The sequence below is a fragment of the Streptomyces cyaneofuscatus genome, assembly GCF_042718795.1.
GTDB lineage: Bacteria > Actinomycetota > Actinomycetes > Streptomycetales > Streptomycetaceae > Streptomyces > Streptomyces cyaneofuscatus_A.
Map to the genome: position 1 here is coordinate 56,627 of NZ_JBHXOX010000024.1, position 56,115 is coordinate 112,741.

46 protein-coding genes, 1 tRNA gene and 1 pseudogene (2 of these 48 only partly in view) are annotated in these 56,115 nt (G+C 71.4%); 24 read left to right on the plus strand and 24 right to left on the minus strand.

Annotation, left to right across the window (positions count from 1 at the left end; translation table 11 throughout):
• A protein-coding gene (locus ACFWRT_RS26075; RefSeq protein WP_380953729.1) for a PAC2 family protein crosses the window boundary here: on the minus strand, window positions 1-155 show its 5' portion. The gene continues 784 nt to the left of window position 1, outside the view; only the first 155 of its 939 coding nucleotides appear in the window; its start codon is at window positions 153-155; its stop codon lies beyond the left edge, outside the window.
• Between the two features lie 270 nt (window positions 156-425).
• On the opposite strand from ACFWRT_RS26075, the gene ACFWRT_RS26080 reads away from it, so the two are divergent.
• On the plus strand, window positions 426-1,385 hold the full coding sequence (locus ACFWRT_RS26080) for a right-handed parallel beta-helix repeat-containing protein (protein ID WP_380953728.1): 960 nt from the start codon (window positions 426-428) through the stop codon (window positions 1,383-1,385).
• Between the two features lie 105 nt (window positions 1,386-1,490).
• Here the strand turns inward: ACFWRT_RS26080 and rpsA are convergent, their stop codons facing one another.
• Entirely contained in the window at window positions 1,491-3,002 is a 1,512-nt protein-coding gene (rpsA, locus tag ACFWRT_RS26085; RefSeq protein WP_018512105.1) for a 30S ribosomal protein S1, read from the minus strand.
• Between the two features lie 436 nt (window positions 3,003-3,438).
• Between rpsA and ACFWRT_RS26090 the strand changes: the two genes are divergently transcribed.
• Both ACFWRT_RS26090 and hrpB read left to right on the plus strand, forming a co-directional pair.
• Window positions 3,439-4,269: a class I SAM-dependent methyltransferase gene (locus ACFWRT_RS26090; protein WP_380953727.1), complete on the plus strand. Its 831-nt coding sequence runs from the start codon at window positions 3,439-3,441 to the stop codon at window positions 4,267-4,269.
• A 63-nt stretch (window positions 4,270-4,332) separates the two neighbouring features.
• Window positions 4,333-6,834: an ATP-dependent helicase HrpB gene (gene hrpB, locus ACFWRT_RS26095; RefSeq protein WP_380953726.1), complete on the plus strand. Its 2,502-nt coding sequence runs from the start codon at window positions 4,333-4,335 to the stop codon at window positions 6,832-6,834.
• On the opposite strand, the gene ACFWRT_RS26100 is transcribed toward hrpB, so the two are convergent.
• The 3 genes from ACFWRT_RS26100 to ACFWRT_RS26110 all read right to left on the minus strand — a co-directional run bounded on the left by ACFWRT_RS26100 (window position 6,821) and on the right by ACFWRT_RS26110 (window position 9,925).
• A complete protein-coding gene (locus ACFWRT_RS26100; RefSeq protein ID WP_380953725.1) occupies window positions 6,821-7,795 on the minus strand; it encodes a cell envelope lipid trafficking protein PgfA in 975 nt (324 codons plus the stop codon). The two genes, hrpB and ACFWRT_RS26100, sit on opposite strands and share 14 nt — an antisense overlap.
• Before the next feature lie 71 nt (window positions 7,796-7,866).
• Window positions 7,867-8,004, minus strand: a complete 138-nt coding sequence (locus ACFWRT_RS26105) for an SPW_0924 family protein (protein ID WP_380953724.1) — start codon at window positions 8,002-8,004, stop codon at window positions 7,867-7,869.
• A gap of 157 nt (window positions 8,005-8,161) precedes the next feature.
• On the minus strand, window positions 8,162-9,925 hold the full coding sequence (locus ACFWRT_RS26110; protein ID WP_380953723.1) for a lytic transglycosylase domain-containing protein: 1,764 nt from the start codon (window positions 9,923-9,925) through the stop codon (window positions 8,162-8,164).
• A gap of 201 nt (window positions 9,926-10,126) precedes the next feature.
• On the opposite strand from ACFWRT_RS26110, the gene ACFWRT_RS26115 reads away from it, so the two are divergent.
• Window positions 10,127-11,017: a DUF4184 family protein gene (locus ACFWRT_RS26115; RefSeq protein ID WP_380953722.1), complete on the plus strand. Its 891-nt coding sequence runs from the start codon at window positions 10,127-10,129 to the stop codon at window positions 11,015-11,017.
• Window positions 11,018-11,098: 81 nt separating this feature from the next.
• On the opposite strand, the gene polA is transcribed toward ACFWRT_RS26115, so the two are convergent.
• Complete coding sequence (polA, locus tag ACFWRT_RS26120) at window positions 11,099-13,810, minus strand: DNA polymerase I (RefSeq protein ID WP_380953721.1); 2,712 nt, start codon at window positions 13,808-13,810, stop codon at window positions 11,099-11,101.
• Window positions 13,811-13,929: 119 nt separating this feature from the next.
• On the opposite strand from polA, the gene ACFWRT_RS26125 reads away from it, so the two are divergent.
• From ACFWRT_RS26125 to ACFWRT_RS26155, 7 genes are all read left to right on the plus strand, one after another.
• Window positions 13,930-16,215: an FdhF/YdeP family oxidoreductase gene (locus tag ACFWRT_RS26125; protein ID WP_380953720.1), complete on the plus strand. Its 2,286-nt coding sequence runs from the start codon at window positions 13,930-13,932 to the stop codon at window positions 16,213-16,215.
• A gap of 89 nt (window positions 16,216-16,304) precedes the next feature.
• Window positions 16,305-16,775 (plus strand): PaaI family thioesterase, encoded by a 471-nt coding sequence (locus ACFWRT_RS26130; protein ID WP_380953719.1) that lies wholly within the window; start codon window positions 16,305-16,307, stop codon window positions 16,773-16,775.
• 619 nt (window positions 16,776-17,394) lie between these two features.
• Window positions 17,395-18,630 (plus strand): branched-chain amino acid ABC transporter substrate-binding protein, encoded by a 1,236-nt coding sequence (locus tag ACFWRT_RS26135; protein WP_380953718.1) that lies wholly within the window; start codon window positions 17,395-17,397, stop codon window positions 18,628-18,630.
• 96 nt (window positions 18,631-18,726) lie between these two features.
• Window positions 18,727-19,656, plus strand: coding sequence for a branched-chain amino acid ABC transporter permease (locus tag ACFWRT_RS26140; RefSeq protein ID WP_380953717.1), 930 nt, complete (start codon window positions 18,727-18,729; stop codon window positions 19,654-19,656).
• Window positions 19,653-21,491: a branched-chain amino acid ABC transporter permease gene (locus ACFWRT_RS26145; protein ID WP_380953716.1), complete on the plus strand. Its 1,839-nt coding sequence runs from the start codon at window positions 19,653-19,655 to the stop codon at window positions 21,489-21,491. The genes ACFWRT_RS26140 and ACFWRT_RS26145 overlap by 4 nt, the downstream gene beginning before the upstream one ends.
• A 2-nt stretch (window positions 21,492-21,493) precedes the next feature.
• Window positions 21,494-22,492: an ABC transporter ATP-binding protein gene (locus ACFWRT_RS26150; RefSeq protein ID WP_380953715.1), complete on the plus strand. Its 999-nt coding sequence runs from the start codon at window positions 21,494-21,496 to the stop codon at window positions 22,490-22,492.
• A complete protein-coding gene (locus ACFWRT_RS26155) occupies window positions 22,489-23,205 on the plus strand; it encodes an ABC transporter ATP-binding protein (protein WP_327217678.1) in 717 nt (238 codons plus the stop codon). Before ACFWRT_RS26150 ends, ACFWRT_RS26155 begins: the two co-directional genes overlap by 4 nt.
• An 83-nt stretch (window positions 23,206-23,288) precedes the next feature.
• Here ACFWRT_RS26155 and ACFWRT_RS26160 read toward each other — a convergent pair whose 3' ends face one another.
• A complete protein-coding gene (locus tag ACFWRT_RS26160; protein WP_030567928.1) occupies window positions 23,289-23,945 on the minus strand; it encodes an ANTAR domain-containing response regulator in 657 nt (218 codons plus the stop codon).
• Between the two features lie 95 nt (window positions 23,946-24,040).
• Here ACFWRT_RS26160 and ACFWRT_RS26165 point away from each other — a divergent pair.
• Together ACFWRT_RS26165 and ACFWRT_RS26170 are read left to right on the plus strand one after the other, a co-directional pair.
• Window positions 24,041-24,123 (plus strand) — tRNA-Leu (locus tag ACFWRT_RS26165).
• Window positions 24,124-24,205: 82 nt separating this feature from the next.
• A complete protein-coding gene (locus ACFWRT_RS26170) occupies window positions 24,206-24,994 on the plus strand; it encodes a helix-turn-helix domain-containing protein (RefSeq protein WP_380953714.1) in 789 nt (262 codons plus the stop codon).
• Window positions 24,995-25,000: 6 nt separating this feature from the next.
• Here ACFWRT_RS26170 and pyk read toward each other — a convergent pair whose 3' ends face one another.
• A complete protein-coding gene (pyk, locus tag ACFWRT_RS26175; protein ID WP_380953713.1) occupies window positions 25,001-26,440 on the minus strand; it encodes a pyruvate kinase in 1,440 nt (479 codons plus the stop codon).
• A gap of 120 nt (window positions 26,441-26,560) precedes the next feature.
• Complete coding sequence (locus ACFWRT_RS26180) at window positions 26,561-27,292, minus strand: SIMPL domain-containing protein (RefSeq protein WP_380953712.1); 732 nt, start codon at window positions 27,290-27,292, stop codon at window positions 26,561-26,563.
• Between the two features lie 142 nt (window positions 27,293-27,434).
• Between ACFWRT_RS26180 and ACFWRT_RS26185 the strand changes: the two genes are divergently transcribed.
• Window positions 27,435-29,282, plus strand: coding sequence for a bifunctional metallophosphatase/5'-nucleotidase (locus ACFWRT_RS26185; protein WP_380953711.1), 1,848 nt, complete (start codon window positions 27,435-27,437; stop codon window positions 29,280-29,282).
• Window positions 29,283-29,363: 81 nt separating this feature from the next.
• Here ACFWRT_RS26185 and ACFWRT_RS26190 read toward each other — a convergent pair whose 3' ends face one another.
• The 3 genes from ACFWRT_RS26190 to pepN all read right to left on the minus strand — a co-directional run bounded on the left by ACFWRT_RS26190 (window position 29,364) and on the right by pepN (window position 35,237).
• Window positions 29,364-30,812 carry a lysine N(6)-hydroxylase/L-ornithine N(5)-oxygenase family protein gene (locus ACFWRT_RS26190; RefSeq protein WP_380953710.1) on the minus strand — a complete coding sequence of 483 codons (1,449 nt, stop codon included), beginning with the start codon at window positions 30,810-30,812 and terminating at the stop codon, window positions 29,364-29,366.
• On the minus strand, window positions 30,809-32,257 hold the full coding sequence (locus ACFWRT_RS26195) for a pyridoxal phosphate-dependent decarboxylase family protein (protein WP_380953709.1): 1,449 nt from the start codon (window positions 32,255-32,257) through the stop codon (window positions 30,809-30,811). The genes ACFWRT_RS26190 and ACFWRT_RS26195 overlap by 4 nt, the downstream gene beginning before the upstream one ends.
• 454 nt (window positions 32,258-32,711) lie before the next feature.
• Window positions 32,712-35,237: an aminopeptidase N gene (gene pepN / locus ACFWRT_RS26200; RefSeq protein WP_380953708.1), complete on the minus strand. Its 2,526-nt coding sequence runs from the start codon at window positions 35,235-35,237 to the stop codon at window positions 32,712-32,714.
• 207 nt (window positions 35,238-35,444) lie between these two features.
• On the opposite strand from pepN, the gene ACFWRT_RS26205 reads away from it, so the two are divergent.
• On the plus strand, window positions 35,445-36,296 hold the full coding sequence (locus tag ACFWRT_RS26205) for an MIP/aquaporin family protein (protein ID WP_380953707.1): 852 nt from the start codon (window positions 35,445-35,447) through the stop codon (window positions 36,294-36,296).
• On the opposite strand, the gene ACFWRT_RS26210 is transcribed toward ACFWRT_RS26205, so the two are convergent.
• A complete protein-coding gene (locus tag ACFWRT_RS26210) occupies window positions 36,277-36,663 on the minus strand; it encodes a chorismate mutase (protein ID WP_380953706.1) in 387 nt (128 codons plus the stop codon). The genes ACFWRT_RS26205 and ACFWRT_RS26210 overlap by 20 nt on opposite strands.
• Window positions 36,664-36,688: 25 nt before the next feature.
• A complete protein-coding gene (locus ACFWRT_RS26215; RefSeq protein WP_326706383.1) occupies window positions 36,689-37,567 on the minus strand; it encodes an AraC family transcriptional regulator in 879 nt (292 codons plus the stop codon).
• Between the two features lie 188 nt (window positions 37,568-37,755).
• Between ACFWRT_RS26215 and ACFWRT_RS26220 the strand changes: the two genes are divergently transcribed.
• On the plus strand, window positions 37,756-39,558 hold the full coding sequence (locus tag ACFWRT_RS26220; protein WP_380953705.1) for a glycoside hydrolase family 35 protein: 1,803 nt from the start codon (window positions 37,756-37,758) through the stop codon (window positions 39,556-39,558).
• A 198-nt stretch (window positions 39,559-39,756) separates the two neighbouring features.
• Here the strand turns inward: ACFWRT_RS26220 and ACFWRT_RS26225 are convergent, their stop codons facing one another.
• Window positions 39,757-40,536 carry a S1 family peptidase gene (locus ACFWRT_RS26225; protein ID WP_380945273.1) on the minus strand — a complete coding sequence of 260 codons (780 nt, stop codon included), beginning with the start codon at window positions 40,534-40,536 and terminating at the stop codon, window positions 39,757-39,759.
• A 233-nt stretch (window positions 40,537-40,769) separates the two neighbouring features.
• On the opposite strand from ACFWRT_RS26225, the gene ACFWRT_RS26230 reads away from it, so the two are divergent.
• Both ACFWRT_RS26230 and ACFWRT_RS26235 read left to right on the plus strand, forming a co-directional pair.
• The gene (locus ACFWRT_RS26230; protein WP_380953704.1) at window positions 40,770-41,684 is read left to right on the plus strand and encodes a hypothetical protein; all 915 of its coding nucleotides are present in this window, start codon (window positions 40,770-40,772) and stop codon (window positions 41,682-41,684) included.
• A gap of 30 nt (window positions 41,685-41,714) precedes the next feature.
• Window positions 41,715-42,500: an ankyrin repeat domain-containing protein gene (locus ACFWRT_RS26235; RefSeq protein ID WP_380953703.1), complete on the plus strand. Its 786-nt coding sequence runs from the start codon at window positions 41,715-41,717 to the stop codon at window positions 42,498-42,500.
• A gap of 144 nt (window positions 42,501-42,644) precedes the next feature.
• Here the strand turns inward: ACFWRT_RS26235 and ACFWRT_RS26240 are convergent, their stop codons facing one another.
• From ACFWRT_RS26240 to ACFWRT_RS26250, 3 genes and pseudogenes are all read right to left on the minus strand, one after another.
• Window positions 42,645-43,256 (minus strand): GNAT family N-acetyltransferase, encoded by a 612-nt coding sequence (locus ACFWRT_RS26240; protein WP_380953758.1) that lies wholly within the window; start codon window positions 43,254-43,256, stop codon window positions 42,645-42,647.
• 351 nt (window positions 43,257-43,607) lie between these two features.
• Window positions 43,608-43,910 (minus strand): annotated as a pseudogene (locus ACFWRT_RS26245) (VOC family protein); the annotation flags it as partial.
• Window positions 43,911-44,012: 102 nt separating this feature from the next.
• A complete protein-coding gene (locus ACFWRT_RS26250; protein ID WP_380953702.1) occupies window positions 44,013-44,939 on the minus strand; it encodes an SDR family oxidoreductase in 927 nt (308 codons plus the stop codon).
• 99 nt (window positions 44,940-45,038) lie between these two features.
• Between ACFWRT_RS26250 and ACFWRT_RS26255 the strand changes: the two genes are divergently transcribed.
• Genes ACFWRT_RS26255 through ACFWRT_RS26270 form a run of 4 tightly spaced genes read left to right on the plus strand, consistent with a single transcriptional unit; the run spans window position 45,039 to window position 48,543 of the window.
• A complete protein-coding gene (locus tag ACFWRT_RS26255) occupies window positions 45,039-45,788 on the plus strand; it encodes an enoyl-CoA hydratase family protein (protein ID WP_380953701.1) in 750 nt (249 codons plus the stop codon).
• A 51-nt stretch (window positions 45,789-45,839) separates the two neighbouring features.
• The gene (locus ACFWRT_RS26260; protein WP_380953700.1) at window positions 45,840-46,733 is read left to right on the plus strand and encodes a CoA transferase subunit A; all 894 of its coding nucleotides are present in this window, start codon (window positions 45,840-45,842) and stop codon (window positions 46,731-46,733) included.
• Complete coding sequence (locus ACFWRT_RS26265; RefSeq protein ID WP_380953699.1) at window positions 46,730-47,479, plus strand: CoA-transferase subunit beta; 750 nt, start codon at window positions 46,730-46,732, stop codon at window positions 47,477-47,479. The genes ACFWRT_RS26260 and ACFWRT_RS26265 overlap by 4 nt, the downstream gene beginning before the upstream one ends.
• On the plus strand, window positions 47,479-48,543 hold the full coding sequence (locus ACFWRT_RS26270; protein ID WP_380953698.1) for an NAD(P)H-dependent flavin oxidoreductase: 1,065 nt from the start codon (window positions 47,479-47,481) through the stop codon (window positions 48,541-48,543). Before ACFWRT_RS26265 ends, ACFWRT_RS26270 begins: the two co-directional genes overlap by 1 nt.
• A 99-nt stretch (window positions 48,544-48,642) precedes the next feature.
• On the opposite strand, the gene ACFWRT_RS26275 is transcribed toward ACFWRT_RS26270, so the two are convergent.
• The 5 genes from ACFWRT_RS26275 to ACFWRT_RS26295 form a co-directional block, all read right to left on the minus strand.
• On the minus strand, window positions 48,643-50,256 hold the full coding sequence (locus tag ACFWRT_RS26275; RefSeq protein WP_380954874.1) for a DEAD/DEAH box helicase: 1,614 nt from the start codon (window positions 50,254-50,256) through the stop codon (window positions 48,643-48,645).
• Window positions 50,257-50,461: 205 nt separating this feature from the next.
• Entirely contained in the window at window positions 50,462-50,665 is a 204-nt protein-coding gene (locus tag ACFWRT_RS26280) for a cold-shock protein (RefSeq protein WP_003969786.1), read from the minus strand.
• Window positions 50,666-50,981: 316 nt separating this feature from the next.
• Window positions 50,982-52,139: an acetyl-CoA C-acetyltransferase gene (locus ACFWRT_RS26285; protein WP_380954872.1), complete on the minus strand. Its 1,158-nt coding sequence runs from the start codon at window positions 52,137-52,139 to the stop codon at window positions 50,982-50,984.
• A gap of 42 nt (window positions 52,140-52,181) precedes the next feature.
• Window positions 52,182-52,793 carry a TetR/AcrR family transcriptional regulator gene (locus tag ACFWRT_RS26290; protein ID WP_380954871.1) on the minus strand — a complete coding sequence of 204 codons (612 nt, stop codon included), beginning with the start codon at window positions 52,791-52,793 and terminating at the stop codon, window positions 52,182-52,184.
• 30 nt (window positions 52,794-52,823) lie between these two features.
• Window positions 52,824-53,606: an SDR family oxidoreductase gene (locus ACFWRT_RS26295; RefSeq protein WP_380954869.1), complete on the minus strand. Its 783-nt coding sequence runs from the start codon at window positions 53,604-53,606 to the stop codon at window positions 52,824-52,826.
• A gap of 91 nt (window positions 53,607-53,697) precedes the next feature.
• Here ACFWRT_RS26295 and ACFWRT_RS26300 point away from each other — a divergent pair, with 91 nt between their 5' ends.
• Window positions 53,698-54,843, plus strand: coding sequence for an acyl-CoA dehydrogenase family protein (locus ACFWRT_RS26300; protein WP_380954868.1), 1,146 nt, complete (start codon window positions 53,698-53,700; stop codon window positions 54,841-54,843).
• Window positions 54,843-55,829 (plus strand): acyl-CoA dehydrogenase family protein, encoded by a 987-nt coding sequence (locus tag ACFWRT_RS26305; RefSeq protein ID WP_380954867.1) that lies wholly within the window; start codon window positions 54,843-54,845, stop codon window positions 55,827-55,829. Before ACFWRT_RS26300 ends, ACFWRT_RS26305 begins: the two co-directional genes overlap by 1 nt.
• Before the next feature lie 67 nt (window positions 55,830-55,896).
• Here the strand turns inward: ACFWRT_RS26305 and ACFWRT_RS26310 are convergent, their stop codons facing one another.
• A protein-coding gene (locus tag ACFWRT_RS26310; RefSeq protein ID WP_380954865.1) for a pyridoxamine 5'-phosphate oxidase family protein crosses the window boundary here: on the minus strand, window positions 55,897-56,115 show its end. It continues 273 nt past the right edge of the window; 219 of the gene's 492 nt are visible here — the last part of the coding sequence; the start codon falls outside the window, past its right edge; the stop codon is at window positions 55,897-55,899.

Sequence of the window (56,115 nt, forward strand, 5' to 3'; positions counted from 1 at the left end):
AGGCCGTCGACGATCTGCTCGCCGGTCTCACCCGCGTCGATGTATCCGTCGAAGTGGTAGAGCATGACCAGGCCGGCCGACTCCTGGGCCAGCGCCATGTCGACGACGGCCAGGCCCTTCGGCTCCCATTCGTACAAACTCTGCGGATCAGGCACGGTTACCGCTCCTCCTCGTGTTCCTTGGAAGAACGCGGCCGGCTGCATGAGCATTCCCGGCGTCCGCACTTTCCGGCGACGTGGCTTCACGGGGCGTCAGTTGCCGCACGCGCGTCAGCCGTCCACCCGGACAGCTATTGGTCCAGACCTTGACGGCGCCTGCGGCCGTCCCTACCGTCACTGGGCAACACGTTCAGAGACGCGTCCCGTATTCATGTACAGGAATGTACGGGAACGTTCTGGACCCCTCCGACGGGAAGGCCTCCCCCCATGCGTCCCCGTACCCCCCTCACCGCTCTCCTGGCCGCCGCCCTCGCCACCGGCGGCCTGGCCCTGACCGCGGCCCCCGCCCACGCGGCGGCCGTGATCGACGTCTCCACCGCGGCCCAGCTCAAGTCGGCGCTCACCACCGTCTCCCCCGGCGACACGATCCGGCTCGCCGACGGCACGTACACCGGGAACTTCAAGGCCACCCGGCCCGGCACCTCCGGCGCCCGGATCATCCTGACCGGCTCCAGCAAGGCCGTCCTGACGGCCGGCGGCGGCTACGGGCTGCACCTCAACGGCGCCTCGTACTGGACGGTCCACGGGGTGACGATCAAGGGCGGCCAGAAGGGCATCATGGCCGACACGGCGAACGGCGTCGTCATCGACGCGGTGACCGTCCACGACCTCGACATGGAGGGCGTCCACTTCCGTAAGTCCTCGCGCGACGGCGTACTGAAGAACTCCCGCATCTACGACACCGGGCAGAACGGGCGCGGCATGGGCGAGGGCGTGTACGTCGGGACGGCGAACGACCTCTCCGACCGGAGCGACAACGCGCAGATCCTGAACAACACGATCGGGCCGGATGTCCGCGGCGAGAACGTCGACATCAAGGAGGGCACCACCGGCGCCCGCATCATCGGCAACACCTTCGACGGCAACGGGCTCACCGGGGCCAACTACGACGACTCCTGGGTCGACGTGAAGGGCAACAACGTCCTGGTGGAGGGCAACAGGGGCTCCCGTACCACCAACAACGGCTACGAGACCCACACCCAGCAGAGCGGCTGGGGCTGCGGCACCGTCTTCCGGAACAACACCTCGAACCTGGCCGGCGCCACCGGCGACCGGCAGCTCGCCGTCAACGTCACCAACAACAGCGCCGACTGCCGCACCACGGTGTACGCGAGCAACACCGTCACCGGCGGCAGGGGGCTGACCAACATCACCGTGACGCCCTGACCGGCATCTGTATACGCGAGTGAGGCCCGCCCCCGAAGGGAACGGGCCTCACTCTCCGTGCTCTACAGCTTCACCGCAGCCGATGAGCCGTCGGGGTCCGGAGCGTCAGCTCTGGCCGCCCGCCAGCTTCTCGCGCAGGGCGGCGAGGGCCTCGTCCGACGCCAGGGCGCCGGAGTTGTCCGCCGACTCCGAGGAGTACGAACCGCCACCGGAGCCACCCGAGGCGGCCGGAGCGGCGCCGGCCGGGGCGGCAGCACCCTCGGCAGCGGCGGCCTCGTCGGCCTCGCGGGACTTGATGACCTGGGCCTGGTGCTGCTCGAAGCGCTGCTGCGCCTCGGCGTACTGGGTCTCCCAGACCTCGCGCTGCGCCTCGAAGCCCTCGAGCCAGTCGTTGGTCTCGGGGTCGAAGCCCTCGGGGTAGATGTAGTTGCCCTGGTCGTCGTACGACGCGGCCATGCCGTACAGCGTCGGGTCGAACTCGACCGAGGCCGGGTCGCCACCGAAGGACTCGTTGGCCTGCTTCAGCGAGAGGCTGATGCGGCGGCGCTCGAGGTCGATGTCGATGACCTTGACGAAGATCTCGTCGTTGACCTGGACGACCTGCTCCGGGATCTCCACGTGGCGCTCGGCCAGCTCGGAGATGTGGACCAGACCCTCGATGCCCTCGTCGACGCGGACGAACGCACCGAACGGAACGAGCTTCGTGACCTTACCCGGGACGACCTGACCGATCTGGTGCGTCCGGGCGAACTGCTGCCACGGGTCTTCCTGCGTCGCCTTGAGCGACAGGGAGACGCGCTCGCGGTCCATGTCGACGTCGAGAACCTCGACGGTGACTTCCTGGCCGACCTCGACAACCTCGGAGGGGTGGTCGATGTGCTTCCAGGAGAGCTCGGAGACGTGCACGAGACCGTCGACGCCACCCAGGTCCACGAAGGCACCGAAGTTGACGATCGAGGAGACGACGCCGGAGCGGACCTGACCCTTCTGGAGGGTGGTGAGGAACGTCTGGCGAACCTCGGACTGGGTCTGCTCGAGCCAGGCACGGCGGGACAGGACCACGTTGTTGCGGTTCTTGTCCAGCTCGATGATCTTCGCCTCGAGCTCCTTGCCCACGTAGGGCTGGAGGTCGCGGACACGACGCATCTCGACGAGCGACGCCGGGAGGAAGCCACGGAGGCCGATGTCGAGGATGAGACCACCCTTGACGACCTCGATGACGGTACCGGTGACGATCCCGTCCTCTTCCTTGATCTTCTCGATGGTGCCCCAGGCACGCTCGTACTGAGCGCGCTTCTTCGAGAGGATCAGGCGGCCTTCCTTGTCCTCCTTCTGGAGAACCAGGGCCTCGATCTCGTCGCCGACCTTGACGACCTCGTTCGGGTCGACGTCGTGCTTGATCGAGAGCTCGCGGCTCGGGATGACGCCTTCGGTCTTGTAACCGATGTCGAGGAGAACCTCGTCGCGGTCGACCTTGACGATGACACCGTCAACGATGTCGCCGTCGTTGAAGTACTTGATCGTCTCGTCGATCGCCGCGAGGAACGCGTCCGCGTCGCCGATGTCGTTGACCGCAACCTGCGGCGTGGTGGCGGTGGTCTCGGTGCTGCTCGTCATGTGGGAAAGGGCTCCGGTACGGACAGAGAGTCGTAGGTACTGCTACGCCGAAAGCCCGTATCGCCTCTGCAGAAGCCGGACAGCCTGGAAAGCGCGCAATCCGTTTCCGGAGAGACGCCTCGACAACCGAGGGGACATGCAACAGACGCGAGCGCGGCCTGCTAGGTCTGAGGCGCGCAGGCTCGCAGCGCAACTTGTAGCATACGGGGGCAGCCGGACAGGGTCAATGCGCGCAGGCGCGGACCGGGGACGCGACGGCCCCTCTACGGCCCTGTACCGGAGCAACTCCTGTTCTCCGAGGCGCGTTCGGGCCGATGCGACCCGGACACAATACGGCAGTGCGGCAAGGCGTCGCGCACACGCGTCCGTCTCCCGGCACCTACCCCTGGTACGTACCGCGTGCGGCGAGTGAAGGCAAACTACAACGACGGGCACGATGAGCCAAGAGATCCACGGGACCTCCACAGAGGAACCCGCAGAACCCGAAGCGACCCGGCGGGTGGCGGACGAGGCCGAGAGCAGCCGGGCCAGCCGGGGGTGGTGGGACCGCAACGCGGACGAATACCAGAACGATCACGGCTCCTTCCTGGGGGACGACCGCTTCGTCTGGGGCCCCGAAGGGCTGGACGAGGCGGAGGCAGGTCTGCTGGGGCCCGCCGCCTCCCTCAAAGGGCTCGACGTCCTGGAGATCGGCGCCGGGGCCGCACAGTGCTCGCGCTGGCTGGCCGGACAGGGCGCCCGCCCGGTGGCCCTCGACCTCTCCCACCGCCAGCTCCAGCACGCCCTGCGCATCGGCGAGGGGATCCCGCTGGTGGAGGCGGACGCGGGCCGGCTGCCGTTCCGGGGCGCCTCCTTCGACCTGGCCTGTTCCGCGTACGGGGCGGTGCCCTTCGTCGCCGACCCCGTGCAGGTCTTCCGCGAGGTCCACCGGGTGCTGCGGCCCGGCGGGCGGTGGGTCTTCTCCGTGACGCACCCGATCCGCTGGGCGTTCCCGGACGAGCCCGGGCCCGAGGGGCTCTCCGTCGCCGCCTCCTACTTCGACCGCGTCCCCTATGTCGAGCAGGACGAGGCCGGTGACGCCGTCTATGTGGAACACCACCGCACGCTCGGTGACCGGGTGAGGGACGTGGTGGCGGGCGGGTTCCGGCTGGTCGACCTCGTCGAACCGGAATGGCCCGCGTGGAACGACCAGGAGTGGGGCGGCTGGTCCCCGCTGCGCGGCAACCTGATCCCGGGGACCGCGATCTTCGTGTGCGAGCGGGACTGAGGTTCTTCGTGTGCGAGCGGGACTGACCGTTCGTACCCGAAGCGCCCGTACGACACTGGGACCGTGATCCGCACCGAAGCCCTGGACCGTCTCCCCGTCCGCACCGCCGTCCCCGCCCTGGAGCACGCGCTCGACGAGCGGGGTGTCGCCGTCCTGTGCGCCCCGCCCGGGACCGGCAAGACGACCCTCGTACCGCTGGTCCTGGCCGGGCTGACCGGGGCCGGGCCGGTGCGCCGGGTCGCGGTCGCCGAGCCGCGCCGGATCGCCGCGCGGGCGGCGGCGCGGCGGATGGCGTGGCTGCTGGGCGAGCGGCCGGGCGGGCGGGTCGGCTTCACCGTGCGCGGGGAGCGCGTGGTGGGGCGGGACACGGTGGTGGAGGTCGTGACCACCGGGGTGCTGCTCCAGCGGCTCCAGCGGGACCAGGAGCTGGCCGGGGTCGAGGTGGTGATCATCGACGAGTGCCATGAGCGCCATCTGGACGCCGACACGGTGGCCGCGTTCCTCCTGGACGTACGGGAGGCGATCCGGCCCGATCTGCGGCTGGTGGCGGCCTCCGCGACGACGGACGCGGAGGGGTGGGCGCGGCTGCTGGGCGATGCGCCGGTCGTCGAGGCCGAGGGGGTCTCGTACCCGGTGGAGGTCGTCTGGGCGCCGCCCGCACGGCCGGTGAAGCCGCCGCACGGGATGCGCGTCGACCCTGCCCTGCTGACACATGTGGCGGCGACCGTGCGGCGGGCCCTGGCCGAGCGGGAGGGGGACGTGCTCTGCTTCCTGCCCGGTGTCGGGGAGATCGCGCGGGTCGCCGGGCAGCTCGCCGGGGTGGACGCCGAGGTGCTCCAGGTGCACGGGCGCGCCCCGGCCGCCGTACAGGACGCGGTGCTCGCCGGGTCCTCGGAAGGGAGGCGGGTGGTCCTGGCGACCTCGGTGGCGGAGTCGTCGCTGACGGTGCCGGGCGTGCGGGTCGTCGTCGACTCGGGCCTCGCCCGGGAACCCCGTACCGACCACGCCCGGGGCCTGAGCGCCCTGACCACCGTACGGGCCTCGCAGGCGGCCGGACGCCAGCGTGCGGGCCGGGCGGGGCGGGAGGCGGCCGGGGCGGTGTACCGGTGCTGGGAGCAGGCCGAGGACGGGCGGCTCGCGCGCTTCCCCGCCCCCGAGATCAAGGTGGCCGACCTCGCGGCGTTCGCGCTCCAGGCGGCGTGCTGGGGCGATCCGGGCGCCTCCTCGCTCGCCCTGCTGGACCCGCCGCCCGCCGGGGCCATGGGCGCCGCCCGCGAGGTGCTGGAGGCGATCGGCGCGGTGGACGCGGACGGACGGGTCACCGACCGGGGCGTACGGATGTCCCGGCTCGGGCTGCATCCCCGACTGGCGCGGGCGTTGCTGGACGGCGCGGAGGAGGCCGGGGCGCGGCGGGCGGCGGAGGTGGTCGCGCTGCTGAGCGAGGAGCCGCCGAGGGAGTACGGGGACGATCTGGCGGCGGCGCTGCGGACCGCCCGCCGGGGGCAGGACGGGTACGCGGGGCGCTGGAAGCAGGAGGTGCGGCGGCTGTCGGCCCAGGTGAGCGGTACCGGAACCGACGGGACCCGCTCCGATGACGCCGTCGTCGGGCTCGTCGCCGCCCTGGCCTTTCCGGAGCGGGTGGCGCGGGCCCGGGGCGACGGGGCCTTCCTCATGGTGTCGGGTACGGGCGCGGAGCTGCGGGAGACCTCCCGGCTGCGCAGCTCGCCCTGGCTGGCCGTCGCCGTCGCGGACCGGCCCTCCCACGCGGCCTCGGCCCGGGTGCGGCTGGCGGCGGTGGTCGACGAGGAGACCGCGCTCCTGGCCGCCGGGCATCTGCGGGTGCGGGGCGAGGAGGTCCGCTGGGTGGACGGCGCGGTGGTGGCCCGGTCGGTGGACCGGGTGGGGGCGGTGGAGCTGGCGGTACGGCCGCTGAGGCAGCCGGACCCGGAGCTGGTGCGCGGGGCCTTGGTGGAGGGGCTCCGGCGGGAGGGGCTCGGGCTGCTGCGGTGGACCCGGGACAGTGAGCAGTTCCGGCTGCGGCTGGCGTTCCTGCACCGGGTGGTGGGCGCGCCGTGGCCCGACGTGTCGGACGAGGCGCTGCTGGCGGAGCCGGGTGCCTGGCTGGAGCCGGAGCTGTCGCGGGCCAGGCGCCGCTCCGACCTGGGCCGGATCGACGCGGGGCAGGCGCTGCGCCGGCTGCTGCCGTGGGCGACGGGTGAGGCGGTGCGGCTGGACGAGCTGGCGCCGGAGCGGATCAAGGTGCCGAGCGGCTCCCGTATCCGGGTCGAGTACGGCGGCGAGCAGCCCGTACTGGCGGTGAAGCTCCAGGAGTTGTTCGGGCTCAGCGAGACGCCCACGGTGGCCGGGGTGCCGGTCCTGGTCCACCTGCTCTCCCCCGCCGGGCGGCCCGCCGCCGTCACGGCGGACCTGGCGTCGTTCTGGCAGGACGGCTACCAGGCCGTACGGGCGGAGCTGCGCGGCCGCTACCCGAAGCATCCGTGGCCGGAGGACCCCGCGACCGTACCGGCGACGCGGTACACCTCGGCGCGGCTCAAGCGGTCGTAGGGGTCCCAGGGGCCTGCGGCCGCCGCGACCGCGCCTCCAGCCACAGCGCCAGCGCGAGCAGGCCGATGCCGAGGCCCAGGAAGCCCCACGGCAGGTACGAGGTGAGCAGGAGGACCAGGACGCGCTGGGACTTCACCAGCTCGACGGTGTCCACGATGTAGTCCTCGCGCATCTTCACATGGCCGGAGAACGCGGTGACGGTGTCCTCGGACATGCCCATCTTCTTCGCGTTGCGCAGTTCCTCCTCGTGGATCTCCTCGCCGTTGACCGGGGCCCCGGTGACGGGGTCGACCCAGAACATGCGCTTGGTGGTGTACCAGCGGGTCATGCCGGTCTGCGCGATCTGCTCGGCGGTGACGCCCTCGATGGGCATCTTCTTCGGCATCGGGACCTTGGTCCACGGGATGGTCTGCTCGAAGTAGTAGACCTCCAGGCCGCGGAAGGTGCGGGTGCCCTCGTAGTGGATGGGGGCGGTGGTACGGGACTGGGCGTCGAAGTACTCGTAGTCCCGCTTCTCCGTGAGGAAGGGCCATTTGAACTCGATGCCGGTGCGGCGGACCGGGTCGCCGTCGACCATCTCGCCGGTGGCGTTGACGGGGGCCTGGGTGTGGGCGTCGAAGATGTAGCGCTCGGGTATGGCGGAGACCATCCTGCCGTCGGGGCCCTCGATGTAGGAGAGCGCGTCCCAGACGACGACGTCGCGTCCGGCGCTGCGTTCGATCCTCTCGGACTCCTCCACGTTGCCCTTGAGCGTCTGGACGATGGTGACCTTCTCGACCTCCTTCGCCTTGAGGGTCGTGTAGTCGAGGAGGGTGGCGGGCTTCGCCTCCAGGACGACCTCCTGGTACTGGTTCGGCGGGACCTTGGCCAGGCGGGGGAAGGCGTACCAGCGCAGCAGCGGGGACAGGGCGGCGAAGAAGACGGCGAAGGCGAGGAGGACGAGACCGGCTCGGCGGCGCATGGTGGTGGACCTCTCCCTTGCTGGGCTTCTGCTTGCTGGGCTTCTACTTGCTGGGTCTACTGCTTGCCGGGCTACTGCTTGGGGCCCGGGACGGTGGTGAGCAGCGGTTTCGGCGAGGTCTCGCCCGGCGGGGAGCCGACGGCGGAGAGCGTGAGCACGAGCGCGAGGGCTGCGGCCAGACCGATGACGGCGGCGACGAGAGCACGCATGCTCGACCTCCCGGGACGGTGAACTGACGGTTCGTCAGAGGTGGGGCACCGTAGCAACCGGGGCGCGAGATGAGAACACGGACGCGAGAGGGAACAGAGAGGACCGACAGCCCCCGCGCCGGGCGGGCGCGGGGGCTGTCGTGGCAAGCGGCCTGGGTCAGGCTTCGGGAGTTGCCGTCTCCTCGGGTGCCGTCTCCTCCGGGGCCTGGACGGTGAGCTCGATGACGACCGAGCCGCCGCCCTCGGTGGTGAGCCGCAGCTTGTACGTGCCCGGGTTCTCGTCGGCGAAGACCTCCGGGAGCTGGAGCAGGCCGTCGGCGCCCGTGGTGAGCTCCAGGGTGCGCAGCGGCTTTCCGGCCGCGTCCTTGAAGTACGGGCCCTTGTCGTTGTCGATGAGCCCCAGGCTGTCCTTGACCATGGTGGCGGTGACGGCCACTCCGGCGACGGCAACGCCCTTGTGGGTGGCCTTGACGGTGACGGCGTCGGCGAACTTCTCGCCGGGCGCGGCGACGAGCGCCTCCTCGCCGACCCGGACGATCTTGTCGGCCTGGCGGGCGGTGACGCTCGCCGCGTAGGTCAGGGTGCGGGGCCGGGTGGCCCCCGCGGTGGCCGTCACGCTGAACTCGCCGGCCTTCTCGCCCGCCTTGAGCGCGGGTGCGGTGGCGGTGCCGTCGGCCTTGCTGATAACCGTGACCGTCTTCTTGCCGCCCTCGAAGAGGGTGCCGGTGCTCCCGGTGACGGTGAAGGTGACGGGCAGCTTGGCCATCGGTGCGCCGAGGGCGTTGCGGGCGCGGACGGAGACCCGCTCCTCGAACGTCCCGCCGGCGGTGGCGGTGAGGGGGCCGGTGCCCGCGTTCTCCAGGGAGCCGAAGGTCTCGGCCGGAGGCGGGGTCGGCTTCGGGGGCGGCGTCGGCCGGGGAGGCGGCGTCGGGGTCGGGCTGGTGGTGCCGTCGCCGGGCTTCGAGGGGCTCGGGCTCGGCTTCGTACCGCCGGGCTTGGAGGGGGACGGGGAGGGCGTCGGGCTCGTCGTGCCGCCGGGGGTGGGGCTCACCGTCCCGACGGGGCGCGGGATGGGGCTCGGCGTCGGGGTGCTCGGCACGGTGGGAAGGACTCCGCTGCCGTCGGGCACCTCGTGCGTACCGCGCTGGTAGTACGCGAACCAGGAGCGGACCGTACGCAGGTACTCCGTCGACTGGTTGTAGCTCAGCACCGCCCGGTCGAGATCGGCGGCGACGGCGAGGTTCCGGCCGCCCGCGCAGAGGTAGCGGCCGGCGGCGAGCGCCGCGTCGTAGATGTTGTTGGGGTCCTTGCGGCCGTCGCCGTTCGCGTCCTGGCCCCAGGTGGCCCAGGTGGACGGGATGAACTGCATCGGGCCGACCGCGCGGTCGTGGACGGCGTCGCCGTCGTACGCCCCGCCGTCGGTGTCCTCGATCAGCGCGAAGCCCTGGCCGTTGAGGGCCGGGCCGAGGATCGGGGTGGGGGTGGTGCCGTTCGCGTCGACCTGGCCGCCGCGGGCCTGGCCGGACTCGACCTTGCCGATCGCCGCCAGGAGTTGCCAGGGCAGCCGGCAGGCCGGGTCGGTGGTTCCGACGGTTCGCTCGGCCTGCTTGTACGCGGCCAGGACCGAGGCCGGGATGCCCGCTTCCGCACTGCCGGTGGCGGCCGGGAGATTGCTGGACGAACCGGGGCGATCCGGCGTGACCAGGGGCGGAAGGTCGGTGTAGTACGGCGAGTTGCCGGTGGCGGCGCCGTCCTGCGGACCGCCCGACTCACCGCCGGCGGTCTGCTGGTCGCCGCCCGCGGCCCCCTCGGCCAGCGGTGCCGCGGGTGCCTGGGACGCCGCGAGCGCCGCCACGGCGGCCGCCGCCACCGCGGTGGTCGTGGCCCCCTTGCGCAGCCGTCGGCGAATGTGCGCTGCCATACGTTCCGGTCCCTCCCCCTCGAAGGCTGCTCGCGCTCCCCAGCGCAGGACTCATGCGACCCTACGGCACCTCATGGCGCCCAGGCACCGCACCCTGACCGCCTCTTACTGTTTTTTCACGTTCCCGCGCACACATGGTCCGGGAGGGCAGCGGAGGGTGCCCCGACGTACGGCGCCGGGCGGTCGCGCATACTTGCCGCCATGCCGTTCACCCTCAGCCATGCCGCCGCCGTGCTCCCGGTGATCCGCCGGAACGGGACCGTCCGCTGGAGGCTGTTCCCCTCGGCCCTCGTCGCCGGTTCGTTCGCGCCCGACGTCACCTACTTCGCGGACACGGTGATCCCCGGGGCCATGAGGTTCGGCGACTTCACGCACACCTTCCTCGGCGTGGTCACCGTGAACGTGCTGATCGCCGCCGTGCTGGTGGCGGTCTGGGTGGCGCTGCGCGAACCGCTGGTGGCGCTCCTTCCGGTACGCGTACGGGGCCGCGTCCACGCTCTCGTACGCGGACAGCGGTGGAACCGGCGGACGTTCGGGCCCGGCGCCTGGATGTGGTTCGTGCGGTCGGCCGCACTGGGCGCGGCCACGCATGTGGTGTGGGACGCGTTCACCCATCACAGCCGGTGGGGGACGGAGCTGCTGCCCTTCCTGAACCGGTCCGTCGGGGGCTTCCCGCTCTACCAGTTCGCGCAGTACGGCAGTTCGGCCCTGGCCCTGGTGGTGCTCGGCTGGTTCCTGCTCACCGCTCTGCGGCGCACGGTCGCGACCCCGGTGCCGGAGGCGCTCCCGGCGCTCGGCCGGGGTGAGCGGTGGGGCGCGCTCGGGCTGCTGGCCGGCTGCATGGTGGTGGGGATCGTCCACCGGTGCGTGCGCTTCTACGCCCACTTCGGGGGCATCGAGAACCCGCTCGACATCATCCCGACCGCCTGTTTCGGCGCGGGCGCGGGGCTGGCTGGCGGACTGCTGCTGTACGGGGTGTGGATGCGGCTGTTGCGTGGACGCCGGCGGTCGGCGGAGAGCCCGGAAGCCACCTCCGTACCGTCCATGGCGGATGCGTCCCGTGCGGAGGAGTCCGCAGCGGAGCGGACGTAGCGGGACGGGGGAGGGCCCGGAACCGTGGTGCGGTTCCGGGCCCTCCCCCGTGGCTCAGTGGGCCACTCGGCTTCCCGTGGCTCAGTGCGCCGCCGACTCCCAGTCCTTGCCGACGCCGACCGAGACGTCCAGCGGGGCGCGCAGCTCCACCGCGTTCGCCATCTCGTGGCGCAGGATCTCCTCCACCTGCTTCCGCTCGCCCTTGGCGATCTCCAGCACGATTTCGTCGTGGACCTGGAGCAGCATCCGCGAGGTCAGCTCCGCCTCCCGCAGCGCCTTGTCCACCCGCAGCATCGCCACCTTCACGATGTCCGCCGCCGTGCCCTGGATCGGGGCGTTGAGCGCCATCCGCTCGGCGGCCTCGCGACGCTGGCGGTTGTCGCTGTTCAGGTCGGGGAGGTAGCGGCGGCGGCCGAGGATGGTCTCCGTGTAGCCGGTGGCGCGTGCTTCCTCGACGACCCGGTGGAGGTAGTCCCGGACCCCGCCGAACCGCTCGAAGTAGGTGTCCATCAGCACCCGTGCCTCGGCCGGGTCGATGTTCAGCTGCTGGGAGAGGCCGAACGCGGAGAGGCCGTAGGCCAGTCCGTACGACATGGCCTTGATCTTGCGGCGCATCTCCGCGTCGACCGCCGTCTTCTCCACGCCGAAGACCTGGGAGGCGACCGTGGTGTGCAGGTCCTCGCCGGAGGTGAACGCCTCGATGAGACCGGCGTCCTCGGAGAGGTGGGCCATGACCCGCAGCTCGATCTGGCTGTAGTCCGCGGTCATCAGCGTCTCGAAGCCCTCACCGACGACGAAGCCCCGGCGGATCGCCCGGCCCTCGTCGGTGCGGACCGGGATGTTCTGCAGGTTCGGGTCGGTGGAGGAGAGCCGGCCGGTCGCCGCCACCGTCTGGTTGAACGTGGTGTGGATGCGGCCGTCGGCGGCGATCGTCTTGATCAGGCCCTCGACCGTGACCCGGAGCTTGGCCTGCTCGCGGTGGCGCAGCATCAGGACCGGCAGCTCGTGCTCGGTCTGCGCGGCCAGCCACGCCAGCGCGTCCGCGTCCGTGGTGTATCCGGTCTTCGTCTTCTTCGTCTTCGGCAGGCCCAGCTCACCGAAGAGGATCTCCTGGAGCTGCTTGGGCGAACCGAGGTTGAACTCCCGGCCCACCGCCGCGTGCGCCTCCTTCACCGCCTGCTGCACGGTCCCGGCGAACTGCTGCTCCATGGACTCCAGATGGGCCCGGTCCGCGGCGATGCCGTGCCGCTCCAGACGGGCCAGGAGGATCGAGGTCGGCAGCTCCATGTCATGGAGCAGCTCGGTGGCGTTGACCTCCTTCAGGCGGGTCGTGAACGCGTCGCCCAGGTCCAGCACGGCGCGGGCCTGCGCCATCAGGGCGTCCTGCTCGGCCCGGTCGTCCGCGCCGAAGGCCAACTGCCCGTCGGAGGCGGCGGCCGGGGCCAGCTCACGGCCCAGATACTCCACGGCCAGCGCGTCCAGGGCGAAGGAGCGACGGCCCGGCTTCACCAGATACGCGGCGAGCGCGGTGTCCATGGTGACGCCTTCGAGCTGCCAGCCGTGCTCCGGGAAGACCCGCATCACGTTCTTCGCGTTGTGCAGGACCTTCGGCCGCTGCGGGTCCGCCACCCACGCGGCGAACGCCCGCTCGTCGGCCTCCTCCAACTGCGTCGGGTCCAGCCAGGCGGCGGCCCCGTCGGCGGCAGCGAGCGCGACCTCGGTGACCGTACCGGCACCCAGCGACCAGGTGTCCACCGTCATCACGCCGAGCGGCTGCGCACCGTGCGCCTCCAGCCACGGGGCGACCTCACCCGAGCCGAGGACCGTGCCGTCCAGCTCGATACCGGCGGCGGGCGCGGGCGGCTCGGCCTCCGCCGCACCCGGGTCGACGGCGAGGAGACGCTCGCGCAGGCTCGGGTTGCGGATCTCCAGTATGTCCAGGATGCCGGTGACCGCCGAGCGGTCGTACGGAGCACGCTCCAGGTCGGTCGCGGACTTCGGCAGCTCCACGTCCCGGACCATCTCGGTCAGCACCCGGTTCATCTTCACCGCGTCCAGGTGGTCCCGGAGATTCTGCCCGGCCTTGCCCTTGACCTCGTCCGCCCGCTCCATCAGCTCACCGAACGAACCGAACTGGTTGATCCACTTCGCGGCCGTCTTCTCACCGACGCCGGGAATGCTCGGAAGGTTGTCCGACGGGTCGCCGCGCAGGGCCGCGAAGTCCGGATACTGCTGGGGGGTGAGCCCGTACTTCTCGACGATCTTCTCCGGGGTGAACCGGGTCAGCTCGGAGACGCCCTTCGTGGGGTACAGCACGGTCACGTTCTCCGTGATCAGCTGGAAGGAGTCCCGGTCGCCGGTGACGATCAGCACCTCGAACCCGGCCGCCTCGGCCTGCGTCGCCAGCGTCGCGATGACGTCGTCCGCCTCGAACCCGTCCACCGCGAACCGGTCCGCGTGCATCGCGTCCAGCAGCTCGCCGATCAGCTCCACCTGCCCCTTGAACTCGTCGGGGGTCTTGGAGCGGTTCGCCTTGTACTCCGGGAACTCCTGCGCCCGCCACGTCTTGCGGGACACGTCGAACGCCACCGCGAAGTGCGTGGGCGCCTCGTCACGCAGGGTGTTCGCCAGCATCGACATGAAGCCGTACACGGCATTCGTCGGCTGCCCCACCGCCGTCGTGAAATTCTCCGCGGGCAGGGCGAAGAACGCCCGGTACGCCAGGGAGTGCCCGTCCATGAGGAGCAGGCGCGGTCGGTTGTCTGCCGTCTTCTTCGATGCCGTCTCAGCCACGCCCCCGATCCTGCCACGGCCCACTGACAATCCGGACCGGGCACGGCCTTGCGCACCCGTGACAGGATCGATGGTGAGGACACAGAACATGTGGAGAGCGCTCGAAGGGGAGCAGCATCATGGCCAGCAAGCCGCCGACCGGTGACCCGGTCCAGGACGCCCCGCAGGTCGAAGCGGCCCCGCACGCCGCCGCCGGGCTGCCCGCCGTGGCCCACTCCCTGCGCATCGCCCAGCAACAGATGGGGGTGCGCCGCACCGCGCAGACCCTCCTCAAGGTCAACCAGAAGGACGGCTTCGACTGCCCCGGCTGCGCCTGGCCCGAAGGCGACAAGCGCCACACCGCCGAATTCTGCGAGAACGGGGCGAAGGCCGTCGCCGAAGAGGCGACGCTGCGCCGCGTCACCCCCGACTTCTTCGCCGCCCACCCCGTCGCCGACCTCGCCGAACGCAGCGGCTACTGGCTCGGCCAGCAGGGCAGGATCACCCAGCCGGTGTACCTCCCCGAAGGCGCCGACCGGTACGAGGCCATCACCTGGGAGCGCGCTTTCGCGATCATCGCCGAGGAGCTGACCGCGCTCTCCTCCCCCGACGAGGCCCTCTTCTACACCTCCGGGCGCACCAGCAACGAGGCCGCGTTCCTCCTCCAGCTCTTCGCCCGCGAGTTCGGCACCAACAACCTCCCCGACTGCTCCAACATGTGCCACGAGTCGTCCGGCTCGGCGCTCAACGAGACCATCGGCATCGGCAAGGGCAGTGTCTCCCTGGAGGACATCCACCAGGCCGACCTGATCATCGTCGCCGGGCAGAACCCCGGCACCAACCACCCCCGGATGCTCTCCGCCCTGGAGAAGGCCAAGCAGTCCGGAGCGAAGATCATCTCGGTGAACCCGCTCCCCGAAGCCGGCATGGAGCGGTTCAAGAACCCCCAGACACCGCACGGCATGGTCAAGGGCACCCCGCTCAACGACCTCTTCCTCCAGATCCGCATCGGCGGCGACCAGGCCCTCTTCCGCCTCCTCAACAAGCTGATCCTCGCCACCGAAGGCGCCGTCGACACCACCTTCGTCACCGAACACACCCACGGCTACGAGGAGTTCGCCCAGGCCGCCGAAGCCGCCGACTGGGACGAGACCCTCACCGCCACCGGCCTCACCCGAGCTGAGATCGAGCAGGCCCTCGCCCTCGTCCTCGCCTCGCGGCGCACCATCGTCTGCTGGGCCATGGGCCTCACCCAGCACAAGCACTCCGTTCCCACCATCCGGGAAGTCGTCAACTTCCTTCTCCTGCGCGGGAACATCGGCCGCCCCGGCGCCGGGGTCTGCCCGGTGCGCGGCCACTCCAACGTCCAGGGCGACCGCACCATGGGCATCTTCGAACGGCCCGCACCCGCCTTCCTCGACGCCCTCGACAAGGAGTTCGGCATCACCTCGCCCCGCCACCACGGCCTGGACGTGGTGCGCTCCATCCAGGCCCTGCGCGACGGCGAGGCCAAGGTCTTCTTCGCCATGGGCGGCAACTTCGTCGCCGCCACCCCCGACACCGCCGTCACCGAGGCCGCCATGCGCCGCGCCCGCCTCACCGTCCACGTCTCCACCAAGCTCAACCGCTCCCACGCCGTCACCGGCACCCGCGCGCTGATCCTCCCGACGCTCGGCCGCACCGACAAGGACGTCCAGGCGAGCGGCAAACAGTTCGTGACCGTCGAGGACTCCATGGGCATGGTCCACGCCTCCCGCGGCAACCTCACCCCCGCGAGCCCCCACCTCCTCTCCGAGCCGGCCATCGTCGCCCGCCTCGCCCGGGCGGTGCTCGGCGCCGACTCCCGTACGGAATGGGAGGAGTTCGAGCGGGACTACGCCACCATCCGCGACCGCATCTCCCGCGTCGTCGCCGGCTTCGAGGACTTCAACACCCGCCTCGCCGCCCACCCCGGCGGCTTCGCCCTCCCCCACGCCCCCCGCGACGAACGCCGCTTCCCCACCGCCACCGGCCGCGCCAACTTCACCGCCGCCCCCGTCGAGTTCCCCGAACTCCCCGCAGGCAGGCTCCTGTTGCAGACCCTGCGCTCCCACGACCAGTACAACACCACCATCTACGGCCTCGACGACCGCTACCGCGGCATCAAGGGCGGCCGCCGCATCATCATGGTCAACCCCGACGACGCGGCCGCCCTCGGCCTCACCGACGGCTCCTACACCGACCTCGTCAGCGAGTGGAAGGACGGCGTGGAGCGCCGCGCGGAGGGCTTCCGCGTCGTCCACTACCCCACCGCCCGCGGCTGCGCCGCCGCCTACTACCCGGAGACCAACGTCCTGGTCCCCCTCGGCTCCACCGCCGACACCAGCAACACCCCCGCCAGCAAGTCGGTCGTCATCCGTTTCGAGAAAGCGGAGGCCACCGGCTGAAAACCGCCACCCCCTAAGCGTCCGCTCAGCCGTCTGGTAAGAACAGTGCACACAGCAATGAACCAGCGCAGACGATCGGAGCCGGACCCATGGGCGAGCACACCGCACCCCTCTTCCCGAGGCACGTCATCGACGAGTACGCGGCACTCGGCGTCGACCTGCCCGCCCTCTTCTCCGCCGGCCACCTCGGCGAACGCATGGGCGTGACCATCGTCGAGGCCGCCGCCGACCGCGTCGTCGGCACCATGCCCGTCGAGGGCAACACCCAGCCCTACGGCCTCCTGCACGGCGGCGCCTCCGCCGTCCTCGCCGAGACCCTCGGCTCCATCGGCTCCATGCTCCACGGCGGCGCCACCAAGATCGCCGTCGGCGTCGACCTCAACTGCACCCACCACCGCGGCGCCCGCAGCGGCCTCGTCACCGGCGTCGCCACCCCCGTACACCGCGGCCGCTCGACCGCCACGTACGAGATCGTCATCACCGACGAACAGGACAAGCGGGTCTGCACCGCCCGCCTCACCTGCCTCCTCCGTGACGCCCCCCGCCCCGACGCCGGCTGACCCCGCACCTCGGAAGCACACCGCGTCACCCCCGTACGACCCCCACCGCCCGGCCGGAATCGCCCCCGCAATCCGGCCGGGCAGCGCCATATCCCCACCAAATCCAACGGCGTTGATCACCACCCTCGGTCAACACCCTTGACGGCGCACGACGTTCCATGAGCCACTCAGCAGCCACATTGGCCTCAGCGAACTCGAACGCACCTTCGCCGCTGTAACACTGCGTAACAAGCATGAAATGTGAAAACCAGCCGCCACCCCGGCCCGAGGCCCCCGGGGCACTCCGGCACGCCCGACGCCACCCCCACCCCGCGTCAGCACCAAGATCACCCCAAGCCCCTTAGCAGAGCTGCGCGTTCTCAGCATGTGGTCATTCCGCACTCCGTGCCAAAGCCACACATCCACACCCAGGAACCTCAAGCCTTGCTCAACGGCATAACAAGAGCGTCACATCCGTCGCCGACCCGTCCCGGACACCCCCGGCTGCGCTTAGAGTCACCGCCAGTCACCGCGCCGCCGGGCACGTCTGCAGCACAACCCCCTCGCACCACCCCAGCACGGCCCGGCGACCGACACGGCACCTCAAGCAGAGGAGGCCGCGCCAGGGAAAGGACTTTTCGTGCGACACCGTTCTTTGCTCATACTCACCGCCGTGCTCACCACCGGGGCACTCACCCTCACCGCCTGCGGTTCGCGCGACGACAGCAACAACAGCGGCGACGGCGACAGCGGCACCACGACCGTCGTCATCGGCCTCGACGCCCCGCTCACCGGCGACCTCTCCGCCCTCGGCCTCGGCATCAAGAACTCCGCCGACCTCGCCGTCAAGCAGGCCAACGCCAAGAAGTTCGTCGAAGGCGTCACCTTCAAGATCGAAGCCCTAGACGACCAGGCCCAGCCGTCCTCCGGACAGCAGAACGCCAGCAAGCTCGTCGCCAACAAGGACGTCCTCGGCGTCGTCGGCCCCCTGAACTCGTCCGTCGGCGAGTCCATGCAGAAGGTCCTCGCCGACGCCAAGCTCGTCCAGGTCTCCCCCGCCAACACCTCGCCCTCCCTCACCCAGGGCCAGAAGTGGAACGAGGGAACCAAGGAGCGCCCCTTCGCCTCCTACTTCCGCACCGCCACCACCGACGCGGTCCAGGGCCCCTTCGCGGCGCAGTACCTCTTCAACGACGCCAAGAAGAAGAAGGTCTACGTCATCGACGACAAGAAGACCTACGGCGCCGGCCTCGCCGGCACCTTCAAGGCCGAGTTCGAGAAGCTCGGCGGCAAGATCGCCGGCACCGAGCACATCGACCCCGAGACCAAGGACTTCTCCTCGGTCGCCACCAAGGTCAAGAGCTCCGGCGCCGACGTCGTCTACTACGGCGGCGAATACCCCGCGGCCGGCCCGCTCAGCAAGCAGATCAAGAAGGCCGGCGCCAAGATCCCCGTCGTCGGCGGCGACGGCATCTACAGCGCCGAGTACATCAAGCTCTCCGGCGCCGAAGGCGTGGGCGACCTCGCCACCTCCGTCGGCGCACCGATCGACACCCTGCCGTCCGCCAAGGAGTTCGTCGCGAACTACGAGAAGGCCGGCTACAAGGAGCCCTTCGAGGCGTACGGCGGCTACTCCTACGACGCCGCCTGGTCGATCATCGAGGCCGTCAAGGCCGTCGCCGAGGCCAACGACGGCAAGCTCCCCAGCGACGCCCGCGCCAAGGTCGCCGAGGCCGTCGGCAAGGTCGACTTCGACGGCGTGACCGGCAAGGTCTCCTTCGACGAGTTCGGTGACACCACCAACAAGCAGCTCACCGTCTACGAGTACAAGGACGGCGCCTGGGCCGCGGTCAAGTCCGGCGAACTCACCAGCTGACACCACCCAGCCCGACCCACCACCGGCAGCGCGGGGCGCCGCACACCAGGCGCCCCGCGCTGCTCTATACCCGCCGAAAGACACGGAGGACCCGCGGTGAACGAACTGCCGCAACAGCTGGTCAACGGCCTGCTACTCGGATCGATGTACGGGCTCGTCGCCATCGGCTACACGATGGTCTATGGCATTGTCCAGCTCATCAACTTCGCCCACGGCGAGATCTTCATGACCGGCGGCTTCGGGGCCCTCACGGTCTGGCTCATACTCCCCAGCGGCACCAGCGTGCTGCTCGCACTCCCCGTCATGCTCATCGGCGCCATCCTCGTCGCCACCCTCATAGCCGTCGGCGCCGAACGATTCGCCTACCGGCCCCTCCGAGGCGGACCACGCCTCGCACCCCTCATCACCGCCATCGGCCTCTCGCTCGCCCTCCAGCAAGCCGTATGGGCCTGGTACCCGGGCGCCAAGTCCGCCCGCACCTTCCCCGAAATCCCCGGCGGCCCCTTCGAGCTCGGCCCCGTCACCATCCAGACCGGTGACGTCTTCCTCCTCATCGCCGCCCCCCTGTCGATGGCCGTCCTCGGCTACTTCGTCATGAAGACCCGCACCGGCCGCGGCATGCAGGCCACCGCCCAGGACCCCGACACCGCCAAGCTCATGGGCATCAACACCGACCGCATCATCGTGGTCGCCTTCGCCCTCGGCGCCACCTTCGCCGCCATCGGCGCCGTCGCCTACGGCCTCAAGTACGGCGAAGTCCAGTTCCGCATGGGCTTCCTCCTCGGCCTCAAGGCCTTCACCGCAGCCGTCCTCGGCGGCATCGGCAACATCTACGGCGCCATGATCGGCGGCCTCACCCTCGGCGTCGCCGAGACCATGGCCGCCGCCTACATCGCCGAAGTCCCCGGCCTCGAACAGCTCGGCGGCCAGTCCTGGGCCAACGCCTGGGCCTTCGTACTCCTCATCCTCGTGCTCCTCTTCCGGCCCCAGGGCATCATGGGCGAGCGCGTCGCGGACAGGGCGTGACCACCATGACCACCACACAGACCACCACCACGGTCACCGCACCCGCACCGACCGCCACCACCCACCGCGGCGCACTCACCCTCCCGCCGCACATCGCCCGGGCCACCGCCACCGCCGGCGGCGCACTCACCATCGTCTCCGCCTTCCTCGCCTGGACCTGGACCTCCGCCTTCCCCGGCGACCTCACCGTCTACGGCTACCCCGGCGGCCTCCAGTGGCTCGTCCTCGTCAGCGGCGTACTCCTCACCCTCTTCAGCCTCTCCTCCTACGGGATCAAGGGCCTCACCTGGCTCACCCCCCAAGGCGCCGACCCCGCCATCAGGCTCGCCGCCTACGCGGGATTCGCCACCGCCTGGTTCACGATGATCGCCATCAGCACCCAGCTCGGCGGCTTCGTCAACCTCGAACCCGGCGCCTACATCGCCCTCATCGCCACCCTCATCGGCTGGCTCGGCGCCCGCTCCCTCCCCTACCAGCGGCCCGAAACCACCCCCGCCGACCCCGAGGACAGCGGCTTCGACCAGTTCAAGCACAACCTGAGCAACCGCTGGACGATCTACAAGGGAAGCCTCACCACCGGCACCGCCCGGCCCGCGAAGACCCTCCCCTCATACGTCGAAATCCTCATCGTCGCCGCCGTACTCGCCCTCGGCCTCGCCGTCTTCACCTACGGCATCACCACCGAGTACGACGAACTCTTCATCGGCTTCCTCATCACCGCCGGCTTCGGCTTCGCGGCGATCCAGAAAGCCGGCCTCATCCAGCGCGTCTCCACCCTCACCGCGCGCCACCGCAACGTGACCCTCATCGGCGCCTTCGTCGCCGCCGCGGCCTTCCCGTTCACCCAGTCCGACGACCAGTACGCCACCATCGGCGTCAACATCCTCATCTTCGCCACCGTCGCCCTCGGCCTCAACATCGTCGTCGGCCTCGCCGGCCTCCTCGACCTCGGCTACGTCGCCTTCCTCGGCGTCGGCGCCTACGCCGCCGCCCTGGTCTCCGGCTCCCCCACCTCCCCGCTCGGCATCCACCTGCCGTTCTGGCAGGCCATCCTCGTCGGCGCCACCGCCTCCATGGTCTTCGGCGTCCTCATCGGCGCCCCCACCCTGCGCCTCCGCGGCGACTACCTCGCCATCGTCACCCTCGGCTTCGGAGAGATCTTCCGCATCGCCGTCCTCAACCTCGACGGCACCTCCGGACCCGACGTCACCAACGGCTCCAACGGCATCTCCTCGATCCCGAACCTCAACCTGTTCGGCTTCGACTTCGGCACCACCCACACCATCGCCGGATTCACCATCGGCCGCTTCGCGAACTACTTCTTCCTGATGCTGCTCGTCACGCTCATCGTGGTCGTCGTCTTCCGCCGCAGCGCCGAATCCCGCATCGGCCGCGCCTGGGTCGCCATCCGCGAGGACGAGACCGCCGCCGAAGCCATGGGCATCAACGGCTTCCGCACCAAGCTCGTCGCCTTCGCCCTCGGCGCCACCCTCGCCGGCCTCGCCGGAGCCGTACAGGCCCACGTCACCTACACCGTGACCCCCGAGCAGTACCAGTTCGCCCACGTCGTCCCGCCCAACTCGGCCTTCCTCCTCGCAGCGGTCGTCCTCGGCGGCATGGGCACCATCAGCGGCCCCCTCGTCGGCGGCGCACTGCTCTTCCTCATCCCGGCCAAGCTCCAGTTCATGAGCGACTTCCAGCTCTTCGCCTTCGGGCTCGCGCTGGTCCTCCTCATGCGCTTCCGCCCCGAGGGCCTCATCCCCAGCCGCCGCCAGCAGCTGGAATTCCACGAGAAGGACGAAGCACCCGCCACCCTCACCAAGGCAGGGGCCTGACGATGACCACCGACACCACCACCGCCGAGGCCACAGCCGTGAGCACCCCCGGCGAAACCGTCCTCGACGCCCGCGGCGTCACCATGCGGTTCGGCGGCCTCACCGCCGTCCGCTCCGTCGACCTCACCGTCAACTCCGGCGAGATCGTCGGCCTCATCGGCCCCAACGGCGCAGGCAAAACCACCTTCTTCAACTGCCTCACCGGCCTCTACATCCCCACCGAAGGCGAAGTCCGCTACAAGGGCACCGTCCTGCCACCCAAGTCCTTCAAGGTCACCGCCGCCGGCATCGCCCGCACCTTCCAGAACATCCGCCTCTTCTCCAACATGACCGTCCTGGAGAACGTCCTCGTCGGACGCCACACCCGCACCAAGGAAGGCCTCTGGTCCGCCCTCCTCCGCGGCCCCGGCTTCCACCGCGCCGAAGCCGAATCCAAGGCCCGCGCCATGGAACTGCTGGAGTTCGTCGGCCTCGACCGCAAGGCCGAACACCTCTCCCGCAACCTCCCCTACGGCGAACAGCGCAAGCTGGAGATCGCCCGCGCGCTCGCCAGCGAGCCCGGCCTCCTCCTGCTCGACGAACCCACCGCCGGCATGAACCCGCAGGAGACCCGCGCGGCCGAAGAACTCATCTTCGCCATCCGCGACAAGGGCATCGCCGTCCTCGTCATCGAGCACGACATGCGCTTCATCTTCAACCTCTGCGACCGCGTCGCCTGCCTCGTCCAGGGCGAGAAGCTCGTCGAAGGCACCGCCGCCGAAGTCCAGGGCGACGAACGCGTCGTCGCCGCCTACCTCGGCGAACCCTTCGAAGGCGACCCCGGCGCCGCCGAAGTCGCCGAGGTCGAAGCCGCCGAAGCCGCCGCCGGATCGGACACCACCGAGGCCACCGCCCCGGCAACCCCCGCCCCCGCCCCCGCGGCAAAGGCCGAGCCCAAGGCCACGACCGAGGACGCCCCCGCCACCCCCGGCGAGAGCACCAGCAAGGAGAACGACCGATGACCGCACTTCTCGAAGTCGAGGACCTGCGCGTCGCCTACGGCAAGATCGAGGCCGTCAAGGGAATCTCGTTCAAGGTCGAAGAAGGCGAAGTCGTCACCCTCATCGGCACCAACGGCGCCGGCAAGACCACGACGCTGCGCACCCTCTCCGGACTGATCAAGCCCCTCACGGGCCACATCAAGTTCAACGGCAAGTCCCTCCGCAAGGTCCCGGCCCACCAGGTCGTCTCCCTCGGACTCGCCCACTCCCCCGAGGGCCGCCACATCTTCCCCCGCATGTCCATCGAGGACAACCTGCGCCTCGGCGCGTTCCTCCGCAAGGACACCGAGGGAATCAACAAGGACATCCAGCGCGCCTACGACCTCTTCCCCATCCTCGGGGAACGCCGGAAGCAGGCCTCCGGAACCCTCTCCGGCGGCGAGCAGCAGATGCTCGCCATGGGCAGGGCCCTGATGTCCCAGCCGAAGCTGCTCATGCTCGACGAGCCCTCCATGGGCCTCTCCCCGATCATGATGCAGAAGATCATGGCGACCATCACCGAACTGCGCGCGCAGGGCACCACCATCCTGCTCGTCGAGCAGAACGCCCAGGCGGCGCTCTCCCTCGCCAACCACGCGCACGTGATGGAGGTCGGCAACATCGTCCTCTCCGGCACCGGCCAGGACCTGCTGCACGACGACTCGGTCCGCAAGGCGTACCTGGGCGAGGACTGAGGTCCTTCCCTCCGTACGCGAAGAGGCCCGCACCCCGGTTTTTCGAGCCGGGGTGCGGGCCTCTCGCTTCGGTACGTACGCGGCTACTCGGCCGCCTTCTTCTTCTCCTCGGCGTCCTCGATCAGCGCCTCCGCGAGCTGCTGCATCGACATCCGGCGGTCCATCGACGTCTTCTGGATCCACCGGAACGCGGCCGGCTCGGAGAGCCCGTAGTCGGTCTGCAGGATGCTCTTGGCCCGGTCCACCAGCTTGCGGGTCTCCAGCCGCTGGGACAGGTCCGCGATCTCGCTCTCCAGCGCCTTCAGCTCCGCGAACCGGGAGACGGCCATCTCGATGGCCGGCACGACGTCGCTCTTACTGAACGGCTTCACGAGGTACGCCATCGCCCCGGCGTCCCGGGCCCGCTCGACCAGATCGCGCTGCGAGAAGGCGGTGAGCATGAGGACGGGTGCGATGGACTCCTCGGCGATCTTCTCGGCGGCGGAGATCCCGTCGAGGACCGGCATCTTCACGTCCAGGATGACCAGGTCCGGCTTGTGCTCCCGGGCCAGCTCGACGGCCTGCTGCCCGTCACCCGCCTCACCGACGACGGAGTAGCCCTCCTCCTCCAGCATCTCCTTGAGGTCGAGGCGGATGAGGGCCTCGTCCTCGGCGATGACGACGCGGGTCGTCAGCGGCGGGACGTGCGACTTGTCGTCGTCGACGGCGTCTACGGGCTGGGGCGACTCGGGGGTGGTCACGGGGGCTCCTTGTTCCAGGGCAAGTACAGCGCCCTATGAGCCTACCTAGCAGCGGAGACCGATAGTGACCCGGTAGACTCCTCACGGGTTGGCCAGCCGGGTTGGCGGAATGGCAGACGCTGATGTCTCAAACACATCTGTCCGAAAGGACGTGCGGGTTCGAATCCCGCACCCGGTACATCCCGATGCGGATGTTCACTTGAGGGTGAACATCCGCTTTTCGCTGTCCACGTTCGAGCTGGATCACGAAGAGTGAATGCATGAACGCGCACAGTACAGAGGTACGCCAGAAGGCGCTCACCCTCCTCCAGAACGGCACCAAGGGCGCCGAGGTGGCCCGCCAACTGAACGTGCCTCGCGGCACCGTGTCGTACTGGCTCCACATGGACCGCTCCAAGCGTGGCGAGTGCCCCGGAGCGCACATCCCGTTGTGCCACCGATGTGACGGCACACCCCTCGACGAGCCCGCCTACGCGTACCTGCTCGGCCTTTACCTGGGCGACGGCCACATCAGCCAATACTCGGCGCACCGGGCCCCCAGCCTCATGATCGCACTGGACAACGCCTGGCCAGGTATCCAGGACGAAGCAGAGGCCGCGTTACGCAAGGTGTTCCCTGAGAACGCCACGTGCCGGGTCCGCAGGACCGGCTGCCACAACATCAAGGTCTACTCGAAGCACCTCGCCTGCCTGTTCCCCCAGCACGGCCCCGGCCGGAAGCACGAGCGCGACATAGCCCTGGAGCCCTGGCAGAAGGCAATCGTCGACGCACACCCCTGGCAGCTCGTACGGGGACTCATCCACTCCGACGGCTGTCGCATCACCAACTGGACCACACGCATGGTCGGTGGCGAGCGGAAACGCTACGAGTACCCCCGGTACTGGTTCACCAACGTCTCCGACGACATCCGCCGCCTCTACACCGACACCCTCGACGCGCTCGGCATCGTATGGACGCACTGCACACGTGCGGGCAAGCCCTACAACATCTCCGTAGCCCGACGGGCATCCGTCGCCCTCATGGATGCGCACGTCGGGCCGAAATACTGAGCCGTCCTACTTCGGGCTGTCGTCCTCGCCCACGTGGTGGACGCGGACCAGGTTCGTGGAGCCCGAGACGCCGGGCGGGGAGCCGGCGGTGATGACCACGATGTCGCCCTTCGCGCAGCGGCCGATGCGGAGGAGTTCCTCGTCTACCTGGGCGACCATCGCGTCCGTGGAGTCGACGTGCGGGCCGAGGAAGGTCTCGACGCCCCAGGTGAGGTTGAGCTGGGCGCGGGTCGCTTCGTCGGGGGTGAAGGCGAGGAGCGGGATGGGTGAGCGGTAGCGGGAGAGGCGCTTGACCGTGTCGCCGCTCTGGGTGAAGGCGACGAGGAACTTGGCGCCGAGGAAGTCGCCCATCTCGGCGGCGGCCCGCGCGACCGCGCCGCCCTGGGTGCGGGGCTTGTTGCGTTCGGTGAGGGGCGGGAGGCCCTTGGCGAGGATGTCCTCTTCGGCTGCTTCGACGATGCGGGACATGGTGCGGACGGTCTCGATGGGGTATTTGCCGACGCTGGTCTCGCCGGAGAGCATCACCGCGTCGGTGCCGTCGATGATCGCGTTGGCGACGTCGGAGGCTTCGGCGCGGGTGGGGCGGGAGTTGTCGATCATCGAGTCGAGCATCTGGGTAGCGACGATGACCGGCTTGGCGTTGCGCTTGGCGAGCTTGATGGCGCGCTTCTGGACGATCGGGACCTGCTCCAGGGGCATTTCGACGCCGAGGTCGCCGCGGGCGACCATGATGCCGTCGAAGGCGGCGACGATGTCGTCGATGTTCTCGACGGCCTGGGGCTTTTCGACCTTGGCGATGACGGGGAGGCGGCGGTCTTCCTCGTCCATGATGCGGTGGACGTCGTCGATGTCGCGTCCGGTGCGGACGAAGGAGAGGGCGATGAGGTCGGCGCCGGTGCGCAGGGCCCAGCGGAGGTCGTCGATGTCCTTCTCGGAGAGTGCGGGGACGGAGACGGCGACGCCGGGGAGGTTGAGGCCCTTGTTGTCGGAGACCATGCCGCCTTCGATGACGGTGGTGTGGACGCGGGGGCCGTCGACGTCGGTGACTTCGAGGGTGACGCGGCCGTCGTCGATGAGGATGCGTTCGCCGGTGGTGACGTCGGCGGCGAGGCCGTCGTAGGTGGTGCCGCAGATGTCGCCGTTGCCTTCGTTTTCGAGGGGTTCGACGGTGATGGTGAAGGTGTCGCCGCGTTCAAGGAGTACGGGGCCTTCGCGGAAGCGTCCGAGGCGGATCTTCGGGCCTTGAAGGTCGGCGAGGATGCCGACGCTGCGGCCGGTCTCTTCGGAGGCTTTGCGGACGTGGTGGTACCGCTGCTCGTGTTCGGCGTAGGAGCCGTGGCTGAGGTTGAAGCGGGCGATGTCCATTCCCGCTTCGACCAAGGCCTTGATCTGGTCGTATGAGTCGGTGGCGGGTCCCAGGGTACAAACGATTTTCGCTCGGCGCATGGTTCGAGCCTAAACCTTACCTACGGGTAGGTATTTGGCTCGGCATGACACCTCAACAACCTTTGGGTGAAGGGTTGTTGACAAGTGTTGAATTGTGCAGCGGCCCGCTCCGATGAGCGTTTATCCGAGGGCCGGCGGGATGAGGGTGAACGACGCTTCGACCTGGGCGTCGATGGTCTGGCGTACGGGTTCGAGGTTGATCGGGGCGGCGTCGGCGGCTTCGACTCCGCCTGCAGCTGCCGCGAAGGGCATGGATTCGGCGAAGGCGGCGCGGCCGAGGGGGGTGTGGTGGGTGCCGGTGTCGTTGAGTTCGAGGAGGGCGCCGAGGCGGGTGTCGAGGGCTTCGGCGTATTCGCGGGCGCGCTGGAGGGTTTCGCGGACGGCTTGGCGGCGTGCGGTGGCGTGGTGGGGTGAGGTGGGGCGCAGGGACCACCAGGGGCCGTCGATGCGGGTGAGGTCGTGGTCGGCGAGGCGGGTGATGAGTTCGCCGAGGGTGGTGAAGTCGTTGAGGGTGGCCGTGAGTTGGATGTGGCCGTGGTAGGCGCGGATGCGTTCGGCGCGGCCGTGGCGGGTGAGTTCGGGGTTGATGGTGAGGGTGCCGGTTTCGAGTTTTTCGATGGTGTCGCCGTAGCTCTTGATGAGGTCGAGGGTGGTGGTGTTGCGGTCGGTGAGGTCGTCGAGGGTGGTGCGGCGGTCGGTGCCGCGGGCGGTGAGGGTGATCGTGATGTGGGCGAGTTCGGGGTCGACTTCGAGGTGGGCTTCGCCGCGGACGGTGACGTGGGGGGTGTCGGGGGTGCCGTAGGGGTGGTGGGTGGCGGTGGATGCGGTCTGGGGCGTGGGGGTTTCGGTCATGCGTTCACTGTGGCACGGGGGTGGGTGTGGAGGTGGTGTGTCGGGGGTCATCGGATCGAAACCTGTGCGGGGTGTTGCGTGGAACGGGGGGCGGGTCAGAATCTACGCGCGTTGCCCGTACTGAACGAGGAGTGAGTGAGCGATGTCGTTGAACCCCGTGGACCGCAGGACGTTTCTGGGCCGTTCGGCTGCCGCCGGTGCGGGGGTGGCGCTGGCGGGTGGTGCGGTCGTGAGTACGGCGGGTGCGGCCGAGGCGCACGGCCGCGGGCATGGGCATGGGCATGGGCACGGTCATGGGCGCCCCGGCAAGCGGTACTCGTTCACCGTGATGGGCACGACCGATCTGCACGGGAACGTCTTCAACTGGGACTACTTCACCGACAAGGAGTACGACGACGCGGCCCACAACGACATCGGTCTGGCGAAGATCTCGACGTTGGTGGATCAGGTGCGCCGGGAGAAGGGGCGCCGGAACACGTTGCTGATCGACGCGGGTGACACGATCCAGGGCACGCAGTTGTCGTACTACTACGCGAAGGTCGATCCGATCACCGCGCGGCGCGGTCCGGTGCATCCGATGGCGAAGGCGATGAACGCGATCGGCTATGACGCGGCGGCGCTGGGGAATCACGAGTTCAATTATGGGATTCCGGTGTTGCGGAAGTTCGAGGAGCAGTGTGATTTTCCGCTGCTGGGCGCGAATGCGCTGGATGCGAAGACGTTGCGGCCGGCGTTCGCTCCGTACGTCATCAAGCGGTTGCGGACGCCGTTCGGGCGGGATGTGCGGGTGGCGGTTCTCGGGTTGACGAATCCGGGGATCGCGATCTGGGACAAGGTGAACGTGGGCGGGAAGATGGTGTTCCCGGGGTTGGAGGAGCAGGCGGCGAAGTGGGTGCCGAAGCTGCGGTCGATGGGTGCTGATGTGGTGATCGTGTCGGCGCATTCGGGTTCGTCGGGGACGTCGTCGTACGGGGATCAGTTGCCGTACGTCGAGAATGCGGCGGGTCTGGTGGCGGAGCAGGTGCCGGGGATCGACGCGATTCTGGTGGGGCACGCGCATGTGGAGATCGCCGAGCATTTCGTGGTGAACAAGGTGACGGGGAAGCAGGTCGTTCTTTCGGAGCCGGCGAAGTGGGGGCAGCGGCTGACGGTTTTCGATTTCGATCTGGTGTGGGAGAAAGGGCGCTGGACGGTCGAGAAGGCGGGTTCGCGGGTGCTGAACTCGAATGCGGTGGCCGAGGACCGGAAGGTGGTGTCGTTGCTGCGGGCCCAGCACCGGAAGGTGGTGGCGTATGTGAATCAGGTGATCGGTACGTCGGTGGTGGCGATGTCGACGGCGGATGCGCCGTGGAGGGACGAGCCGATCATCGATCTGATCAACCAGGTGCAGACGGAGACGGTGGCGGCGGCGCTGGCGGGTGGGGAGTACGCGGCGCTGCCGGTGTTGTCGCAGGCGTCGTGTTTCTCGCGTACGGCGGGGATTCCGGCGGGTGAGGTGACGATCCGGGATGCGGCGGGGCTGTATCCGTTCGAGAACACGCTGGAGGCACGGCTGCTGACGGGTGCGCAGTTGAAGGAGTATCTGGAGTATTCGGCGCGGTATTACGTGCGGACCGCTCCGGGTGGTCCGGTGGATACGGCGAAGCTGACGAATGCGGACGGGATTCCGGATTACAACTATGACGCGGTGTCGGGGGTGACGTACGACATCGATATCGCGCAGCCGGTGGGGTCGCGGATCGTGGGGCTTTCGTTCGAGGGGAGGCTGGTGGATCCGGCGGCGCGGTTCGTGTTCGCGGTGAACAATTACCGGGCGAGTGGTGGGGGTAATTTCCCGCATGTGCCGGGGGCGAAGCAGGTGTGGGCGAATTCGGACGAGATCCGGAACACGATCATCGGGTGGGTGCAGGCGAAGGGGTCGGTGGATCCGGCGGCGTTCGCTTCGGTGGGGTGGCGGCTGACGCGTGAGGGGACGCCGGTGTTCCCGTAACTGGTTGGGGGGTGCTGTTTCGTTCGGCCCGGGTCTCCGTGTGGTGGAGTCCCGGGCCGTTCTGTGTCCGTGGTCCGTCGGCTAGACGGACTGGCTGAGGGGGATGAGGGCGGGGGCCTGGGCGGGGACGCGGGGGTGGTCGGTGGTGAGGCCGAAGGTGGTGAAGGCGGTGCGTTCGGGGAGGGGGTAGGGGGTGGTGCCGGTGAGGTTGTTGAGGATGGTGGCGCTGCGCCAGGCGGCGAGGCCGAGGTCGGGGGCGCCTACGCCGTGGGTGTGGCGTTCGGCGTTCTGTACGTAGACGTGGCCGGTGACCGCGCGGTCGAGGATGAGGCGGTACTGGTCGTCGATGCGGGGGCGGTTCGAGGTGTCGCGGCGGAGGTAGGGGCCGAGGCCGCCGAGGAGGGCGTCGAGGGGGCGTTCGCGGTAGCCGGTGGCGAGGATGACGGCGTCGGTGGTGAGGCGGGAGCGGGTGCCTTGCTGGGTGTGTTCGAGGTGGAGTTCGACGCGGGTGTTGGCGAGGCGTCCTGCGGTGCGGACGTGGACGCCGGGGGTGAGGGTGGCGTCGGGCCAGCCGCCGTGGAGGGTGCGGCGGTAGAGCTCGTCGTGGATGGCGGCGATGGTGTCGGCGTCGATGCCTTTGTGGAGCTGCCATTGGCGGGGGACGAGTTCGTCGCGGGCGGTTTCGGGGAGGGCGTGGAAGTAGCGGCTGTAGTCGGGGGTGAAGTGCTCCAGGCCGAGCTTGGAATATTCCATGGGGGCGAAGGCCTGGGTGCGGGCGAGCCAGTGGATGTTCTCGGCGCCTTCGGGGCGGGCGCGTAGGAGGTCGAGGAAGACTTCGGCGCCGGACTGTCCTGAGCCGATGACGGTGATGTGGTCGGCGGCGAGGAGTTGTTCGCGGTGGCGGAGGTAGTCGGCGGAGTGGAGTACGGGGACGGATGCGGCTTCGGCGAGGGGGCGCAGGGGTTCGGGGACGAAGGGTTCGGTGCCGATGCCGAGGGCGATGTGGCGGGCGTAGGCGCGGCCGAGGGCTTCGGCTTCGCCGTCGGGGTCGAGTTGGGTGAAGTCGACTTCGAAGAGGGCGCGTTCGGTGTTCCAGCGGACGGCGTCGACCTGGTGGCCGAAGTGGAGTCCGGGGAGTTGTTCGCTGACCCAGCGGCAGTAGGCGTCGTATTCGGCTCGTTGGATGTGGAAGCGCTCGGCGAAGTAGAAGGGGAAGAGGCGGTCGCGGGTGCGGAGGTAGTTGAGGAAGCTCCAGGGGCTGGAGGGGTCGGCGAGGGTGACGAGGTCGGCGAGGAAGGGGACTTGGAGGCTGGCGCCGTCGAGGAGGAGGCCGGGGTGCCAGTGGAAGGCGGGGCGTTGTTCGTAGAAGGTCGCGGCGAGGGGGCGGGGGTCGTCGGGGGCGGCGGGGATGTTGTGGGCGAGGGCGGCGAGGGAGAGGTTGAAGGGGCCGATGCCGATGCCGACGAGGTCGTGGGGGCGGTCGGGTTCGGGGGAGGGGGCGGGCCGGTCGGGGGCGGGCCGGTCGGTCATCGCGGGGTGTCGCCTTCTGTGTGGGGGGTGGGGTGGTGGGGGGTTGGGGTGGTGGTGGCGGTGGTGACCGTCAGGTCGGTGGTGGTGGCGGTGATCAGGTCGATGAGGGCCTGGAGGTCCTGGGGGGTGGTGTGGGGGTTGAGGAGGGTGGCCTTGAGCCAGAGGCGGCCGGCGGCGTGGGCGCGGCCGAGGACGGCGTGGCCGCGGTTGAGGAGGGTGCGGCGGAGGGTGGCGACGGTGTGGTCGGCGGCGTCGGTGGGGCGGAAGAGGACGGTGGAGATGGTGGGGCGTTCGTAGAGGTCGAGGGTGGGGGTCTGGGTGATGAGGTCGGCGAGGTGGTGGGCGGTGGTGAGGGTGCGGTCGATGAGGTCGGCGAGTCCGGTGCGGCCGAGGGCCTGGAGGGTGACGGCGATCTTGAGGGCGTCGGGGCGGCGGGTGGTGCGCAGGGAGCGGCCGAGGAGGTCGGGGAGGCCGGCTTCGGTGTCGTCGTCGGCGTTGAGGTAGGGGGCGTGGTGGTGGAGGGGGGTGAGGTGGTGGCGTTCGGGGACGGCGAAGAGGCCGGCGGATGCGGGTTGCCAGCCGAGTTTGTGCAGGTCGAGGGTGACGCTGTGGGCGCGGTGGAGGCCGTGGAGGAGGGTGCGGTGGGTGGGGCTGAAGAGGAGGGGTCCGCCGTAGGCGGCGTCGATGTGGAGTTCGGCGCCGTGGGTGGCGCAGAGGTCGGCGATGGTGTCGAGGGGGTCGATGGCGCCGGTGTCGGTGGTGCCGGCGGTGGCGACGACGAGGAGGGGGCGGTCGAGGCGGTTGAGGGTGTCGTCGAGGGCGGCGGGGTCCATCGTGCCGGTGGGGGCGGGGACGGTGACGGGTTCGGGGAGGCCGAGGAGCCAGGCGGCGCGGGCGACGCTGTGGTGGGTGTTGGTGGCGCAGACGGTCTGGACGGGGCCGTGGCGTTCGCGGGCGAGGAGGAGGGCGAGTTGGTTGGCTTCGGTGCCGCCGGTGGTGATGACGGCGTCGGGTGAGGGGGTGTGGGGGTAGATCTCGGCGGCGAGTGCGGTGGTGAGGTCGGCTTCGAGGGCGGAGGCGGCGGGGGCCTGGTCCCAGGAGTCCATGGAGGGGTTGAGGGCGCTGGCGGCGAGGTCGGCGGCTGCGGCGAGCGCGAGGGGTGGGGTGTGGAGGTGGGCGGCGCAGTGGGGGTGGGCGGGGTCGGCGGCGCCTTCGGTGAGGGCGGTGACGAGGGCGCGGAGGGCGTGGTGGGCGCCGGTGCCGTGGTCGGGGATGAGGGGGTGGGTGGCGGTGCGGGTGCGGGGGGTGACGGTGTCGGGTCCGCCGGCGGGGAGGGGGCCGTCCCGGAGGGCCGCGCCGTCGTGGAGTGCGGTGAGCACGGTGTCGATGAGGGGGCGCAGTGCGGCGGGGCCTGCGGTGCCTCCGGCGAGGGGTGGGGTGGGCATGGGTGGGGTGGTCCTTCGGGAGGGCGGGGGTGGACATGCCAGCTTGTCCCGGGTTTCGGGGGGCGCGGCCGAAGAGCCCAACGATCTGAACTCGAAAGGGGTACTGGTGGCCGGTGTGGGCTATTTGCCGGGGGTTCGGGTGGTAAGGGTGTGCGGTTCCGGGACGGGTGTACGGGTGGTTCCGGGGGGACGGGTGGTTCTCCTGGGTGCGGCGGCGCGCGGGGACGCGGGCGGCCCTGGCCGAGGGGCTGACGGGCCGGGCGGAGTTGCGCGGGGGCTGCGGGCGGCCGGTTGGGGGCCGCCGGTCCACCGGCGGTCCACCGCCGGTCTCTCCACCGGCGGCCGGTCCGGGGGCGGTCGGTCGAGGGCTCTCGGCACAGGACCGGCTGAAAAGCCTGAGGGCGCGCGAAGAGTGTCTTCGCGCGCCCTCAGGTCCTCCCCCGGGTCCGTCGGCTCAGTGCTCCGTCATCCGTACGGCCAGGGCGCGGCGCAGGTCGTCGAGCTGGTCGGCCAGCTTGCGGCGCAGCGCCGGGGTGAGGGCCGGGTCCTTGAGGGCCCGGGTGCCGGTGGCGAGGCTCTCGGGGTCGATGGCGTACGCGGGGAAGGCGTGCCGTCCGGCGGCTTCCGCGATGGCCGGGCCCCGGCGGGCGGCGAGTGCGGTGGCGTCGGGGTAGAAGCGGTCGACGTACGCGGTCAGGAGCTCGTCCTGGCCGGGCTGCCAGAAGCCCTGGGCGGTGGCGGTGAACAGGTAGTTGGAGAGGGTGTCGTCGCCGAACAGGGCGTGCCAGGCGGCGGCCTTGGCCTCAGGCGTGGGCAGGGCGGCCCGGCAGCGGGCGGCGCCTTCGCGGCCGGAGGCGCTGGGGTCGGCGTCGAGCTCGGCGTCGATGACCGCCTCGTCGGTGGCGTCGAGGGCGGCGAGGCGGGTGAGGATGCGCCAGCGCAGCTCGGGGTCGAGCTCGGGGCCGCCGTGGACGGTGCCTTCGGTGAGCCAGGCCTGGAGGGTGTCGGGCTGGGTGGCGGCGTCGATGAAGTGGCGTACGGCGGTGAGGCGCAGCCCCGGGTGGGAGCCGTCCTCGGTCCGGCGGATGAGGTCGCGGCAGAGGCTGGTGAGGGTGGCGAGGGCCGCCGGGCGGGTTTCGGGGGTGACGTAGCGGTCGGCGATCTGGCCGCCGGCGAAGGCCAGGACGCCCTGGACGAGGGCGAGGTCGCTCTCGTACGGGAGGTGGGTGCGGGCGGCGGTGAGGTAGCGCGCCGGGTCGAGCTCGCCGTCGCGGACCATGTCGCGGGCGGCGTTCCAGATGACGGCCCGGGTCAGGGCGTCGGGGATGGCGGAGAGGTGGCCGAGGGCGGTGTCCCAGGAGGCGGTGTCGAGGCGGATCTTGGCGTAGGTGAGGTCGCCGTCGTTGAGGACGACGAGGGCGGGGCGGCGGCCGGTGCGGACGGTGGGGCTGCCGTCGCCGGGTACGTCGAGTTCGAAGCGGTCGCGGGGGGCGAGGTGGCCGGGGCCCGCCTGGGTGTTGAGGGCGTGGTCGAAGGTGGAGACGGTGATGCGGTGGGGGCGGCTGCCGGCGCGGTCGACGGCGAGTGCCCAGGACTGGCCGGCCTCGGTGGGCGCGGTGGGTTCGTGGACGTCGGCGGTGAGGGTGTCGACGCCGGTGGTGCGCAGCCACTGTTCGGCCCAGGCGTGGACGTCGCGGTCGGTGGCGGAGGCGAGGTTGTCGATGAAGTCGGCGAGGGTCGCGTTGGCGAACTTGTGCCGGGCGAAGTGGGTGTTGATTCCGGCGAGGAAGTCCTTCTCGCCGAGCCAGGCGACGAGCTGGCGGAGCGCGGAGGCGCCCTTGGCGTAGCTGATGCCGTCGAAGTTGAGGAGGGCGGAGGCGGTGTCGGGTACGGCGTCGGGGTCGGGGGCGACGGGGTGGGTGGAGGGACGCTGGTCGGCGTCGTAGCCCCAGCCCTTGCGGGCGACGCCGAAGTCGACCCAGGTGTCGGTGAACCTGGTGGCTTCGGTGAGGGTCTGGTAGCCCATGTACTCGGCGAAGGACTCGTTCAGCCAGATGTCGTCCCACCAGCTGAGGGTGACGAGGTCGCCGAACCACATGTGGGCCATCTCGTGGGAGACGACCATGGCGCGGGTCTGCCGCTCTGTGTCGGTGACGGCGGAGCGGTAGATGAACTCGTCGCGGAAGGTGACGAGTCCGGGGTTCTCCATGGCGCCCGCGTTGAACTCCGGGACGAAGGCCTGGTCGTAGGAGTCGAACGGGTAGGGCTCGTCGAACTTCTCGTGGTAGCGGTCGAAGCAGGCGCGGGTGATGGAGAGGATCTCGTCCGCGTCGGCGTCCAGGTAGGGCGCGAGGGAGCGCCGGCAGTGGAGGCCGAAGGGCAGTCCGGCGTGCTCGGTGGTGATCGAGTGCCAGGGGCCCGCGGCGACGGCGACGAGGTAGGTGGAGATGAGGGGGGTGGGCGCGATGGTCCAGCGCCCGTCCCCGGTGCGGGTGGCGACGCCGTTGCCGAGGACGGTCCAGCCTTCGGGGGCGGTGACGTCGATGGCGAAGACGGACTTCAGGTCGGGCTGGTCGAAGGCGGCGAAGACGCGCTGGACGTCCTCCATGAACAGCTGGGTGTAGAGGTACGTCTCGCCGTCGGCCGGGTCGGTGAAGCGGTGCATGCCCTCGCCGGTACGCGAGTAGCTCATCGCGGCGTCCACGTGGAGTTCGTGGGGGCCGGGGGTGAGGCCGGTGAGGGGGTAGCGGTTGCCGTCGAGGAGGGCGGGGTCCAGGGGCTGTCCGTCGAGACTGATCGAGCGCAGGGTGGCGGGCTTGACCTCGACGAAGGTGTCTCCGGCCGCGTGGGCGGTGAACCGGATGGCGGCCCGGGAGTCGAAGGTCTCCTCGCCGGTGGTGAGGTCGAGGGCGATTGTGTACCGCTCCACGTCGATGATCTGGGCTCGGGTCTGCGCTTCGTTGCGCGTCAGTACGGACATGGGCCCATGCTGCCGTACGGGATCGGGCGCGGGCAGGGGGGTTCTCCATGGGCGTACGGGAAGGGGGGCCTGCCCCAGGAAGGGGTGAGGTGGGCCGGTAGGGAGGGGCTGGGGTGTGCCGGTGTACGGGAGGGGCGTATACACCCTGGGGGGTGTGGCCGCTTACCATCTCCTCGGCGCGGCACACCGAGTACCGAGGACGTCCTCATGACGCTCACGCCTGCGCGCGATGCCGCCGCCCGCGTATCCGACCCTGTTCCCTCCCGCCCCCTCTCCCCCTCCCCGGGCCTGTTGCGCCGGGCCGCCTGTGAGTTCGGGCTGACGGCGCTGCTGCTCCTGGCCGTGGTGAGCGGGGTGCGGTGGCTGTTCGCGCCGGACGGGTACGGCGGCGGTGGGGTGGCGTTCGTCCTGCTCGGGGGTGGGGTCGGCGTGCTGCTCGCCGTGCTGATGCTCTCCGCGCCGGGGCGGTGGTCGGGCGGGCATCTGAATCCGGCGGTCACCGTCGCCCTGTGGCGGCTCGGGGTGTTCCCGGGGCGGGAGGTGGTGCCGTACGTGGTGGCGCAGCTCGGCGGCTCGGTGGCCGGGACGTGGTCGGCGGGGCTGGTGTGGGGGCCGGTGGTCACCCGGCCGCCGGTCTCCCACGCGGTGGTGCGGCCCGGTCCGGGCTGGGGCGAGGGGGCCGTGGTGGTGGCGGAGGCGGGGGTGCTGGCCGGGTCGGCGCTGCTGCTCGCCGGGCTCCTGGCGCATCCGGTGGGCCGAAGACTCCTCCCGTACGCCGTCGGCCTGGTCACCGCCCTCGTGATCGCGGTGCTCGGTCCGCTGAGCGGCGGGTCAGCCAACCCGGCGCGGCAGTTCGGCCCGGCGCTGCTGTCGGGCGAGGCCGGGCTGCTGTGGGTGTACGTGGGCGGGCCGGTGCTGGGGGCGGTGGTCGGGGCGGGGCTCGGGACGCGGCTGGGGGCGGCGGCCGGGGCGAGGCTGGGGGCGGTGGGAAGGCCGGGACCGGTCGGCAGGCCGGGCGCGGGGCTCAGCGGTCCGCCCGTCAGGCCTCCGCAGCCGTAGCGCCCCCGTTCCCCGCCTCCTCCGCGATGCGCTCGTGGTGGCGGATGACCTCGGCGATGATGAAGTTCAGCAGCTTCTCGGCGAAGGCCGGGTCCAGGTTGGCGCTCTGCGCGAGCTGCCGCAGCCGGGTGATCTGGCGGGTCTCGCGGGCCGGGTCGGCGGGCGGCAACTGGTGGTCGGCCTTGAGGCGGCCGACCTGCTGGGTGGCCTTGAAGCGCTCGGCGAGCATGTGGACGACGGCGGCGTCGATGTTGTCGATGGACTCGCGCAGCCGGTTCAGCTCGGCCTGGACGGACGCGTCGATCGGCTGGGGCGCGGACGCGGACTCAGGCGCGGACGCGGGCGCGTCGTTCTCGCTCGTACTCATGGTCATCGAGCTTAGACGCCCGCCCTCATGGCCCGATCATCGGCGGGTGGTCCGGGTCGGGCACCTGGTCGCTCCAGCCGCCGGGCACGCTGCGCCCCTGCTGTTCGCGGAAGCGGACGGGGGCGGTGCCGACGCGGCGGGCGAAGAGGCGGGAGAAGTAGGCGGGGTCGTCGTAGCCGACGCGGCGGGCGACGGCGGCGACCGGGAGGTCGGTGGCGGCGAGGAGTTCCTTGGCCCGGCCGAGGCGGATGGTGAGGAGGTAGTCCTTGGGGCTGCACCCGGCGCCGCGCCGGACGGCGGTGCGCAGTTCGGCGGGGGTCATGCCGTGCTTCGCGGCGTGTTCGGCGACGGTGAGCGGCTGGTAGGCGTCGCGGGCGAGCGCCTGGAGGACCGGGTCGCCGTCGGGGCCGAGGTCGGCGCGGGCACGGCGCAGGGCGACGAGGAGTTCATGGACGGCGGCCGCCGTCTCGACCTCCAGCAAGGGGTTGCCGCGGCGGGCGGCGCGCACGATGCGGCCGACGGCGGCGCGGGGGGCGGCGGTGTCGGAGAGCGGGACGAGGGGGCGGTCGGGTTCGATGCAGCCGAGCTCGGTGTAGGTGGTGGTGGCGGGGCCGGTGAAGTCGACGAAGCTCTCGTCCCAGCCGGTGCCGGGGTCGGCGCCGTAGTGGTGCGGGGTGCCGGGGGTGAGCCAGATGAGGGTGGGCCCGGTGACGGGGGTGCGGCGTCCGTCGGGGCCGCTGAACCAGCCGGTGCCGGAGTTGACGATCACGGCGACGTGGTGGTCCAGGGTGCGGGGGCCGACGGTGGGCAGTGCGCCGTGCTGGAGGCCGACGCCGAGGCAGACGAGGCCGAGGCGGTGGTGGAGCGGGCTGGGGGTGAAGAAGCGCATCCAGGTGTGGTACATCGCGGCCTTCCCCTCCCAGGGTTCCTTGAATCCGTTGCGTCCGTGGGTCCCTTGCGTCCGTGGGTCCCTTGCGTCCAATCAGCAGCGATCTTTGTCCATGGACCCGCCGAAACGCCAGAGGTCACAGTGGTCGGACCATTCCACGCCCGGGCCGCCGGGTGCGCCGACCACAGGAGCGTACGAGCACGATGACCGACTTCACCGTGGGGGACGACGACTTCCGGCTCGACGGGAAGCCCGTACGGCTGCTGTCGGGGGCGCTGCACTACTTCCGGGTGCACGAGGAGCAGTGGGACCACCGGCTGGCGATGCTGGCGGCGATGGGGCTGAACTGCGTCGAGACGTACGTGCCGTGGAATCTGCACGAGGAGCGCGAGGGCGCGTACCGGGACGTGGGGGCGCTGGGGCGGTTCCTGGACGCGGCGGAGCGGGCGGGGCTGTGGGCGATCGTGCGCCCGGGTCCGTACATCTGTGCCGAGTGGGAGAACGGCGGGCTGCCGGTCTGGGTGACGGGCCGGTTCGGGCGGCGGGTGCGGACGCGGGACGCCGGCTACCGGGCGGTGGTGGAGCGGTGGTTCCGGGAACTGCTGCCGCAGGTGGTGGAGCGGGAGGTCGGCCGGGGCGGTCCGGTGATCCTGGTCCAGGCGGAGAACGAGTACGGGAGTTACGGCTCCGACGCGGTGTATCTGGAGTGGCTGGCGGGGCTGTTGCGGCGGTGCGGGGTGAGCGTGCCGCTGTTCACGTCGGACGGTCCGGAGGACCACATGCTGACGGGCGGCTCCGTGCCCGGACTGCTGGCGACGGCGAACTTCGGCTCGGGGGCGCGGGAGGGTTTCGCGGTGCTGCGCCGCTATCAGCCGAAGGGGCCGCTGATGTGCATGGAGTTCTGGTGCGGCTGGTTCGACCACTGGGGGGCCGAACCGGTCGTACGGGATGCGGGGCAGGCGGCCGAGGCGCTGCGGGAGATCCTGGAGTGCGGGGCGTCGGTGAACATCTACATGGCGCACGGCGGGACGAACTTCGCGGGGTGGGCGGGGGCGAACCGGGGCGGTCCGGTGCAGGACGGGGAGTTCCAGCCGACGGTGACGTCGTACGACTACGACGCGCCGGTCGACGAGTACGGGCGGGCCACGGAGAAGTTCCACCTGTTCCGGAAGGTGCTGGAGGGCTACGCGCAGGGCCCGTTGCCCGCGTTGCCGCCGGAGCCGAGGGGCCTGGCCGGGCCGCCGGTGCGGGTGGAGCTGGACGGGTGGGCCGGGCTCGACGGCGTACTGGAGGCGCTGGGTGATCCGGAGGGGCCGGAGGCGGGGGTGGCGCCCACCTTCGAGGAGCTGGGGGTCGGCCGGGGGCTGGTGCGCTACCGGGTGGCGGTGCCGGGGCCGCGTATCCCGTATCCGCTGACGGCCGCCGGGCTGCGGGACCGGGCGGTGGTGTACGTGGACGGGGTGCGGGCGGGGGTGCTGACCGAGGAGGGCCCGACGCTGCCGGAGCCGGTGGCGGGTGGGGCGGTGGTGGAGCTGTGGGTGGAGTCGCTGGGCCGGGTCAACTACGGGCCGCGGCTGGGTGAGCCGAAGGGGATCACGGGCGGGGTGCTGCACGAGCGGCAGTACCTGCACGGTGTACGGGCCCGGGGGCTGAGGCTGGACGCCTTCGAGGAGGCGGGCGCGGTGGCGCGGGTGCCGTTCGGGCCGGTGCCTTCAGGTCCGCAGCCGGACCGGACCGGGTTGTTCCGGGGGACGTTCACCGTCGGGACGTCGGAGGGCGTCGACCACGCCGGGCTGCGGCTGCCGGGCTGGACGCGTGGGTTCGTCTGGGTGAACGGTTTCTGCCTGGGCCGGTACTGGTCGGTGGGCCCGCAGGAGACGCTGTACGTGCCGGGGCCGGTGCTCAGCGAGGGCGTCAACGAGGTGTGGGTGCTGGAGCTGGAGGGCGCGGGCGAGGCGTGGGTGGAGCTGGGTCCGGGGGTGGCCGTGCGGTCGGGCACTCCGTAGGCGGGTCCGGGGGCGCCGGTGCGTACCGACTGTGGCCGGGGCCCGGGGCGCCGGGGCGTACCGGCGCTCCCGAGTCCGGTCCGGGGGTACCCGTGGCGTCGGGCACCCCCGGAGTGGTTCAGGGGGTACCCGTGGCGTCGGGCACCCCCGGGGTGGTTCAGCCGTGATCACCCGCGGGGGTGCGGGCGGTCGGGAGTGTCAGAGTCCGGCGGCCGCGGAGGCGATGGCGGAGGCGAAGGTCGAGACCTCGGTGTAGACGCCGGGGTAGTTGGGGCGGGCACAGCCCTGGCCGTAGCTGGTGATCCCGACCTGGACCCAGGCTCCGGCGTTGTCCCGGCGGAACATCGGGCCGCCGGAGTCGCCCTGGCAGGTGTCGACGCCTCCGGTGCTGAGGTAGCCGGCGCAGATTTCCTCACCGGCGACGAACGAGCTGCCGTAGGCGGAGCGGCAGGCGGTGTCGGAGACGAACGGGACGTCGGCCTTGAGCAGGTAGCGCTGCTGGCTGCCGCCCTCGCGGTTGGCTCCCCAGCCGGCGACGGTGAAGGTGCCCTGGTTGTAGGCGGTGGTGGTGGCGATCTTCAGGGTGGGCAGGTTGATGGGCTGGGCGAGCTTGATGAGCGCCCAGTCCTTGCCGGTGCCGTTGTAGCCGGGCGCCTGGAGGACCTTGGTGGAGCGGACCTTGATGGCGCTGGACGACTGGAGGTCGACGACGCCGGCGGTGGCGGTGATCGAGGTGTTGTTGCCCGATCCGTTCACGCAGTGGGCGGCGGTGAGGACGATGTCCTTGGCGTAGAGGGCGCCGCCGCAGCCCATGGAGAGCCGGACCATGAAGGGGAACTCGCCCTGGGCGGCGCGGCTTCCGCCGACGATGGGGTTGGGGGCGGCGGAGGCGGTGACGGGCTGGAGGCCGACGACCGCTATGGCGACGGTGGCGACGACGACGGAACATCTCTTCAGCGCACGCAGGAGCTGCTTCACGGACTGCCTTCTTTCGTGGGGGGTCGCTGTGGGAACCACGACGGGACGACTTCCTGACATGGTCATGAACCCGTCAAGGCCATCCGATTATCGGGAGCCGTTCACCGCTGCCACAAGGCGTACTTTTCGGCCAAGCTCGCCACGGCGATTCCCGCTCCCCTCGGGCGCCCCGGCCTACAGTGGAGACCGGCCGGGGGCGGGGGTCCCCGGCCGGAGCGGATGGGGGTACGGACGTGAGCAACGGCAGTCCGGGCGCACCGGTCGTCCACGGCTTTCCGCATCTGGACACGGTCCGGTCCGCGATCACCGCGCTGTACCGGCGGCTCTCCCCGGACGGCGTCCACGCCTACGGCACCAGCCTCGCCCCCGCCGACGCCGCCTTCTCCGACGCCGACGACCTCCATCTCGGCGCCCAGCGGGTGGCCCGGGCCCTGGTCCAGCACCTCCACCTGCCCGACGCCCGCATGATCGTCGGCTTCCGCACGATGGAGCACGCGGCGAGCGTGGAACTGACCGCGGGGCCCGAGTACTTCATCGAGCTGAACGACCGGTTCCGCACCCACCGCAGGGACATCGGCGCGGCGCTCGCCCATGAGATCACCCATGTCCTGCTGCACCGGCTGGACCTGGAGTTCCCCGGGACGCGGGACAACGAGATCCTCACGGACACGGTGACCGCCTATCTCGGCGCGGGCTGGCTGCTGCTGGACGCCTTCCGGGAGGACGCCACGTCCCGGCAGAAGCTGGGCTATCTGACGCCGGAGGAGTTCGGATACGTGCTGGCCAAGCGGGCGCTGGCGTTCGACGAGGACCCCTCGCCGTGGTTCACCAGCCCGCAGGCGTACACGGCGTACACCAAGGGCCGGGCGCAGGCGCTGCACGATCTGCGCCGGCCCCCGCTGACGGCGGCCGGCTGGGCGGGACGGCGCCGCTACGCCAAGGACCGGCGGTACGCCCAGGACCACCCCGGCACGGTAACGGGCACGGGTGCGGACCCGGGTGTTCCGTACGCCTTCGAGGCCGGGGGCGAGGGGCTGCGGGTCTCCTTCCCCTGCCCCACCTGCCACCAGCGCATCCGGCTCCCGGTGCGAGGCCGGGTGGTCGCGCGGTGCGGGCTGTGTCGTACGCGACTGGAGTGCGACACCTGAGCATCATTTCGGCCACCGTAGGGTCGAAGCATGACGAACGAGCCGATCAGGGACGAACCCCGCCTGTTCGATGCGCTGTACGAGGACGAGAACGCTGTCGTACGGGCGCTGCGCGCGGGTGCGCAGGCCGAGTCGAGCGACGAGGAGGGCATGACAGCGCTCTATCTGGCGGCGGTCCAGGACCTGCCCGGAACGGTACGGCTGCTGCTCGCGGCGGGCGCCGATCCCGACCGGGCGAGCGGGCCCGAGGCGGGCGACCTGCCGCTGTGCGGGGCGGCGTGCGGCGGGCACACCGAGGTGGTGGAGGCGCTGCTGTCCGCCGGGGCGCGGCCGGATCTGCGCGAGGAGTTCGGGTTCACGGCGCTGCGCTGGGCGGTGGGCCTGGGGCACGCGGCGACGGTGGAGGCGCTGCTCGCCGGGGGCGCGGACCCGTTGCTGCCCGGCCCGCAGGGGGAGCCGATGCTGGTCCTGGCGGCGCAGCGCGGCTCACTGCGGACGGTGCGGGCGCTGCTGGAGTACGGGGCGGGGGCGCCGGGGCAGGAAGCGGCGGCCGGGGTGGCACTGGAGGAGGCCCGGCGGCTGGCCGGTCTCGACCTGGAGCAGGAGCTGTTGCGGCAGTTGGAGGAGGCGTACGGGACCGGCCTCGACGCGATGGTCCGGCGGGAGGTGGCCGACGGCGAGGAGACGGTGGCCGTGGAACTGCTGCGTGACGGGGAGCCGGCGGCGGGGGTGGACCGGCACACGGGACACGCGGAGATCGCGGCGCTGCTGGAGCGGGTTGTGCGCGGGGGTGCGCCTCCCGCTCCACCCGGGTGAGGACGCACGGCGAGCTTCGGGGGACCACGCCCGGCGCACCTCGGGAGACTGCGCCCGGCACACCTCAGGAGACTGCGCTCGGCGCACCTCGGGGACCACGCCCGGCGCACCTCGGGAGACTGCGCCCGGCACACCTCAGGGGACTCACGCCCGGCGCTCCTCCCACTCCGCCCGCGTCAGCGCGTACTCCACCTCCCCGTGCTCCGAGCCCTCGATGGCGTCCGGCCAGTCCTCGGTGTAGGCGCGGAGGAAGGTCAGCCCCGCCTTCTCCATCACCCGCCCCGACCCGGCGTTGACGGCCATGGTGTTGGCGGTCACGCGCTCGGCCCCGAGGTCGGTGAACCCTTTGCGTACGAGGGCCCTGGCGCCCTCGGTGGCGTAACCCCGGCCCCAGGCGGCCCGGTTGAGCCGGTAGCCGAGTTCGACGACGGTGCGGTCCTGGTCGTCGACGGGCCGGAGTTCGAACCAGCCGAGGAAGGTGCCGGTGGCCTTCTCCTCGGCGGCCCAGAAGCCACGGGTCCCCGTGCACGGGTGGTCGTGGAGGAGCCGCGGCAGGGTGCGCTCCCGGATGGCGGCGGGGGTGGTGGGCCGGCCGCCGTTGATGTACCGCATGACCTCGGGGTCGTTGTCGAGGGCGAGCAGGGCGGGGGCGTCGGCCGCCGTGAACGGGCGCAGCACGAGCCGGTCGGTCTCCAGGAAGACCGGGGAGGTCTCCGGCCCCTGGATGCGGAAGGTCAGGCCTTCCGGGCTCGACAGCCGCGCCGAACCTTCGGAGGCGGTGACGAGTTCCCCGCCGTGCGCACGGGCCCGGGTGGCGACACCGTCGAGGTCGTCCACGGCGAGGGACAGTTCCCACTGCGGCGCGGAGGTGGTGGCGGCTTCGACGAACACGGCCCGGGCGGGCGGGGCGCCGGTCGTCATCCGGGTGTAGAAGTGCCGGGCCCGTTCGGGGTCTTCGCAGGCCAGGACCGCGTGATGGGGTACGGCCCCGGTCCCGTCCGGGGGTGACACCGGCCACCCCGCGAATCCCTGCGGCCGCCAGAGGGAGACGACCGCGCCCACCGGGTCGATGAGGGTGGCGATCCGGCCCTGGTCCCCCGCGTCGAAGGGCGGTACGAGGACCTGTGCCCCGTTCTCCGCCGCCACGGCCGTACGGCGGTCCACGTCGTCGACCGCCAGGTAGGAGGCGATATGAGCGGGCAGCCCCGGCGGGTGGACGGGCTGCGCGAGGTCGCTCAGGCCGCCGATGCGGTGGTCCCCGGCGGAGATTTTGACGGCCTTGCGCCAGTCCTGCTCGTCCACGGCGAAGTCCCAGCCCAGCACGGCGGAGAAGAAGGCCGCGGTGCCGGAGGGGTCCCGGGTCTTGAGGTCCATCCAGCAGAACTCGTCCAGGGGGCCGTGCCGTGTCATGGTGCGCTCCTCGGTGTCCTGTGCTGGATACCGGGTGCGCGGACGCCGGCGCAAGCGAGTTTCGGCGCCGCACCGTGGGAGCCGCGTGTCCTACGGGGCCGCCTACGACGCCCCGTACACGCGCCGCGGAACCTCCGCGTCCGCCAGCAGCCGGCGCACGGTCTCCCCCGCATCGGCCGGGGACCTGCGGGCGCCCCGGTCGTCGGTGGGGCCGGGGCGCCAGCCCTCCATGACGGTGATGCGGCCCGCCTCGGCCTCGAAGACGCGGCCGGTCACCCCGTCGCTCGCCGCGGAACCGAGCCAGACGACGAGGGGGGAGACGTTCTCGGGGGCCATCGCGTCGAACTGCCCCTCCCCCGGCGCCGCCATCGTCGCGGCGAAGGTCTGCTCGGTCATCCGCGTCCGGGCGGCCGGGGCGAGGGCGTTGACGTGGACGCCGTACCGGCCCAGTTCGGCGGCCGCGACCAGGGTGAGGGCGACGATTCCGGCCTTGGCGGCCGCGTAGTTGCCCTGGCCGACGCTGCCGAGGAGCCCGGCGCCGGAGCTGGTGTTGATCACCCGGGCGACGGGCGTCCGGCCCGCCTTGGCTTCGCCGCGCCAGTGGGCGGCGGCGTGCTTCAGGGGCAGGAAGTGGCCCTTGAGGTGGACGCGCATCACCGCGTCCCAGTCGTCCTCGTCCAGGTTGACGAGCATCCGGTCGCGCAGGAAGCCCGCGTTGTTGACCAGGGTGTCCAGGCGGCCGAAGGCGTCCAGGGCGGTGGTGACCAGGGAGGCGGCGCCCTCGGTGGTGGCGATGTCGCCGTCGTGGACGACCGCCTCGCCTCCCTGGGCCGCGATCTCCTCGACGACCCGGCGGGCGGGCCCGCCCGAGCCGCCGTCGCCGCCGGGGCCGACGCCGAGATCGTTGACGACGACCCGGGCGCCTTCGGCGGCGAAGGCGAGCGCGTGGGCCCGGCCGAGGCCGCGCCCGGCGCCGGTGACGGCGACGACCCGGCCCGTGCAGAGTGGTCCGGTGGGGGGTGGGGTCATCGCATCTCCCGTTCGCGTGGGCCTGGTTGGCGGGCGGGGGCCTGACTGCTACCGTCCACCACCTAACAAATGTTTGGTGGAAAGGTAGCTGATCCCCCGATGACTGTCTCCACCGCGTATCCGGCCGACGCCGAGGGCGTCTGCGTCATCACCGTCGACCATCCGCCCGTCAACGCCCTTCCTGTGCGGGGCTGGTACGAGCTGGCCGACGCCGTCCGGTCGGCGGGCCGCGACCCGGAGGTACGGTGCGTGGTCCTGGCCGCCGCCGGGCGCGGCTTCAACGCCGGTGTGGACATCAAGGAGTTGCAGCAGGACCCCGGCAACGCGGCTCTGATCGCCGTCAACCGGGGCTGCGCGGAGGCGTTCGAGGCCGTGTACGCGTGCGAGGTCCCGGTCGTCGCGGCGGTGCGGGGGTTCTGCCTCGGGGGCGGGATCGGCCTCGTCGGGAACGCGGACGCGATCGTGGCGAGCGAGGACGCCGTCTTCGGGCTGCCGGAGCTGGACCGGGGCGCGCTCGGGGCCGCGACCCATCTGGCCCGGCTGGTCCCGCAGCACCTGATGCGAACGCTGTACTTCACCGCGCGCACCGTGACCGCGGCCGAACTGCTGGCCCACGGCTCGGTCTGGCGGGTCGTCCCGACTTCCGAACTACCTCGCTCGGCACTGGAGTTGGCGTCGGAGATCGCCCGCAAGGACGGGCACCTGCTGCGGCTGGCCAAGGCCGCGCTCAACGGCATCGACCCCGTCGACGTACGGCGCAGCTACCGCTTCGAGCAGGGATTCACCTTCGAGGCGAGCCTGGCGGGGACGGCCGGCCGGGTCCGTGACACCTTCGGCAAGGAGGCCTGAGACGTGAGTGCCGACCGGGACCGCTCCACCTTCGGCAAGGAGGCCTGACCGATGACTACGGTGTCCGCCGCGCGCGACAAGACGATGACGCCCGACGAGGTGGCCGCCCGGCTCCGCAGCGGCATGACGATCGGTATCGGCGGCTGGGGGTCGCGCCGCAAACCCATGGCCCTGGTACGGGCGTTGCTCCGCTCCCCCGTCACCGATCTGACGGTGATCTCCTACGGGGGCCCGGACGTCGGGCTGCTCGCCGCCGCCGGCCGGATCTCCCGCCTGGTCACGGCGTTCGTGACGCTCGACTCGATCCCGCTGGAGCCGCACTACCGGGCGGCCCGGCAGCGCGGGGCGTTCGCGCTGACGGAGATCGACGAGGCGATGTTCATGTGGGGGCTGCACGCGGCCGCCAACCGGCTGCCGTTCCTGCCGGTGCGGGCAGGGCTCGGCTCGGATGTGATGCGGGTCAACCCCGAGCTGCGCACGGTGACTTCACCGTACGAGGACGGCGAGGAGTTCGTCGCGGTACCGGCCCTGCGGATGGACGCGGCGCTGGTCCACATGAACCGGGCGGACCGGCTGGGCAACGGGCAGTACCTGGGCCCCGATCCGTACTTCGACGACCTGTTCTGCGAGGCGGCGGACACGGCGTACGTCTCCTGCGAACGCCTGGTGGAGACGGCGGAGTTGGTGGGAGGGCGGGGCGCGGCTCCGCAGACACTCCTCATTCAGCGGCACTCCGTCACGGGGGTCGTGGAGACGCCGGGCGGCGCGCACTTCACCTCCTGCGTGCCCGACCGTCCGCGCGACGAGCCGTTCCAGAAGGCGTACGCGGCAGCGGCGGCGGACCCGGTGGCCTGGGCTGAGTTCAGCGCGCGCTTCCTGCCCCCGGACGGCGACGAGAAGGGCTACCGACAGGCGGTCCGCACCTGGCACGAGGAGCAGAGATGAACCCACCGGATACGGTTGCCGCGACCCGTGCCGAGTACTGCGTGATCGCCTGCGCGGAGGCCTGGCGCGGCGACGGCGAGGTGCTGGCCAGCCCGATGGGCGCGGTCCCGTCGGTCGGCGCGCGGCTGGCGCGGCTGACGTTCGCCCCCGAACTGCTGCTCACGGACGGGGAGGCGACGATCGTCGGCCCGGACGGTGAGGCGGAGGGCTGGCTCCCCTACCGCAAGCACCTCACCCTGGTGACCGGAGGGCGGCGGCACGTGATGATGGGCGCGAGCCAGATCGACCGGTTCGGCAACCAGAACATCTCCTGCATCGGCGACTGGGCGCAGCCGGCCCGCCAGCTCCTGGGAGTGCGCGGAGCACCGGTCAACACCCTCAACAACCCGGTGAGTTACTGGATCCCCCGGCACTCCCCCCGGGTCTTCGTGGAGCGGGTCGACATGGTCTGCGGGGTCGGCTACGACCGGGCCGAGGCGGCGGGCCCTCCCGCCACCCGCTTCCACCGCATCCCCCGAGTCGTCAGCGATCTGGGGGTCTTCGACTTCGCGACCCCGGACCGTTCGATGCGGCTGGCCTCGGTCCACCCGGGCGTCACGGTGGAGAGGGTCCAGGAGGCGACGGGCTTCCCCCTGACCGTCCCCGCCGACGTCCCGTACACCCGCGACCCCACCGCCGCCGAACTCGCCCTGATCCGCGAGGTCATCGACCCGGCGGGCACCCGGAACCGCGAGGTGCGGGGCTGATGCGCACGGCGCTCACGGAGCTCATGGGGGTGCGGTACCCGATCGTGCAGACGGGGATGGGGTGGGTCTCCGGTCCCCGCCTGGTCACGGCGACCGCGCGGGCCGGGGCGCTCGGGATCCTGGCCTCCGCGACGATGACGCCGGACCAACTGCGGTCCGCCGTAAGGGAGGTGCGGTCGCGGACGGACGCCCCGTTCGGGGTGAACCTGCGGGCGGACGCCGGGGACGCGCGGGAGCGGGTGCGGATCATCGTCGAGGAGGGCGTCCGGGTGGCGTCGTTCGCGCTCGCCCCGTCGAAGGAGCTCATCGCGGAGCTGAAGGACGCGGGCGTGGTGGTCGTCCCGTCGGTGGGGGCCCGGCGGCATGCGGAGAAGGTCGCGGCGTGGGGCGCGGACGCGGTGATCGTGCAGGGCGGCGAGGGCGGCGGGCACACGGGGGACGTGGCGACGACGGTGCTGCTGCCCCAGGTGGTCGACGCGGTGGACATCCCGGTGATCGCGGCGGGCGGCTTCCACGACGGGCGGGGGCTGGTGGCGGCGCTGGCGTACGGGGCGGCGGGCGTGGCGATGGGGACCCGGTTCCTGCTGACCTCGGACTCGACGGTGCCGGACGCGGTGAAGGCGCGGTATCTGGCGGCCGGGGTGAAGGACATCACCCTGACGAGGGCCGTGGACGGGCTCCCGCACCGGATGCTCCGTACGAAGATGGTGGCGGAGCTGGAGGGGGCGGGGCGGGTGCGTTCGCTGTACCGCGCGGTGCGGCAGGCTGCCGGCTTCCGCCGGATCTCCGGGCTGACCTGGCCCGGGATGGTGCGGGACGGACTTGCTCTGCGGCACGGCAAGGAGCTGACCTGGGGCCAGGTGCTGCTGACGGCGAACACGCCGATGCTGCTGAGGGCGGCCATGGTGGAGGGCCGCACGGATGTGGGCGTCATGGCGTCGGGCCAGGTGGCGGCCCTGATCGAGGACCTGCCGAGCGTGGGGGTGCTGGTGGCGCGGATCATGGCGGAGGCGGAGGAGGCGCTGGCGGGCCTGGGCACCGTCTCCAGCCCGTCCGGCGCTTGAGGACACCCAGGGAGACCGGCGATTGAGGACCGGGGCCCTTTCGGGGCTCTGCCCCGGACCCCGGTCCTCAATCGCCGGACGGGCTGGGATCGGCCGCCCTTATGCGGCCCGGCGCCGCCGCGCGGGAGCGGCGGAACGCGCCGCGCCGCCGGAACGGCCCGCGCCACCACCCTGGGCACCGCCACCGGCGCCACCCGCACCCGCCCCGGAACCGGACCCCCGGCGTCCCCGCCCCCGGCTCCCGGAGCGCACCGTGCCCCCGCCTGAGCCGGCCGATCCGGCGCCCGAACCGCCCGACCGCGTCCGCTGCTTCGGCGGGGTCGGCTGCGGGACCTCGATCACGATCGCGACGCCCGACGGCTCACGCGCCCCCGTGATCCGGGACAGCTCCTCGTCGCTGGAGGTCACCCGCGTGGTGCGCGGCGCGATGCCCGCGTCCTGCATCAGGCGGGTCATCTCCCGCTTCTCCTCGGGCAGCACCAGCGTGACGACGCTGCCGGACTCCCCGGCGCGGGCGGTGCGGCCGCCCCGGTGGAGGTAGTCCTTGTGGTCGGTCGGCGGGTCCACGTTGACGACGAGGTCGAGGTCGTCGACGTGGATGCCACGGGCCGCCACGTTCGTCGCGACGAGCGCGGTGACCTGGCCGTTCTTGAACTGGTCCAGGGTCCGGTTGCGCTGCGGCTGGGAGCGCCCGCCGTGCAGGGCGGCCGCCCGTACACCGCTGGCCAGCAGCCGCTTGGCGAAGCGGTCGGCGGCACGCTTGGTGTCGACGAACATGATCACGCGGCCGTCCCGGGCGGCGATCTTCGTGGCGACGGCCTTCTTGTCCGTCTCGTCCATCACGTGAAGCACGTGGTGCTCCATCGTGGTGACCGCACCGGCGGACGGGTCGACGGAGTGGACGACCGGGTCGGTGAGGAACATCTTGACGAGGCGGTCGATGTTCTTGTCGAGGGTCGCGGAGAACAGCATCCGCTGCCCGTCCGCCTCGACCTGCTTGAGCAGGGCGACGACCTGCGGCATGAAGCCCATGTCGGCCATCTGGTCGGCCTCGTCGAGGACGGTGATGGCGACCTCGTCCAGCCGGCAGTCGCCGCGCTCGATGAGGTCCTTCAGCCGGCCCGGGGTGGCGACGAGCACTTCGGCGCCGCGCCGCAGGGTGGCGGACTGCTTGGTGATCGACATGCCGCCGACGACGGTGGCCATCCGCAGGTTCACGGCGGTGGCGTACGGGGTCAGCGCGTCGGTGACCTGCTGGGCCAGCTCCCGGGTGGGGACGAGGACCATGGCGAGCGGGGCGCGCGGCTCGCTGCGGCGTCCGGCGGTGCGGGCGAGCAGGGCGAGGCCGAAGGCGAGGGTCTTGCCGGAGCCGGTGCGGCCACGGCCGAGGATGTCCCGGCCGGCCAGCGAGTTCGGCAGGGTGGCGCCCTGGATCGGGAAGGGCTCGGTGACGCCCTGCGCGGCGAGGGTCTTCAGCAGCGCGGCGGGCATGTCGAGGTCCGCGAAGGCCTCGACGGAGGGCAGTGCGGGGGTCACCGTCTCCGGCAGGGCGAACTCGCCCTGCGGCGGGGTGGCGCGGCGGCGGGCCGGGGCCTTGGAGCGGGCGGCGGAGCCGCCACGGGGGTTGGACGCTCCCTGAGCGGTCGCGCCCTGGCCGCGGCCACGGGCCGGGCGGGAGCGGGGGGTGCGGTCCTGGCGTTCGAAGCGGGTCATACGGAATTGCCCTCCTGGGGGATTCCTGGGCAACTACGGATTCGGATCACTGCCGATGTGCTTGTCCGACCGCTTGTCGTGCGCCCCCAGGATGCGCGCACGACACGGGTTGTTGCTCGGAGAAGCCCAAAAGCTCGGACAGCACAAACCGGGGCCCGCACCTTCACGGTGCGGGCCCCGGTCAGCGAGGTACGCGTCGCGGCAATTAGGCCGGGACGATGTTCTCCGCCTGCGGGCCCTTCTGGCCCTGCGTGACGTCGAAGGAGACCTTCTGGCCCTCCTGGAGCTCACGGAAGCCCGAGGTGGCGATGTTGGAGTAGTGGGCGAAGACGTCGGCGCCGCCGCCGTCCTGCTCGATGAAGCCGAAGCCCTTTTCCGAGTTGAACCACTTCACGGTTCCAGTAGCCATGTCATTCTCCTAAAACAGGTGCAGTGCCGAGAATCCGCACTTTACGGATTCCAAGTCGCCGCATTGAGCCCCACCCGGAGAAAGCCGGAAAACAATAAAGCGCCTGAGGAAGCATTCCCGTCAGGCGCACATAAAGTTCATGGGTACCAAAACTGCAACGGAGACACCGTAGCACGTCCTCTCCTCGCGCGGCGTGACCCACCACACCACGCGAGGGAAAACCTGGCTGACCAGAAGGGGTACGGCCGGTGTCGCCCGGGTGGGCCACGATCCGCCGGACCCGCCCGGATACGCCCTGAGGCGCGCCGCGCACGGCTCAGAGGCGCTCCACGATGGTGACGTTGGCCTGTCCGCCGCCCTCGCACATGGTCTGGAGCCCGTAGCGGCCCCCGGTGCGTTCCAGTTCGTGCAGGAGGGTGGTCATCAGCTTGGCGCCGGTCGCGCCGAGCGGGTGGCCGAGTGCGATCGCCCCGCCGTTGACGTTGACGCGCTCGGGGTCGGCGCCGGTCTCCTTCAGCCAGGCGAGGACGACCGGCGCGAAGGCCTCGTTGATCTCGACGAGGTCGATGGCGTCGATGGTGAGGCCGGTCTTCTTCAGGGCGTACGCGGTGGCCGGGATCGGTGCGGAGAGCATGCGGATCGGGTCCTCGCCCCGTACGGAGAGGTGGTGGATCCGGGCGCGCGGGGTCAGGCCGTGTTCGGCGACGGCCCGCTCGGAGGCGATGAGCAGGGCGGCGGCCCCGTCGGAGACCTGCGAGGAGCAGGCGGCGGTGATCGTGCCACCGGGCAGGACGGGGCTGAGGGCGGCCATCTTGGCCAGGGTGGTGTCGCGGCGCGGCCCCTCGTCCTCGGTGACGTCCCCGTACGCCACGGTCTCGCGGGCGAAGCGGCCCTCGTCGATGGCGCGGACGGCGCGGCGGTGGGAGGTGAGGGCGAACTCCTCCATGTCCTGGCGGCTGATGTCCCACTTCTCGGCGATGAGCTGGGCGCCGTGGAACTGGTTGACCGGCGCGTCGCCGTAGCGGGCGCGCCAGCCCTCGCTGCCCGCGTACGGGCCCTCGGTGAGGCCGAGAGGTTCGGCGGCCTGGCGGGAGGCGAAGGCGATGGGGATCTGGGTCATGTTCTGGGTGCCGCCCGCGACGACGAGGTCCTGGGTGCCGGAGAGGACGCCCTGGGCCGCGAAGTGGAGGGCCTGCTGGGAGGAGCCGCACTGCCGGTCGACGGTGACGCCCGGCACCTCCTCGGGCAGCCCGGCGGCCAGCCAGGACGTGCGGGCGATGTCGCCGGCCTGCGGTCCTACGGTGTCCAGGCAGCCGAAGACGACGTCCTCCACGGCCGCCGGGTCGACGCCGGAGCGGGCGACGAGCTCGCGCAGCACGTGCGCGCCGAGATCAGCGGGGTGGACGGCCCCGAGGCCTCCCTTGCGCCGTCCGACGGGTGTCCGTACCGCTTCGACGATGTAGGCCTCGGTCATGGCTGCTGCTCCTCGGTCATCGAGAGGGACTGCAAGAGGTGGCTAGGTGCGCAGGGCGATCCCGTCCAGCACCATCGAGAGGTACTGGCGGGCGATCTCCTCGGGGCTGTGGTGTCCGCCGGGCCGGTACCAGGAGGCGGCGACCCAGACGGTGTCGCGGACGAAGCGGTAGGTGAGGCGGATGTCCAGGTCGTCGCGGAAGGCGCCTTCGGCGACGCCGCGCTCCAGGGTGGAGAGCCAGGCCTTCTCGAACCTCGTCTGCGAGTCGGTGAGGTAGGCGAAGCGGGGCTGGGTGGCGAGGTGCCGGGACTCCTTCTGGTAGATCGCGACGGCGGGGCGGTGCCGGTCGATCTCCCGGAAGGACTCGGTGACCAGTGCCTCGATGGTCTCGCGGGGGCCGAGTCCGGCCGCCAGGACCGCGTCGTACCCCTGCCAGAGCTCGTCGAGGAAGGTGGAGAGGATCTCGTCGATCATCGATTCCTTGGAATCGAAGTGGTAGTAGAGGCTGCCGGCGAGCATCCCCGCCTCGTCCGCGATGCGGCGGACGGTGGTGGCGTTGTATCCCTGGGCGGCGAAGACCTCGGCGGCGGTGGCGAGGAGTTCGCGGCGCCGTTCGGGGGTGGGGGTCACCTGGGGCTTCTTCTTGGTAGGCACCGGTCCATTGTCCGCCCGCCACCACCGCGTTCACGCATGCTGGCTGCTGACGGCGACGACCTCGCCGGTCATGTACGAGGAGTAACCGCTGGCGAGGAAGACGATCACGTTGGCGATCTCCCAGGGCTCGGCGTACCGGCCGAAGGCCTCCTTCTCCGTCAGCTCGGCGAGCAGCTCGGCGGAGGTGACCTTGGCCAGGTGCGGGTGCATGGCGAGGCTGGGGGCGACGGCGTTGACGCGTACGCCGTAGTCGGCGGCTTCGAGCGCGGCGCAGCGGGTGAGGGCCATGACGCCGGCCTTGGCGGCGGCGTAGTGGGCCTGGCCGCGCTGGGCGCGCCAGCCGACGACGGAGGCGTTGTTGACGATCACGCCTCCGGTTCCGGCGGCCTTGAGGGAGCGCAGGGCGGCGCGGGTGCAGCGGAAGGTGCCGTTCAGGGTGACATCGAGGATCGTCGTCCACTGGTCGTCGGTCATCTCGGTGAGTTCGGCGGTGCCGCCGAGGCCCGCGTTGTTGACGACGATGTCCAGGCCGCCGTGGGTGTGCTCGGCGTGGGCGAAGAGGGCCGCCACCTGGTCCTCGTCGGTGACGTCGCAGGTCAGGGCGGTGACACGGTCGGGGCCGAACTCCTCGGCGAGGGCGTGGGCGCTCTCCTTGAGCCTGCGGGCGTGGGCGTCGCCGATGACGACACGTGCCCCCTCCTCCAGGAGGCGGCGGGCGGTGGCGCCGCCGATCCCGGCTCCGGCGGCGGCGGTGACGACGGCGGTACGGCCGGTCAGCAGTCCGTGGCCCGGCAGGTAGTCCGGTGCGCTCATCGGCCCATCCCCCCACTCCTCGACGGTGCGTGAGCCGTACGTTAACCTACCAAACACTTGTTAGGGAACGGCCTCACGGAAGGCAGGCCCCATGGATCTGGCGCAGACGGCGGAGACCGAGGCGCTGCGGGCCGAGGCGAGGGAGTGGCTGCGCGCCCATGTGCCCGCCCGGCCGCTCCCCTCCCTGGAGACGGCGGAGGGGTTCGCCGCACACCGGGAGTGGGAGGCGGAGCTGTACGCGGGCGGGTGGTCGGCGGTCTCCTGGCCGAAGGAGTACGGGGGCCGGGGCGCGGACCTCTTCGGGTGGCTGGCGTTCGAGGAGGAGTACTGGGCGGCGGGCGCGCCGGGCCGGGTCTCCCAGAACGGGATCAGCCTCCTCGCCCCGACCCTCTTCGACCACGGCACCGCCGAGCAGCGGGCCCGGGTGCTGCCCCCGATGGCGGGCGGCCAGGTGATCTGGGCGCAGGCCTGGTCGGAGCCGGAGGCCGGCTCCGACCTGGCGGCGCTGCGGTCGCGGGCGGTGCGGACGGCGGGCGGCTGGCTGCTGTCGGGGCAGAAGACGTGGTCGTCGCGGGCGGCGTTCGCGGACCGGGCGTTCGGGATCTTCCGTACGGACCCGGGGGCCGGGAAGCCGCACCAGGGGCTCACGTACCTGATGTTCGGGCTGCGGGACCCCGGGGTCACGGTGCGTCCCATCGGACGGCTGGACGGGAAGCCCGCGTTCGCCGAGATCTTCCTGGACGAGGTCTTCGTACCGGACGAGGACGTCATCGGGGAGCCCGGCCAGGGCTGGCGCATCGCGATGGCGGCCACCGGCAACGAGCGCGGCCTCACCCTCCGCTCCCCCGGCCGCTTCCTGGCCGCCGCCGACCGGCTGACGGAGTTGTGGCGGGAGGCGGGCGACCCGGAGGACAGCGCCGTACGGGACCGGGTGGCGGACGCGGTGATCGGGGCGCGGGCCTACCGCCTGTTCACGGCCGCCTCGGCGTCCCGGTTCGCGGCGGGGGCGGCGCTCGGGGCGGAGTCCAGCCTGAACAAGGTGTTCTGGTCGGAGTACGACATCGCGCTGCACGAGACCGCGCTCGACCTGCTCGGCCCGGACGCGGAGGCGGCGGACGGCCCGTGGGCCGAGGGGTACGTCTTCGCGCTGGCGGGACCCCTCTACGCGGGGACGAACGAGATCCAGCGCGACATCATCGCCGAGCGGCTGCTGGGCCTGCCGAAGGGACGGCGCTGATGCGTTTCCTCCTGGACGACGAGCAGCGGGAGTTCGCCCGCTCGCTGGACGCGCTGCTGACGGCGGCGGACACACCTGCGACCGTACGGGGGTGGGCCGCCGGGGACCACGCGCCGGGGCTGGCCCTGTGGCGGCGGCTCGCGGACGCGGGGGTGTTCGCGCTGGCGGTCCCGGAGGCGTACGGGGGTGTCGGCCCGCTCCCGGTGGAGACGGCCGTGGCGTGCGGGGAGCTGGGCCGCCACGGGGTGCCGGGTCCGGTGGGTGAGAGCGTGGCGGCGGGGGTGCTGCTGGGGGCGGTGGGCGGGCCGGTGGCCAAGGAGTGGTTGCCGGGGGTCGTGTCCGGTACGGCGGTGGTGTCGCTGGCCCTGGAGGGGTACGGGCCGTACGCGCTGGACGCGGATGTGGCGGACGCGGTGTTCACGGTGGCCGGGGACGAGCTGCGGCTGACGCGGGGCCCCGGAGAGCCGGTGCCCTCCATGGACCCGGCGCGGCGGCTGTTCCGTCCGGCGGCGGGCGGCGAGGTGGTGGCCGCCGGTCCACGGGTGCGCGAGGCGGCCCGGGCGGCGGGCACCTGGGCCACCTTCGCGACGGCGGCCCAGGCGCTGGGCTGCGGGGAGGCGCTGCTGCGGGCGACCGTGGCGCACGTGAAGCAGCGCACCCAGTTCGGTGTGCCCGTCGGCTCCTTCCAGGCCGTCAAACACCGCCTCGCGGACACCCTGCTCGGCCTGGAGTTCGCCCGCCCGCTGCTGTACGGGGCGGCGGTGGAGCTGGCCGAGGGGTCGCCCGGGGCCGGGGCGGCGGTCGCGGCGGCGAAGGTGGCGGCGGGTGAGGCCGGGTACGCGGCGGCCCGCACCGCGCTGCACCTGCACGGCGCGGTGGGGTACACGGAGGAGCTGGACCTGGCGTGGTGGCTGCGCCGGGCCCGGCCGCTGCGGGACGCGTGGGGGACGCCGTCGGTGTGCCGGGCGCGGGTGCTGGAGGGGTGAAAGCCTCAGGTACGCGGCTGCGCGGCTGCGGGGCTGCGGGGAGAGACCCCTCAGGTACGCGGCCGTGTCACTTCCGGCGTGCGGTCCGCAGCGGCTGCCCGGGCCGCCAGGACTGGACGATCAGGAAGTCACCGTCCAGCCCGATCCGGACCGCCTCCGTCAGCTCGGCCCGGAAGAGGTGGAAGGGCTCCGGCGGGGTGGCGTCCTCGACGAAGCGGGCCAGGAACTCCGGGTCGGTGACCTCCACCGCCCGGCCGCTGACGCGGACATCGCCGTCGTTCATCTC

What these genes read in the sequence shown, in the direction of transcription:
- ACFWRT_RS26280 (WP_003969786.1), bottom strand. Translation starts at nt 50,665, where the DNA reads ATGGCTACTGGAACCGTGAAGTGGTTCAACTCGGAAAAGGGCTTCGGC.
- ACFWRT_RS26285 (WP_380954872.1), bottom strand. Translation starts at nt 52,139, where the DNA reads ATGACCGAGGCCTACATCGTCGAAGCGGTACGGACACCCGTCGGACGG.
- ACFWRT_RS26150 (WP_380953715.1), top strand. Translation starts at nt 21,494, where the DNA reads ATGACCACCGACACCACCACCGCCGAGGCCACAGCCGTGAGCACCCCC.
- rpsA (WP_018512105.1), bottom strand. Translation starts at nt 3,002, where the DNA reads ATGACGAGCAGCACCGAGACCACCGCCACCACGCCGCAGGTTGCGGTC.
- ACFWRT_RS26255 (WP_380953701.1), top strand. Translation starts at nt 45,039, where the DNA reads ATGACTGTCTCCACCGCGTATCCGGCCGACGCCGAGGGCGTCTGCGTC.
- pepN (WP_380953708.1), bottom strand. Translation starts at nt 35,237, where the DNA reads ATGTCCGTACTGACGCGCAACGAAGCGCAGACCCGAGCCCAGATCATC.
- ACFWRT_RS26155 (WP_327217678.1), top strand. Translation starts at nt 22,489, where the DNA reads ATGACCGCACTTCTCGAAGTCGAGGACCTGCGCGTCGCCTACGGCAAG.
- ACFWRT_RS26205 (WP_380953707.1), top strand. Translation starts at nt 35,445, where the DNA reads ATGACGCTCACGCCTGCGCGCGATGCCGCCGCCCGCGTATCCGACCCT.
- ACFWRT_RS26275 (WP_380954874.1), bottom strand. Translation starts at nt 50,256, where the DNA reads ATGACCCGCTTCGAACGCCAGGACCGCACCCCCCGCTCCCGCCCGGCC.
- ACFWRT_RS26090 (WP_380953727.1), top strand. Translation starts at nt 3,439, where the DNA reads ATGAGCCAAGAGATCCACGGGACCTCCACAGAGGAACCCGCAGAACCC.
- ACFWRT_RS26235 (WP_380953703.1), top strand. Translation starts at nt 41,715, where the DNA reads ATGACGAACGAGCCGATCAGGGACGAACCCCGCCTGTTCGATGCGCTG.
- ACFWRT_RS26100 (WP_380953725.1), bottom strand. Translation starts at nt 7,795, where the DNA reads ATGCGCCGCCGAGCCGGTCTCGTCCTCCTCGCCTTCGCCGTCTTCTTC.
- ACFWRT_RS26215 (WP_326706383.1), bottom strand. Translation starts at nt 37,567, where the DNA reads ATGTACCACACCTGGATGCGCTTCTTCACCCCCAGCCCGCTCCACCAC.
- ACFWRT_RS26250 (WP_380953702.1), bottom strand. Translation starts at nt 44,939, where the DNA reads ATGACCCCACCCCCCACCGGACCACTCTGCACGGGCCGGGTCGTCGCC.
- ACFWRT_RS26265 (WP_380953699.1), top strand. Translation starts at nt 46,730, where the DNA reads ATGAACCCACCGGATACGGTTGCCGCGACCCGTGCCGAGTACTGCGTG.
- ACFWRT_RS26195 (WP_380953709.1), bottom strand. Translation starts at nt 32,257, where the DNA reads ATGCCCACCCCACCCCTCGCCGGAGGCACCGCAGGCCCCGCCGCACTG.
- ACFWRT_RS26260 (WP_380953700.1), top strand. Translation starts at nt 45,840, where the DNA reads ATGACTACGGTGTCCGCCGCGCGCGACAAGACGATGACGCCCGACGAG.
- ACFWRT_RS26305 (WP_380954867.1), top strand. Translation starts at nt 54,843, where the DNA reads ATGCGTTTCCTCCTGGACGACGAGCAGCGGGAGTTCGCCCGCTCGCTG.
- ACFWRT_RS26295 (WP_380954869.1), bottom strand. Translation starts at nt 53,606, where the DNA reads ATGAGCGCACCGGACTACCTGCCGGGCCACGGACTGCTGACCGGCCGT.
- ACFWRT_RS26300 (WP_380954868.1), top strand. Translation starts at nt 53,698, where the DNA reads ATGGATCTGGCGCAGACGGCGGAGACCGAGGCGCTGCGGGCCGAGGCG.
- ACFWRT_RS26130 (WP_380953719.1), top strand. Translation starts at nt 16,305, where the DNA reads ATGGGCGAGCACACCGCACCCCTCTTCCCGAGGCACGTCATCGACGAG.
- ACFWRT_RS26185 (WP_380953711.1), top strand. Translation starts at nt 27,435, where the DNA reads ATGTCGTTGAACCCCGTGGACCGCAGGACGTTTCTGGGCCGTTCGGCT.
- ACFWRT_RS26190 (WP_380953710.1), bottom strand. Translation starts at nt 30,812, where the DNA reads ATGACCGACCGGCCCGCCCCCGACCGGCCCGCCCCCTCCCCCGAACCC.
- pyk (WP_380953713.1), bottom strand. Translation starts at nt 26,440, where the DNA reads ATGCGCCGAGCGAAAATCGTTTGTACCCTGGGACCCGCCACCGACTCA.
- ACFWRT_RS26270 (WP_380953698.1), top strand. Translation starts at nt 47,479, where the DNA reads ATGCGCACGGCGCTCACGGAGCTCATGGGGGTGCGGTACCCGATCGTG.
- ACFWRT_RS26110 (WP_380953723.1), bottom strand. Translation starts at nt 9,925, where the DNA reads ATGGCAGCGCACATTCGCCGACGGCTGCGCAAGGGGGCCACGACCACC.
- ACFWRT_RS26180 (WP_380953712.1), bottom strand. Translation starts at nt 27,292, where the DNA reads ATGACCGAAACCCCCACGCCCCAGACCGCATCCACCGCCACCCACCAC.
- ACFWRT_RS26115 (WP_380953722.1), top strand. Translation starts at nt 10,127, where the DNA reads ATGCCGTTCACCCTCAGCCATGCCGCCGCCGTGCTCCCGGTGATCCGC.
- ACFWRT_RS26105 (WP_380953724.1), bottom strand. Translation starts at nt 8,004, where the DNA reads ATGCGTGCTCTCGTCGCCGCCGTCATCGGTCTGGCCGCAGCCCTCGCG.
- ACFWRT_RS26125 (WP_380953720.1), top strand. Translation starts at nt 13,930, where the DNA reads ATGGCCAGCAAGCCGCCGACCGGTGACCCGGTCCAGGACGCCCCGCAG.
- ACFWRT_RS26220 (WP_380953705.1), top strand. Translation starts at nt 37,756, where the DNA reads ATGACCGACTTCACCGTGGGGGACGACGACTTCCGGCTCGACGGGAAG.
- ACFWRT_RS26210 (WP_380953706.1), bottom strand. Translation starts at nt 36,663, where the DNA reads ATGAGTACGAGCGAGAACGACGCGCCCGCGTCCGCGCCTGAGTCCGCG.
- ACFWRT_RS26080 (WP_380953728.1), top strand. Translation starts at nt 426, where the DNA reads ATGCGTCCCCGTACCCCCCTCACCGCTCTCCTGGCCGCCGCCCTCGCC.
- ACFWRT_RS26170 (WP_380953714.1), top strand. Translation starts at nt 24,206, where the DNA reads ATGAACGCGCACAGTACAGAGGTACGCCAGAAGGCGCTCACCCTCCTC.